Origin of the sequence: Peribacillus aracenensis (assembly GCF_025175645.1) — a bacterium.
In the GTDB taxonomy this organism is placed as follows: Bacteria; Bacillota; Bacilli; order Bacillales; family DSM-1321; genus Peribacillus; species Peribacillus aracenensis.
The window spans coordinates 1-57,671 of the sequence record NZ_JANZMJ010000032.1; the positions used below are offsets into that span (position 1 = coordinate 1).

Annotated in this window: 47 protein-coding genes and 1 riboswitch (1 of these 48 running past the window's edge); of the genes, 42 read left to right on the top strand and 5 right to left on the bottom strand. The window is 39.7% G+C overall.

The genetic code is table 11. The features are described 5' to 3' along the window. Nucleotides 1-237 precede the first annotated feature (237 nt). From N0M92_RS23185 to gnd, 15 genes are all read left to right on the top strand, one after another. A complete protein-coding gene (locus N0M92_RS23185) occupies nucleotides 238-588 on the top strand; it encodes a PadR family transcriptional regulator (protein WP_260288064.1) in 351 nt (116 codons plus the stop codon). Beyond that, nucleotides 575-1,384, top strand: a complete 810-nt coding sequence (locus N0M92_RS23190; protein ID WP_063574951.1) for a permease prefix domain 1-containing protein — start codon at nucleotides 575-577, stop codon at nucleotides 1,382-1,384. The genes N0M92_RS23185 and N0M92_RS23190 overlap by 14 nt, the downstream gene beginning before the upstream one ends. Continuing rightward, complete coding sequence (locus N0M92_RS23195) at nucleotides 1,371-2,213, top strand: permease prefix domain 1-containing protein (protein WP_260288065.1); 843 nt, start codon at nucleotides 1,371-1,373, stop codon at nucleotides 2,211-2,213. The genes N0M92_RS23190 and N0M92_RS23195 overlap by 14 nt, the downstream gene beginning before the upstream one ends. A gap of 854 nt (nucleotides 2,214-3,067) precedes the next feature. Next, complete coding sequence (locus tag N0M92_RS23200) at nucleotides 3,068-3,544, top strand: GNAT family N-acetyltransferase (protein ID WP_260288066.1); 477 nt, start codon at nucleotides 3,068-3,070, stop codon at nucleotides 3,542-3,544. Nucleotides 3,545-3,798: 254 nt separating this feature from the next. Next, nucleotides 3,799-4,635, top strand: a complete 837-nt coding sequence (locus tag N0M92_RS23205; RefSeq protein ID WP_260288067.1) for an aminoglycoside 6-adenylyltransferase — start codon at nucleotides 3,799-3,801, stop codon at nucleotides 4,633-4,635. A gap of 160 nt (nucleotides 4,636-4,795) precedes the next feature. Then, nucleotides 4,796-5,125, top strand: coding sequence for a hypothetical protein (locus tag N0M92_RS23210; RefSeq protein WP_260288068.1), 330 nt, complete (start codon nucleotides 4,796-4,798; stop codon nucleotides 5,123-5,125). Between the two features lie 154 nt (nucleotides 5,126-5,279). Continuing rightward, the gene (locus N0M92_RS23215) at nucleotides 5,280-5,570 is read left to right on the top strand and encodes a DUF6980 family protein (protein WP_260288069.1); all 291 of its coding nucleotides are present in this window, start codon (nucleotides 5,280-5,282) and stop codon (nucleotides 5,568-5,570) included. A gap of 382 nt (nucleotides 5,571-5,952) precedes the next feature. Further along, nucleotides 5,953-6,648 (top strand): vancomycin resistance response regulator transcription factor, VanR-F/VanR-M family, encoded by a 696-nt coding sequence (vanR, locus tag N0M92_RS23220; protein ID WP_260288071.1) that lies wholly within the window; start codon nucleotides 5,953-5,955, stop codon nucleotides 6,646-6,648. Then, nucleotides 6,641-7,753 carry a HAMP domain-containing sensor histidine kinase gene (locus N0M92_RS23225; protein WP_260288072.1) on the top strand — a complete coding sequence of 371 codons (1,113 nt, stop codon included), beginning with the start codon at nucleotides 6,641-6,643 and terminating at the stop codon, nucleotides 7,751-7,753. The genes vanR and N0M92_RS23225 overlap by 8 nt, the downstream gene beginning before the upstream one ends. Before the next feature lie 102 nt (nucleotides 7,754-7,855). Next, nucleotides 7,856-8,767 (top strand): VanY-A/VanY-F/VanY-M family D-Ala-D-Ala carboxypeptidase, encoded by a 912-nt coding sequence (vanY, locus tag N0M92_RS23230; RefSeq protein WP_260288073.1) that lies wholly within the window; start codon nucleotides 7,856-7,858, stop codon nucleotides 8,765-8,767. Further along, nucleotides 8,764-9,336: a VanZ family protein gene (locus N0M92_RS23235; protein ID WP_260288074.1), complete on the top strand. Its 573-nt coding sequence runs from the start codon at nucleotides 8,764-8,766 to the stop codon at nucleotides 9,334-9,336. The genes vanY and N0M92_RS23235 overlap by 4 nt, the downstream gene beginning before the upstream one ends. A 371-nt stretch (nucleotides 9,337-9,707) precedes the next feature. Continuing rightward, entirely contained in the window at nucleotides 9,708-10,439 is a 732-nt protein-coding gene (locus tag N0M92_RS23240; protein WP_260288075.1) for a GntR family transcriptional regulator, read from the top strand. After that, complete coding sequence (gene gntK / locus N0M92_RS23245; RefSeq protein ID WP_260288076.1) at nucleotides 10,432-11,976, top strand: gluconokinase; 1,545 nt, start codon at nucleotides 10,432-10,434, stop codon at nucleotides 11,974-11,976. The genes N0M92_RS23240 and gntK overlap by 8 nt, the downstream gene beginning before the upstream one ends. An 18-nt stretch (nucleotides 11,977-11,994) precedes the next feature. Further along, the gene (locus N0M92_RS23250; RefSeq protein WP_260288077.1) at nucleotides 11,995-13,341 is read left to right on the top strand and encodes a GntP family permease; all 1,347 of its coding nucleotides are present in this window, start codon (nucleotides 11,995-11,997) and stop codon (nucleotides 13,339-13,341) included. A 77-nt stretch (nucleotides 13,342-13,418) separates the two neighbouring features. Further along, entirely contained in the window at nucleotides 13,419-14,822 is a 1,404-nt protein-coding gene (gene gnd / locus N0M92_RS23255; protein ID WP_260288078.1) for a decarboxylating NADP(+)-dependent phosphogluconate dehydrogenase, read from the top strand. 237 nt (nucleotides 14,823-15,059) lie between these two features. Here gnd and N0M92_RS23260 read toward each other — a convergent pair whose 3' ends face one another. Next, the gene (locus tag N0M92_RS23260; protein ID WP_260288079.1) at nucleotides 15,060-15,404 is read right to left on the bottom strand and encodes a hypothetical protein; all 345 of its coding nucleotides are present in this window, start codon (nucleotides 15,402-15,404) and stop codon (nucleotides 15,060-15,062) included. A gap of 1,400 nt (nucleotides 15,405-16,804) precedes the next feature. On the opposite strand from N0M92_RS23260, the gene pbp4b reads away from it, so the two are divergent. The 5 genes from pbp4b to N0M92_RS23285 all read left to right on the top strand — a co-directional run bounded on the left by pbp4b (nucleotide 16,805) and on the right by N0M92_RS23285 (nucleotide 22,661). Beyond that, on the top strand, nucleotides 16,805-18,178 hold the full coding sequence (gene pbp4b, locus N0M92_RS23265) for a penicillin binding protein PBP4B (protein WP_260288111.1): 1,374 nt from the start codon (nucleotides 16,805-16,807) through the stop codon (nucleotides 18,176-18,178). Nucleotides 18,179-18,418: 240 nt separating this feature from the next. After that, entirely contained in the window at nucleotides 18,419-18,703 is a 285-nt protein-coding gene (locus N0M92_RS23270; protein WP_260288080.1) for an iron chelate uptake ABC transporter family permease subunit, read from the top strand. Between the two features lie 153 nt (nucleotides 18,704-18,856). After that, on the top strand, nucleotides 18,857-19,306 hold the full coding sequence (hutP, locus tag N0M92_RS23275; RefSeq protein WP_260288081.1) for a hut operon transcriptional regulator HutP: 450 nt from the start codon (nucleotides 18,857-18,859) through the stop codon (nucleotides 19,304-19,306). 115 nt (nucleotides 19,307-19,421) lie between these two features. Further along, nucleotides 19,422-20,939 (top strand): histidine ammonia-lyase, encoded by a 1,518-nt coding sequence (gene hutH / locus N0M92_RS23280; RefSeq protein ID WP_260288082.1) that lies wholly within the window; start codon nucleotides 19,422-19,424, stop codon nucleotides 20,937-20,939. 324 nt (nucleotides 20,940-21,263) lie between these two features. Continuing rightward, nucleotides 21,264-22,661, top strand: coding sequence for an amino acid permease (locus N0M92_RS23285; protein ID WP_260288112.1), 1,398 nt, complete (start codon nucleotides 21,264-21,266; stop codon nucleotides 22,659-22,661). Nucleotides 22,662-23,207: 546 nt separating this feature from the next. On the opposite strand, the gene N0M92_RS23290 is transcribed toward N0M92_RS23285, so the two are convergent. Both N0M92_RS23290 and accD read right to left on the bottom strand, forming a co-directional pair. Then, nucleotides 23,208-24,161 (bottom strand): acetyl-CoA carboxylase carboxyltransferase subunit alpha, encoded by a 954-nt coding sequence (locus N0M92_RS23290; protein WP_260288083.1) that lies wholly within the window; start codon nucleotides 24,159-24,161, stop codon nucleotides 23,208-23,210. After that, nucleotides 24,158-25,021, bottom strand: coding sequence for an acetyl-CoA carboxylase, carboxyltransferase subunit beta (gene accD, locus N0M92_RS23295; RefSeq protein ID WP_397443916.1), 864 nt, complete (start codon nucleotides 25,019-25,021; stop codon nucleotides 24,158-24,160). Before accD ends, N0M92_RS23290 begins: the two co-directional genes overlap by 4 nt. A 606-nt stretch (nucleotides 25,022-25,627) precedes the next feature. Here accD and N0M92_RS23300 point away from each other — a divergent pair. From N0M92_RS23300 to N0M92_RS23355, 12 genes are all read left to right on the top strand, one after another. Then, nucleotides 25,628-25,762, top strand: coding sequence for a hypothetical protein (locus tag N0M92_RS23300; protein WP_260288084.1), 135 nt, complete (start codon nucleotides 25,628-25,630; stop codon nucleotides 25,760-25,762). A 1,116-nt stretch (nucleotides 25,763-26,878) separates the two neighbouring features. Continuing rightward, complete coding sequence (locus N0M92_RS23305; RefSeq protein ID WP_192207592.1) at nucleotides 26,879-28,084, top strand: quaternary amine ABC transporter ATP-binding protein; 1,206 nt, start codon at nucleotides 26,879-26,881, stop codon at nucleotides 28,082-28,084. A gap of 4 nt (nucleotides 28,085-28,088) precedes the next feature. Next, the gene (locus N0M92_RS23310) at nucleotides 28,089-29,816 is read left to right on the top strand and encodes a glycine betaine ABC transporter substrate-binding protein (RefSeq protein WP_260288085.1); all 1,728 of its coding nucleotides are present in this window, start codon (nucleotides 28,089-28,091) and stop codon (nucleotides 29,814-29,816) included. Between the two features lie 699 nt (nucleotides 29,817-30,515). Continuing rightward, nucleotides 30,516-30,776, top strand: a complete 261-nt coding sequence (locus N0M92_RS23315; RefSeq protein ID WP_260288086.1) for a hypothetical protein — start codon at nucleotides 30,516-30,518, stop codon at nucleotides 30,774-30,776. 14 nt (nucleotides 30,777-30,790) lie between these two features. Continuing rightward, entirely contained in the window at nucleotides 30,791-31,132 is a 342-nt protein-coding gene (locus N0M92_RS23320; protein WP_144553213.1) for a thioredoxin family protein, read from the top strand. A 121-nt stretch (nucleotides 31,133-31,253) separates the two neighbouring features. Beyond that, nucleotides 31,254-32,453, top strand: coding sequence for an FAD/NAD(P)-binding oxidoreductase (locus N0M92_RS23325; RefSeq protein ID WP_397443917.1), 1,200 nt, complete (start codon nucleotides 31,254-31,256; stop codon nucleotides 32,451-32,453). A gap of 50 nt (nucleotides 32,454-32,503) precedes the next feature. Further along, complete coding sequence (locus tag N0M92_RS23330; RefSeq protein WP_260288088.1) at nucleotides 32,504-33,916, top strand: MBL fold metallo-hydrolase; 1,413 nt, start codon at nucleotides 32,504-32,506, stop codon at nucleotides 33,914-33,916. A gap of 239 nt (nucleotides 33,917-34,155) precedes the next feature. Next, nucleotides 34,156-35,331, top strand: a complete 1,176-nt coding sequence (locus N0M92_RS23335; protein WP_260288089.1) for a MalY/PatB family protein — start codon at nucleotides 34,156-34,158, stop codon at nucleotides 35,329-35,331. Nucleotides 35,332-35,386: 55 nt separating this feature from the next. Then, complete coding sequence (locus N0M92_RS23340) at nucleotides 35,387-36,832, top strand: sigma-54 interaction domain-containing protein (RefSeq protein WP_260288090.1); 1,446 nt, start codon at nucleotides 35,387-35,389, stop codon at nucleotides 36,830-36,832. Between the two features lie 174 nt (nucleotides 36,833-37,006). Next, a complete protein-coding gene (locus N0M92_RS23345) occupies nucleotides 37,007-38,485 on the top strand; it encodes an amino acid permease (RefSeq protein WP_260288091.1) in 1,479 nt (492 codons plus the stop codon). A gap of 91 nt (nucleotides 38,486-38,576) precedes the next feature. After that, nucleotides 38,577-38,954: a RidA family protein gene (locus N0M92_RS23350; protein ID WP_260288092.1), complete on the top strand. Its 378-nt coding sequence runs from the start codon at nucleotides 38,577-38,579 to the stop codon at nucleotides 38,952-38,954. A 328-nt stretch (nucleotides 38,955-39,282) separates the two neighbouring features. Continuing rightward, complete coding sequence (locus tag N0M92_RS23355) at nucleotides 39,283-40,278, top strand: D-cysteate sulfo-lyase (RefSeq protein WP_260288093.1); 996 nt, start codon at nucleotides 39,283-39,285, stop codon at nucleotides 40,276-40,278. Nucleotides 40,279-40,655: 377 nt separating this feature from the next. Here N0M92_RS23355 and N0M92_RS23360 read toward each other — a convergent pair whose 3' ends face one another. Continuing rightward, a complete protein-coding gene (locus N0M92_RS23360) occupies nucleotides 40,656-40,838 on the bottom strand; it encodes a hypothetical protein (protein ID WP_260288095.1) in 183 nt (60 codons plus the stop codon). A gap of 380 nt (nucleotides 40,839-41,218) precedes the next feature. On the opposite strand from N0M92_RS23360, the gene N0M92_RS23365 reads away from it, so the two are divergent. The 7 genes from N0M92_RS23365 to essA all read left to right on the top strand — a co-directional run bounded on the left by N0M92_RS23365 (nucleotide 41,219) and on the right by essA (nucleotide 52,650). Beyond that, nucleotides 41,219-42,133: a nucleoside hydrolase gene (locus tag N0M92_RS23365; protein ID WP_260288097.1), complete on the top strand. Its 915-nt coding sequence runs from the start codon at nucleotides 41,219-41,221 to the stop codon at nucleotides 42,131-42,133. 586 nt (nucleotides 42,134-42,719) lie between these two features. After that, nucleotides 42,720-43,010, top strand: coding sequence for a WXG100 family type VII secretion target (locus N0M92_RS23370; RefSeq protein WP_034306171.1), 291 nt, complete (start codon nucleotides 42,720-42,722; stop codon nucleotides 43,008-43,010). A gap of 96 nt (nucleotides 43,011-43,106) precedes the next feature. Next, a complete protein-coding gene (locus tag N0M92_RS23375) occupies nucleotides 43,107-43,346 on the top strand; it encodes an EsaB/YukD family protein (protein ID WP_076372547.1) in 240 nt (79 codons plus the stop codon). Nucleotides 43,347-43,417: 71 nt separating this feature from the next. Next, entirely contained in the window at nucleotides 43,418-44,749 is a 1,332-nt protein-coding gene (gene essB, locus N0M92_RS23380) for a type VII secretion protein EssB (RefSeq protein WP_260288098.1), read from the top strand. A gap of 30 nt (nucleotides 44,750-44,779) precedes the next feature. Continuing rightward, the gene (essC, locus tag N0M92_RS23385) at nucleotides 44,780-49,261 is read left to right on the top strand and encodes a type VII secretion protein EssC (protein ID WP_260288099.1); all 4,482 of its coding nucleotides are present in this window, start codon (nucleotides 44,780-44,782) and stop codon (nucleotides 49,259-49,261) included. Beyond that, the gene (gene esaA / locus N0M92_RS23390) at nucleotides 49,254-52,181 is read left to right on the top strand and encodes a type VII secretion protein EsaA (RefSeq protein ID WP_260288100.1); all 2,928 of its coding nucleotides are present in this window, start codon (nucleotides 49,254-49,256) and stop codon (nucleotides 52,179-52,181) included. Before essC ends, esaA begins: the two co-directional genes overlap by 8 nt. Continuing rightward, nucleotides 52,168-52,650, top strand: coding sequence for a type VII secretion protein EssA (essA, locus tag N0M92_RS23395; RefSeq protein ID WP_260288101.1), 483 nt, complete (start codon nucleotides 52,168-52,170; stop codon nucleotides 52,648-52,650). Before esaA ends, essA begins: the two co-directional genes overlap by 14 nt. A gap of 141 nt (nucleotides 52,651-52,791) precedes the next feature. On the opposite strand, the gene N0M92_RS23400 is transcribed toward essA, so the two are convergent. Further along, nucleotides 52,792-52,926, bottom strand: coding sequence for a hypothetical protein (locus N0M92_RS23400; RefSeq protein WP_260288102.1), 135 nt, complete (start codon nucleotides 52,924-52,926; stop codon nucleotides 52,792-52,794). 157 nt (nucleotides 52,927-53,083) lie between these two features. Further along, nucleotides 53,084-53,303, bottom strand: a riboswitch (cobalamin riboswitch). Between the two features lie 189 nt (nucleotides 53,304-53,492). Between N0M92_RS23400 and N0M92_RS23405 the strand changes: the two genes are divergently transcribed. The 3 genes in view from N0M92_RS23405 to N0M92_RS23415 are tightly spaced (at most 32 nt apart) and all read left to right on the top strand, a layout consistent with a single transcriptional unit that may run on beyond the window. Further along, on the top strand, nucleotides 53,493-54,449 hold the full coding sequence (locus N0M92_RS23405) for an AAA family ATPase (protein WP_260288103.1): 957 nt from the start codon (nucleotides 53,493-53,495) through the stop codon (nucleotides 54,447-54,449). A 32-nt stretch (nucleotides 54,450-54,481) separates the two neighbouring features. Then, complete coding sequence (locus N0M92_RS23410; protein WP_260288104.1) at nucleotides 54,482-55,642, top strand: DUF58 domain-containing protein; 1,161 nt, start codon at nucleotides 54,482-54,484, stop codon at nucleotides 55,640-55,642. Further along, nucleotides 55,639-57,671, top strand: partial view of a DUF4129 domain-containing transglutaminase family protein gene (locus N0M92_RS23415; RefSeq protein ID WP_260288105.1) — the 5' portion only. It continues 160 nt past the right edge of the window; 2,033 of the gene's 2,193 nt are visible here — the first part of the coding sequence; its start codon is at nucleotides 55,639-55,641; the stop codon falls past the right edge of the window. The genes N0M92_RS23410 and N0M92_RS23415 overlap by 4 nt, the downstream gene beginning before the upstream one ends.

Below are 57,671 nucleotides of genomic sequence, written 5' to 3' on the forward strand. Positions count from 1 at the left end.
CATGGGTTAGTAAATCTATATGAACGATATACAAAACTACGTCAGACTTAAACTGAACCGCCGTATACCGAACGGTACGTACGGTGGTGTGAGAGGTCGGAGGCTAGGCGCCTCCTCCTACTCGATTTATGGCACTAACGGGGCAGGATAGTTCATTAAGAACTACCCGTTTTTTTTTAATGAATACCTTGCATTATATAGTAATATAAAATATATTTATACCAAGAGGTGGATAATTTGGAAATTAATAAAGAAGTCTTAAAAGGGCATATAGACACTCTCATCCTTTCTCTTTTACATAAGAGGGATATGTACGGCTATGAATTAGCCAAAATTGTTCGAGAAAAGAGTGATGACCAATTTGAATTAAAAGAGGGTACGCTTTATCTGTCTTTAAAGAGATTAGAAAAGAATAAATGGATTTCTTCTTACTGGGGGGATGAGAAAGGACCAGGAGGAAGAAGAAAATATTACAAACTTACATCAATGGGTGAAGAAGGATTTAAAGAAAAGCGTTTGGAATGGGAATTTGTAAGAGATGTGATTGATTCGTTTTTGGATTGGGGGAGAAAAAATGAAAGAAATTGAAGCATTTGTTGATTCGGTTTATCAAAATGTTGGCGGAAATAAAAAAGAAATACAAGAATTAAAAGATGAAATGAAAGGTCATTTATTAGAGGCTGTTCACGAGTTGAAATTAGAAGGAAAGTCTGAACAAGAAGCAATTGAAATTTCCATTGAACGTTTCGGCGGAGAAAAAGAAATGCGTTCTATTGTTGGTCAGTTGTTTAAAGCACAAAGAACATTTGCAAAATGGGTACTTTATACAGCATTAACATTCCTTTTAATTAGTTTTATCGGATATGGTATTCTTATTCCACTTGAAAGGAATCAACAAAATGAGAGTTATCAATTTAGTTCACAAATCCTTGATAGTTTAGGTAATACAATAACCGAGCAAGCTAAAACGGATATTCAAAAAATTGTACAAGAAAATGAAAACATTACAGGAGTAACCATTAGTGCTGTTGAGGTTACCAATTATGGTAATGAGACATTTTATACTACTGTAAGCGAAGAACCAGAATATAGTTTTAGAGAAAAACCAATATTTAACCACTTTATTACTTATCGTGCTGATGGTACAGGTAACGAAAATTGGGATGTCATGGTTGAATCAAAAGGTTATGTAGAAACAGCATATACTGCATTGTTTCTAAGTGTATGTATTTATTGGGTACTGTTTGCAATTTGGGCAATCATTAACGCTTATCATCATAGACGATTGAATGCTGGTTGGGTTATTGCTTTTGCTTTATTAAATGTTGTAGGGTATCTGTTTTTCCGTTTTATTGGAAAGGGGATAAAAAATGAAACAAATTGAAGAATACGTTCATTCGGTTTACCGAAATGTTGATGGAGATAAAGAAGAAATTCAGGAATTAAAAGAGGAAATGCAATCGCATTTATTAGAGGCTGCCCATGAGTTAAAAGAAAAGGGAGTATCAGAAGAAGAAGCGAGCAGAATGGCTATTGAAAACTTTGGAGATAAAAAACACATGATTAAAGGATTATCAGAATTTTTTAGTGTACAAAAGAGATTTGCTCGTTATATCTTATTATTTTCATTGGTTTCACTTGTGCTAGGAGCTATCATTTTTGTAAATACCTCCTTAGAAATATATAATTTCAAGGAAGAAAGAAGCATCATCATGAACGATGTGTTAACCATTGTAGGTGATGATGATGTGATTTCTGACTCCAAAAAAGAGGATATTCAAACTCTTTTCGACGAACATAAGGATCATTTGAATTATCTTGCATTATTTAACACAGAAGAGAACGCTCAATTAAAAGATTGGTTGAAAGATTTTAATATAACACAAAAACCTTCTACCACTTACCCCATTGAATATCAGTATGCAACATTTATGATTGAAGATCCGTATGAAATTTTTAATAAAGAAGGAATTGTTAGCGATGATTATGATTTAGGAACAGTGGCGAGTACAAAGGATAATTGGATTGTTCAATATGAATATAAGGATACCTACCAGAATGTTATTGAAGCAAATAATTCATGGGCATTAGGAGATTACATGGATATTTTTCAGCTGCCGATTTTGTTCTTTGTAGTGTTTGGGGTTCTAATTATTGTTTGGGGATTCTTAAAAAAATATCATAAAACATATTTAAAAGGACTTATAAACTGAATTTCTTAATGAACTAACGGGTGCATTAGCTGAAGATCAGAGCTGTCTTTAAGGCAGCTTTTCTTATGGAACTATCGGGGCAGGTTAGTTCATTAAGTATGATGAAATCGAACTGTTACGTAATAAATTAATAAGTAATTTTTATGAAAATAGAGTTTAGAAGCAATGTATTATGAGATTCACTAATCTTTCATTTATTGGTAAAGTAAGAAAGAGGTGATTTACTTTTGAAAAAGCTTCCCAGGTATACACAAAGTTTTATTTTCACTCTATTTTTTCTTATTTTGGCTTTAGTCTCTTTTAGCATTTTTCAAAATTCTAAAGCTTTCCCAATTCTTTTTGGTGCTTATTCCCTTTTCAACTTAGCTTGTGGTTTATATTATTTAAGGCAAAGACAGACTCAAAGGTAAGACAAATTAGCCCATGCTGAGATTTTTCCATATTCACCGTGCATTTTTGGTCCACCATTTAGAAAAATCTTCTTTGAAAATATGAATCAAGATATCCTAATAATGGGCTTCTGTATATCCGGCCGCGTACGGACCTTATATGATTTAGAGGCCATCCTGGCATCTTAGGTAAAGGCGAGGGTAAAACCGTCTTTTTTTTTGTCACAAAACTCAACAAGTAGGTGATTACATGAAAACTTGGATGAAAATACTTATTGGTTTAGTATCAATTCTTATAATCGCAATGATAATTGGAATTTTAAGCTTTTATTCAATTTAAGTTAGCTGAAATCGGAGCTGACTTTAGGCAGCTTTTTCTTAATGAACTAAAGGGGCAGGTTAGTTCCATAAAGGGTTTTACGGTAAAATATACCTATTCTAATATAGAGAGAGGTACATTAGAAAATGATTATTATGAAATTTAAGGAAACTGATATTGAAGAAATTGTTTCTTTATTTTACGAAACAGTTCATTCAGTTAATTTGAAGGATTATTCGCAAGAACAATTAGATGTTTGGGCAACAAAAGAGGAAAAAGAATCGAAAATCAATTCGTGGAAAATTTCATTAGGTCAAAATATATCATTTGTTGCAAAAATTAATCATAAAGTAGTGGGCTTTAGTGACTTGACCTATGACGGGTACTTAGATAGACTGTTTGTTCATAAAGATTTTCAAGGTCAAGGTATAGCTTCAGCATTAGTTGATATGCTTGAAAGTGAAGCGAAAAAGCTAAACCTTTTAGAAATTTATACAGATTCAAGCATTACAGCTAAACCATTTTTTAAACATAAAGGTTACAATATTGTTCGTTCACAAACTGTTGAACGTAAAGGTGTCAAATTGACTAATTTTAAAATGAGAAAAAAATTAAAATCCTAATCTTTTTAAAGCTAACGGGTGCAATAGCAATAGATCAAGACTGTCATTCGACGGTCTTTCTTATGCAAAAAATGGAGCAAGTTAGTGATATAAATAAAATCAACTTTTATACATTATTAAGTTTTAATCTTAAAATAATTGGAGGAGTTAGGATGTCAATAATAGATCATTTTATATAACGTTGTTTATTACTAATCAGAGGACCTCCTAATAGAAATACGTATTAAGAAATTAAATATTTAGGAGGAGAAAATATGCGTTCAGAAAAAGAAATGATGGAATTGATATTACGAGTTGCCGAGAAAGATGAGAGAGTACGAGCTGTTGCATTGAATGGTTCTCGAACGAATTTTAATGTACCTAAAGATTCTTTCAGAGATTATGATATTGTTTATCTTGTATCTGACTTTCAATCGTTTCTAATTAATCCTGATTGGGTAAATGTTTTTGGGAAAAGAATAATAATGCAAACACCAGAAGATATGGCAATGTTTCCACCTGAATTGGGTGGGAGATTCACCTATCTAATGTTATTTGAGGATGGTAATAGAATTGATTTAATGCTGATTCCGATTGAGGAAAAAGATACTTATTGTTCTGAAGATGGATTAACACTAATTTTATTAGATAAAGATGGAAATATGCCTAAGCTTTCTGAACCAACAGATAAAGATTACTGGGTAAAAAAGCCTTCTGCTGAATTTTTTGCTGAATGTTGTAATGAATTTTGGTGGGTTTCAACTTATGTAGCAAAAGGGTTATGGAGACAAGAAATACTTTACGCTTATGACCATTTAAGTAGTGTAAGAGAAATGTTACTAACAATGCTTGAGTGGAAAGTTGGTATAGAAACCAATTTTTCATTGAGTGTAGGAAAAAACAGCAAGTACCTAAAGTGCTACCTTGATAACGACATTTGGGAAAGATTGATGAAAACATATCCTAATGGAGATTACGAACAAGTTTGGAATTCGTTGTTTGAAACAATTGACTTGTTTGAGCAAGTAGCTATTGAAGTAGCTAGTATTCTCGAATATCAATACCCTTCTGAAGACGCGAATAAGGTTAAACAATACCTTACTAATCATTAAACTCAATATTTGTGAAGGTATACACTTAAACTAACGGGTGCGTTAGCTGAAGATCAGAGCTGTCTTTAAGGCAGCTCTTTCCTTATACAACTATAGGGGCAGGTTAGAAGGATTTTACTTTAATAAGACGAACTTTTCTATATTTTAAGGAGTTTTGCTTATGAAATTTACATTATTTATTGAGGCAAGTAATTCAGAAGAAACTAACAAACACTTAGATGATTTTAAGAAATTTACTGCTAATTATAAAGTTTTCATGTCTGTTTCCGAAATAGAAAAGTATTGGAAAATTGATGATATGTACAAGGTTTTTCTTGATATAGATGAATCATCTGAATCTAATGTAAAACCAATGCTAAATAATATTGCATCTAAATGGCTGGAACTTCCCAACGAATTTTTAGCTTCAAACACTATGGATGGCTGTGAAATTTATATTCCAAACCTTCATATGATAACTCTTGTGCTAATTAAAAACCATGCTTGTTAAACAAACGGTGCTTTATTTCAATAAGGAAGGTTGCTGAGGTAGCCTTTTTCTTATGGCACTAACGGGGCAGGTTAGCTCAATAAGCGACTATGATAAAATTACAATAAACAATATACATAGAAACCAATAAAGGGTTTAATTCAAGGAGATTTTTATGAATAATCACTGCTGCGAAACTATGAAAGACCAAGTTAATATTAAGTGCAAGATTGATTGTCCAGACATTTTGATTACCTATGATAAAAAGTTTGATGAATATGGGTTAATAATCCACGATGGAGGCAGCTCAAGTATAGAGATAACCTATTGTCCCTGGTGTGGCTCGAAATTACCTGATTCTAAAAGAGATTTATGGTTTGAAATCCTTGAACAGTTAGGATTTGATGACCCTGTTGAGCAATCGATTCCAGAGGAATTTAAAACAGATAAATGGTATAAAAAATAGTAAATGAGCAGAAGATTAACTAGCTTGTTGAGAGATGCTTTGGGAGCTTTTTTCTAATTTAAAACAAAATTTGTGAAGGATTGTACTTAAACTAACGGGTGCGTTAGCTGAAGATCGGAGCTGTCTTTAAGGCAGCTTTTTCTTATGGAACGGGGCAGGATAGTTCAAGAGTACATATTGATTTGTCAACAATTGGGCCAGATTCTTGGGAGAAAAAAAAGATATAATAGAAAATAAAATATAAGCTCTAAATTATGCCATGTTAGTTAAGATTCTGCTGATAAGGCATCCTCACCAAAATATCGAGTTTTTTAAAGGGTGCAGCTGTGTAAGGTTTGATGAAGATAATAATTCACTGAATGTTGATATAGGAGTGGAATAGATGAAACGTATATCGATTTTAATTGCTGATGATGAGGAGGAAATTGCTGACCTTATTGCAATCCATCTAGAAAAAGAAGGATACAATGTCATTAAAGTACATAATGGGCAAGAAGCCATACATGTTATCCAGACTCAATCAATTGATTTGCTAATTTTGGATATTATGATGCCGAAAATGGATGGATATGAAGTAACCCGTCAGACTCGGGAACAATATAATATGCCTATCATTTTTTTGAGTGCGAAAACTTCTGATTTCGATAAGGTACATGGATTAGTGATTGGAGCAGATGATTATATGACTAAACCATTTACCCCCATTGAATTGGTTGCTCGTGTGAATGCTCAATTGCGGCGCTTTATGAAGTTGAATCAACCCAAAGTAGATAATAAAGCTATCTTGGAATTTGGTGGAATGGTGATTTCTCCTGATCAACGTACAGTATTGCTCTATGGTGAAAACATCGAGCTAACGCCGAAAGAGTTTGATATTTTGTATTTATTAGCCAGTCATCCAAAGAAAGTTTATAGTGTAGAAAATATTTTTCAGCAGGTTTGGGGTGATGCATACTTTGAAGGTGGTAATACGGTAATGGTGCATATTCGTACCTTACGGAAAAAACTTGGAGAAGATAAAAGGAAAAACAAGTTAATCAAAACTGTTTGGGGAGTGGGGTATACATTCAATGGCTAAATTTATACACAGTTTTCGCTCCAAAATAATCGTATTATTTGGTTTAAGTATGCTTCTTGGTGGTATTATAACTTACTTAATCTTTAAAGGACTGCAGCTTTATTATCATACGAGGGTTCGTTGGGGTGACCCATTGGCCCAACTTCGTGAATTCATAGACAGTATTGGAGACTTTAACTTCTTTTTTGTACTATTTATCTCACTTTCGATATTGTTTTTCTATTTACTCACTAAGCCCTATTCTACCTATTTCAAGGAGATATCAAGCGGAATTCATTATCTCGCTCGTGGCAACTTTAAACATCGGGTTTATATCCAATCAAATGATGAATTTGGAGATATTGCACAAGCAATTAATCTTGCAAGTGAAAAATTAGAAGAAGCCATACAAAGAGGCGATTTTTCTGAAAACAGTAAAGAACAGTTAGTTGTAAATTTGGCTCATGATTTGCGTACTCCCCTAACTTCTGTTTTAGGTTATTTAGATTTAATCCTTAAGGATGAGAAGTTGACTAAAGAACAAGTCAGACATTTTTTAACGATTGCCTTTACTAAATCTCAGCGTTTAGAAAGACTGATTGATGAATTATTCGAAATAACTAGAATGAACTATGGCATGTTACCAGTTGAAAAAAGGCAAATTAATTTAAGTGACCTACTTCTTCAATTAAAAGAAGAATTGTATCCTGTTTTCGAGAAAAATGATTTGATCGCCCGAATGAATATTCTTCCCCATTTACCTATTTTGGGTGACGGAGAGATGTTAGCTCGTGTGTTTGAAAATCTTTTAACCAATGCAAATCGCTATGGATATGATGGTCAGTTTGTAGATATTAACGGGTTTGTTGATGCAGGAGAAGTGGTTGTTCAGGTTATTAATTATGGAGATAGTATTCCTCCGAATGAACTTCCATATCTTTTTGATATGTTTTATACCGGTGACAAAGCACGAACTCATCAAGAAGATAGCACAGGTCTTGGTTTATTCATTGCAAAGAATATTGTGGAGCAACATAATGGAACGATTACGGCCGAAAGTAGTTTAATACACACTGTATTTGAAGTTCGTTTACCGCAGGAAAGTGTTACAATTGACCAAGTTTAAAAATTTTCATAAAGGATTTAAGAAAAATTTAAATTTTACCCTACTCTTTTTTTAAAAAAATTTTCCTATTCTAGTATCTATAAGAATAAGGAGGAACTTGAAATGAAGAAGTGGGGATTTTTATTGTTGTTAGTATTATGTCTGAGTTTTGCATTTGTCAATAAAGAATCGTCTTTTCAAGAGGTTCAAAGATATGAAAAAAGTAACAATGATCAATTAGGTAATAGAGAGACCTCTGAAAGTTTCCAAACGATAGAAATTACAAAAGAACGGGTCTTTCAAGGAAATTTACTTTTGGTTAATAATGAATATCCGATTCACAAAGAGAGTATAAAATCAGATGTTGTAAATTTATTTACGCATAAAGAATTGACAAAGGGATACGGGTTGCTTGATAACGAAATTAAATTGTCAGAGGATATTGCACATGAATTTTCGGCGATGATGGCTGCTGCAGAAAAAGAGGGGGTTCGCCATTTTACAATTAATAGTGGCTTTCGAGACTTTGATGAGCAAAGTGCACTTTACCAGGAAATGGGGTCTGACTATGCCTTGCCTGCAGGCTATAGCGAACACAATTTGGGTTTATCACTTGATGTAGGATCAACTCAAATGAAGATGGATGTAGCACCTGAAGGAAAGTGGATAGGAAAAAATGCTTGGAAATACGGCTTTATTTTACGGTATCCAAAGGATAAAACAGAAGTTACTGGAATTCAGTATGAACCTTGGCATATTCGCTATGTTGGATTGCCGCACAGTGTAATTATGGAGGAAAAGAATTTTTCTTTAGAAGAATATTTGGATTTCCTAAAAGAACAAAAGTCCATTTCAACTACTATACATGGTGAAAAATATGAGATCTCTTATTACCCTGTAACCAAGGATACGACCATTCATGTGCCTTCCAATCTTCATTGGGAGATATCAGGCAACAATATGGATGGTGTAATTGTGACGGTGTTTCCCAGAACAATACATACTAATCTCAAGGAAGTAAGGACGGTGAAATGAAAAAAACGAAATTAATGAACAGAAGGGTTATTGTACTAGCACTATTTGTCTTTTATATGTACGCATTGCTTAGAATCATTCTATTTAAGTTCCGTTGGAGAGATATGACCTTTCTCTGGCATCAACTTCAGACGAATCTTGGGAACCCTGATATTCTCATGTACCAATTGCAAAGAGGTAATTTTTTCCCGTTTAAAACAATATTCATTAATATTCAGAGTCTATCATGGTGGCATGATTTTAGTAATTTGGTGGGGAATATCGCATTGTTCATCCCATTTGGAATGTTTCTCGTATTTTTGTCTAAAAATAAAGGAATGTCATTCATAGGCGTATTAGCTGGATCTTTGAGTTTAAGCTTATGCTTGGAATGCTTACAGGTAGTTTTTTCTCTCGGAATTTTTGATGTGGATGATCTAATACTAAACACCTCTGGGGGATTGCTTGGCTATTGTGTTATCAAGCTTTATGACAAGGTTTATAGTAAATTTATAGGGAATACATCAAGCATTGTCCAAGATAGAGATATTGTTGAAAAACAGGAGGCGGGTGAACCGTACCATAAATAATGGGTTCTTGTTATTTAGCTAAACGGGAAACGATACTAGAAACTGCCGTGGAGTAGCCGTTATTGTGTTAAACCAGCTAATAGAGGCTCAGAAGTTATTCCAGAATTCGGAGCGATTCTTGAATAAGGTTCGCCTTTCTTATGGAACTAACAGGTGCATTAGCTGAAGATTGGAGCTGTCTTTAAGACAGCTTTTTCTTGTGGAACTAACGGAGCAGGTTAGTCCGTTTCATTATTTTCACCAGAATCTTATATCATTTTGACTTATAGTAACGAGAATCCGGTTACATTCAAAATGCTTGCATTATTCATTATTATTATTATAAAATACTTGTATACAAGTGTACTTGAACTCAATTGGAAGGTGAATTTATGGCTGAATCAAAGGAGTTTCTATATCCTGTAAAATGGCTTTCAAAAGCTTCAGCAGGTGATCGTGTAACATCCGAGCTAAGAATGCGCATTATTTCGGGGTTGATTGAAAGCGGTGCCATCCTATCTGAAAATAAAATAGCTGCCGATTTTGGTGTAAGCCGCTCACCAGTTCGTGAAGCTTTAAAAATATTGGCCTCTGAAAATATCATCCGATTGGAAAGAATGGGTGCGGTTGTCATTGGTTTAACAGAAAAAAAATATGCAGAAATTTATGATGTGCGTATACTCATCGAAACGTTTGTATTTGAACGGTTAGTAAGGATGGAAACGAATGAATTAGTGATGGAACTTAGTAAAATACTGGAAATGATGAAAATTTCCATAAAATATCGAGATGCTGATGAGTTTTCTTATCAGGATGTCCTCTTCCACGAAACGATCATTCGGTCTATCGATCATTCCTACATCCTGATGATTTGGGATAATTTAAAACCTGTGATGGAAAGTTTGATTCTTCTATCCATGCGCAGTCGTTTTAAAGAAAAGTATGAAGACTTTACACGGATCATAAATAACCATCAACTTTATATTGATGCAATCAGGACAAAAGATCGGGACCTCATGATTAAGTCGCTACATGAAAACTTTGATGATGTTCAAGAGAAAGTTGAAGACTTATGGACGGCCCAACAGATGCTTTCAAAAGGAGTCGAACAAGAAAATGACTAGCTATATGTTAGGTGTAGACATCGGTACAACAAGTACAAAAGCGGTATTATTCACGAAAAAAGGCGATGTCATCGAGCAGGAGAATATTGGTTATCCTCTTTACACACCGGATATGACAACAGCGGAACAAGACCCTGAAGAGATTTTTCAGGCCGTTTTGAAAGCCTTTACAAATATAACGAAGCAGCATCCAGATAAACAGATATCATTTATTTCATTTAGCAGTGCGATGCATAGTGTTATAGCCATGGATGAAAATGACCAGCCGCTGACCCGTTGTATCACTTGGGCAGATAATCGCAGTGAAGCTTGGGCCCATAAAATAAAAGATGAATTAGATGGGCATGAAGTTTACAAACGGACCGGAACGCCGATACACCCGATGTCTCCATTATCCAAAATCGCCTGGATCGTGAATGACCGTCCAGAGATCGCAACCCATGTTAAAAAGTATATCGGGATTAAAGAATATATCTTTAAAAAGTTCTTTGATCAATATGTTGTCGATTATTCTCTTGCTTCATCGATGGGCATGATGAATCTCAAAAACTTGGATTGGGATGAGGAAGCCTTAAGAATTGCCGGAATAACGCGCGGGCAATTATCTGAACTCGTGCCAACAACAAAGGTCTTTAACAACTGTGACCCGGATTTAGCCAAACAGATCGGGATTGATCCACAAACCCCCTTTGTCATTGGGGCAAGTGATGGTGTCCTTTCAAATCTAGGTGTAAACGCTATCCGAAAAGGTGAAATCGCTGTCACGATTGGGACAAGCGGTGCGATTCGGACGATTATAGACGAGCCGAAAACCGACGAAAAAGGAAGAATCTTTTGCTATGCATTAACGGAAAAGCATTGGGTGATTGGCGGGCCGGTAAACAATGGCGGGATGGTCCTTCGCTGGATACGCGATGAATTTGCTTCTTCCGAGGTAGAAACGGCTAAAAGGCTTGGCATCGACGCTTATGAAGTCTTGACCAAGATTGCCGAACGTGTAAGACCAGGCGCCGATGGATTGTTATTCCATCCATATCTCGCAGGTGAACGTGCACCATTATGGAATCCGGATGTACGGGGATCATTTTTCGGATTAACACTCTCGCATAAGAAAGAACATATGATTCGAGCGGCTCTAGAAGGAGTCATTTACAATTTATATACAGTATTTTTAGCCTTAACCGAGTGTATGGACGGTCCCGTGACCCGAATTCAAGCTACTGGTGGCTTCGCAAGGTCGGCTGTTTGGCGGCAAATGATGTCCGATATTTTCGAATCGGAAGTCGTGGTTCCAGAAAGCTACGAAAGTTCGTGCCTGGGTGCTTGTATATTGGGGTTATATGCCACAGGGGAAATTGATTCCTTCGAAGTAGTTTCTGAAATGATAGGCAATACCCACAAGCACACACCGAAAGATGATTCTGTAAAAGAATATAGGCAACTACTGCCGATTTTCATTAACCTATCAAGGGTATTGGAAAACGAATATACACAGATCGCGAATTATCAAAGAAACTTAATCAATGCTACAAAGTAAAGACATGGGGGAATTACAATGCCGTTAGTTATTGTCGCTTTAGGAATTGTCGCATTATTAATTTTAATAATGGGTTTAAAATTAAACACCTTTATTTCCTTGATCATTGTATCGTTTGGAGTGGCTTTAGCGCTTGGGATGCCACTTGATGGAATTGTCAAAACCATTGAAGCTGGGTTAGGCGGAACACTCGGTCACTTAGCATTAATCTTTGGACTTGGAGCGATGTTGGGTAAGTTGATCGCAGATTCAGGCGGCGCGCAGCGCATTGCCATGACCCTTGTTAAAAAGTTCGGTGAAAAGAATATTCAATGGGCAGTCGTTGCAGCATCATTTATTATCGGTGTCGCATTGTTTTTTGAAGTGGGATTAGTATTATTAATTCCAATTGTATTTGCAATTTCAAGGGAATTGAAAGTTTCGATATTGTATCTTGGTATTCCAATGGTAGCGGCATTATCCGTAACACACGGTTTCTTACCGCCGCATCCAGGGCCAACCGTCATCGCGGGTGAATATGGTGCAGACATTGGTCAGGTTTTACTTTACGGCTTCATTATTGCGGTTCCAACCGTTATTTTAGCTGGACCGGTATTTACGAAGATAGCTAAAAGATTAGTACCTGAATCATTTACGAAAACAGGCAGCATTGCCTCTTTAGGAGAACAAAAATCATTTAAACTTGAAGAAACACCTGGATTTGGGATCAGTGTATTTACTGCTTTACTTCCGGTTATATTAATGTCAATTGCTACGATTATCACTTTGATGCAAAAAACAATGGGATTTGAAGATAATGGTCTACTAGCAGCTATCCGTTTTATTGGTGAGGCCGGTACTTCCATGTTGCTTTCCTTATTATTTGCGGTCTATTCAATGGGTTTGGCAAGAAAGATTCCAATGAAAGATATTATGGAATCCTGTACATCAGCAATCCTGCATATCGGGATGATGCTTTTAATCATAGGGGGCGGAGGAGCCTTCAAGCAAGTATTGATTGACGGCGGTGTAGGTGACTATGTAGCTGAATTGTTCAAAGGAACATCATTATCACCAATCTTGCTTGCCTGGATCATCGCGGCAATCCTGCGTATTTCCTTAGGATCTGCTACCGTTGCTGCCTTAACGACAGCTGGTTTAGTAATTCCGATGTTAGGTCAGACGGACGTTAACCTTGCTCTAGTTGTGCTTGCTACAGGAGCGGGAAGCTTAGTCGCTTCACACGTTAACGATGCTGGTTTCTGGATGTTTAAAGAGTATTTTGGTTTAAGCATGAAAGAAACATTTGCAACGTGGACCTTGCTTGAGACGATCATTTCAGTAGCTGGATTAGGATTCATTCTATTACTAAGCTTATTTGTATAAGCCTTTCCCGGCAGTAAATCCCCCACTATGGCAGGGATTTACTGCCTATTATTCTTACATAGAAGGAGCAGAAATAAATGTACAATACAATTGGTGTCATTGGTTTAGGGGTAATGGGCAGTAATATCGCATTAAATATGGCTAGTAAAGGGGAACGAGTAGCTGTCTATAACTACACAAGAGATTTAACGGATCAGCTTGCAGCTGAATTGGATATTCAGTCGCTCCATCCGTATTACGAAATCCGAGACTTTGTTCAGTCACTGGAAACTCCAAGAAAGGTTTTTCTAATGGTGACTGCGGGTAAGCCGATCGACTCGGTGGTCAATTCATTGCTTCCTCATCTTGAATCAGGCGATATTATCATGGACGGCGGTAACTCCCATTACGAAGATACTGAACGCAGATATGATGAATTGAAATCTAAAGGAATCAGTTATTTGGGAATTGGTATTTCTGGTGGAGAAGTCGGGGCATTAAAGGGACCTTCAATCATGCCGGGTGGAGATAAAGGCGCCTATGAAAAAGTAGCTCCGATTCTGACAAAAATCGCAGCACAGGTAAATGCTGACCCTTGCTGTACCTATATCGGTCCAAAAGGAGCAGGTCATTTTGTAAAAATGGTACATAACGGGATTGAGTATGCAGATATGCAATTAATCGCCGAAGCCTATACATTTTTAAGAGAAAAGTTGCATTTGGAAGTCCATGAAATTGCTGACATCTTTGAAACATGGAATCAAGGCGAACTGAAAAGTTATTTAATCGAAATCACTGCTGAAATTTTAAGGAAAAAAGATGATGTAACGGGCTTACCCTTGATCGATGTGATTCTTGATAAAGCAGGACAAAAAGGTACAGGCAAATGGACCAGCATGCAAGCTATTGATAACGGAATACCAGTTTCGATTATTACAGAGTCTTTGTTTGCTCGTTACATTTCCGCTTTAAAAGAAGAACGGGTTAATGCAGAAAATATTTTAACAGGCCCCGAAAACAATCAGCAAAAATTGGATAAAAATGAGTGGATTGACTATATTAGACAAGCATTATATATGGGGAAAGTTTGTGCATACGCGCAAGGTTTTACTCAATATAAAATGACTTCTGAACTTTACGGCTGGGATTTGCCTTTAAAGGATATTGCGCTGATTTTCCGCGGTGGTTGCATCATTCGTGCCGAGTTTTTAAACGTCATTAGCGAAGCCTATCAAGAGCAGCCGAATCTGGCTAATTTACTAATATCACCGTATTTTACCGAAAAGGTTACGGACTACCAGGTAGGATTGCGAAAGGTTGTCTGTGAGGGAATAAATTCCGGTATCTCGTTTCCATGTTTAAGTGCTTCACTCACTTATTACGATAGTTATCGAAAAGGCATCTCTAATGCTAACCTTTTGCAAGCACAACGTGATTACTTTGGTGCACATACCTATGAACGACGTGATCTGGCAGGAATCTTTCACACAAACTGGCAGTGATGGAAAGTAACAAAGACACAGTCATTTTTCAATAATCGTTCGTACTTTACTTCAATAAGAGAGCTGCTTTGGCAGCTCTTTTTCTTATGTAAAAAAAAGGGGGTGTAAGGAGGTGAGCGAGACTCCGGGCGGGATAAGCTTGTCCAGAGGAGACCTCAAATGCTGTAGACAAACTCGGTTTTCATCGAGTTTGTCTACAGTCTGGAAGCCTCTAATTAAAGAGGTTGGAAATATGAGTTATGTCATTTTAATTGGTGCATTTAATTGATGATAATCCCTATATGATCGATATGATACAATTTTTTTATCCTGATAATGTCCATCCAACTGCAAAATTTTAAATCTATTGGTTTCTAAATAATAATTATACCCGTTTGTTTCTAAGTTATGGAAGGTATAAGGAATTCCAAGCATTTGTTTCTTGGTGACTTTTACATCAGGGTGATGTTGTATATAATAGGCTAATTGTTGTACAGATGTTGATGGATTGTCTGTGATATTAAATAATGTTTCCTTAATATTAGTTTTTAAATTCAAAGTAGTTTTTGCTTTATGTTTGGTTTTGTTGGAACGCCTTGCCATAAATATCACTCCCTACTCTGATTTATAGTTAAAAGATGTATTATGTTATTACCAATCAGCAAACGGAGTAAACACAAATTTGAAACCTGGTGGGAACTTCTGCTAAAGGAGAAAGTCTTGGTAGAAAAGATAATGTTTTTTGGTAGGTTTAATGCCCATTTTAAGTGGTATATAAAGGATATAGTTTTATAGCAGTTTATTCCCCTTGCTCCCTTAATTATGTTAGGGATTTTTTACGAAAGAATATCGTTTCAAGAATAATGTCGACAAGTAGCACATATTCTTCTTTTGATTATTACTAATTATTTCTGCATACTAAAGGAGTGATATATCATGAGGCAAATGTGTATTTACTGTTTTAAATGGGCTGACATAGATACGATGACACCAATTTTTGAACAAGGTAGGGAGTTCGTCAATTTTTATTGCGAAGATTGTGTTACTGCTGTTATGGATAGTTTATTTAAGCTCCCATACAAACATGGTCGTTCCTATTCCGATGTATGCGAACAATCAAGAATACACTAGCATCAAGCAAAGCTTTTAAAAGTTAAGGATTGCTCATAGGCCATCTCAAAAGAGAAGGGCTTTTTTTGTTCAGTTTGTTCTTTTCTTATAATATTGCATTTGCTTACTTTATTTAATATAAATGGGGTGCATGATACAAACATCGCTCAAATCACTTAATATAGGGGGACGGGGATTCAGAAATGAGTGCTCACCCAACATATGAATATCATTAGAGTTGAAGGCCTCCCACAGTTTATGTGAGAGGCCTTTTCATGCTCACCGTTATTGTATTTTCATGGTCGCGTTTAATCGCTAGTTCTCACTTACAACATGTAATGCTTGAAGCCCATATCCTGAGGGTCATATTCACTGAAGTACATTTTGCAACGGAAAACTAGACTTTGATTTGATCTTACTTTCTATTTTAATAAGCGGCATAGGAGGCAAAATTCTTGCTGTTCGATAGGCACTTTCCACAATGCCAACCAGACGAAACGCTGGAATTTCGCCTACTGTCTTTGTTTCCAGTGTGTTGCTTGCTTTTCCTTTACTGATGAGCGCAAGATTTTAATAATCGATTTTTCCTCTTTGAAATGTAATTTTAAAAATATAAATATCAAATTGAAATGATGCTCGAAATCATATATACTGAAAATTGAGAATTATTGGTAAATACTAGCTAGGTTTGGGAAATATCCGCATTTATCAACTTCAGAATAAGATACCCAATCGCTACCCGGAACGGAAAAGGATACACGAAGATCGCATTATGGGATTGTGATGCCTGGTGAAAAAAGAACGGAATGAATGAGAAAATATCTTTCGATAGGAGTCAAAAGACAAAGTTGTTCCTTAGTGACTAAAGTGCGATTTTAAAGGGGTGGAAAATGATGAATATATGGACAAGCTGCACACTTAGTTCAATTCTGGCTCTTTCCTTACTAGCGCCATCCGTGTCTTTCGCTAATGAAAATCCAAATCAGGAAGCCGCTGTGAGTAAGGAAACCGCCAGCCAGTATCCCATGTTAAAGAAAGCCAAAAAACCTGAAGAAGCGGGCTTTTCGTCTGAAAAGCTGGAAAAGGTGGATCAGCTTATTGAAATGGAAGTGGCTGCGGGTTTTCCTGGTGCTGCCCTGATTGTCATAAAGGACGGAAAAATCGTTAAAAATGAAAGTTATGGATACAAACAGAAATATAATGAACATACACCTCTTAAGAAGTTTAAGAAAATGGAAAATGAAACGTTATTTGACCTGGCTTCAAATACGAAGATGTATGCAACCAATTTTGCCATTCAGAAATTGGTCAGCGAAGGAAAGCTCAATATCCAGGCAAGAGTCCAGCAATACATTCCTGAATTCAAAGACACAAAGGAGGATGTGATCAAAGGAAAGGACAATCTGAGGATTATTGATGTTCTCCATCATACAGCAGGCTTTAGACCTGATCCCCAATATCATAATCCAAAGGTTTCGAAAGAACTGTACTCCCAGGAACGGGATAAAACCATCCAGTTCATTTCCAAAACACCGCTCACATATGTACCCGGAACACAGAATGTATACAGTGATGTCGATTATATGCTGCTTGGAGCCATTGTTGAAGGAATAACAGGTAAGCGGCTTGACACCTATGTTGAAAATGAATTGTATAAGCCGCTTGGTTTGAAAAATACAAAGTTCAATCCTCTTCAAAAGGGCTTTAAGCCAATGGATTTTGCTGCAACTGAATTGCTTGGTAACACCCGGGACGGCGTGATAGATTTCCCTAACATCCGCACATATACACTTCAAGGGGAAGTACATGATGAAAAAGCCTTTTATTCGATGGGGGGCGTTTCAGGGCATGCTGGTCTTTTCTCCAATACGCAAGATATGGCCGTCCTCCTGCAGGTGATGCTGAATGGCGGGGGATACGGTAAACATAAGTTGTTTGATCAAGAAACCATCGATGAATTCGTCGCACCTTCCGCAATGAATCCTACATATGGACTTGGGTGGAGGCGAAATGGCGATGCTAGCATGGAGTGGATGTTCAGCCCTTATGCGAGCGACAGTGCCTACGGTCATACTGGATGGACTGGGACGGTCACGATCATTGATCCGGAGAAGGATTTAGGGATTGTGCTACTAACCAATAAAAAGCACTCTCCGCTCATTGACCCTATAGCCAATTCCAATCAGTTTTTTGGCGATCTCTTCAAAACAGGAAGCTATGGAAGTGTTGTGACTGCGATTTATGAAGCACTGGAAATGAATGAATGAATATCTCCATAAAGTAAAGGCCTCCGATTAAAGTCGGGAGGCCTTTATTCTTGTTATATGAATGTGTGGATTTCTTTTAGACAAACTTTAATTTTTTACACAGTTTGGGCAAGGGTTAGATTTTTGTATGCTCCGTCTTGATGGAGCAAATTATCATGGACACCTTTTTCGAAGATATCCTCAATTTGTACAACGATTATGCGGTCGGCGTGTTTAATTTCAGGAGCGATCATGCAGGGGATGACTAGAAATCCATTGGCATCACCTTCGATAATGGGTGTAACGGTGCGGTCTTCCTTTTTAATTGCGGTTCTCGTAGCTATACCAGGTGTAAATTACCTAGGTTTAATGATGTTCTCTTTTTTAGGGGCAGGTTTAGGTGCTGCATTGGTTTTCGGGATTACATCGTTTTCGAGGGGTGGCATTATATCTGTAAAGCTCGCGTTGGCGGACTCGGTCACTTCGTCCTTGCTTAGCTCACTTTCTACCGCTTTTTTGCATTCACTGGTTTTCAAGGAATATTGATGAGAGCTCTATAGGTAGAAAGCTGCATTGGGAGTGATGAATCATCCCCTGAAAGATTTATTTTCAAAAAATATATTGACTGAATGGCTTGTATCCGCTTACAATAATATTTAGTTATTAGTGTATTTAGAAAATTGTAAAAGAGGTACTTGCATGACAAAGGAATTCGACAGAAGAATCGGGCGCCATGCAATCATGTACGCGTTTGCGGACGAAGAGGAAGAAGCCATATTGACGAATGATCTAAAGCGGATGGATTGGCTTTATGGAAAAGGTAAAGTCGGTTCAATGGAGCTGCAGAAAATAGTTGCGGCCATTGAGACATCAGCGAAAAGACTTGGATTAGTCAATCCCGATATGTATCGTGAAATGCATGCGCTGTATCATGCGATCATCGAAGCACTCCAAGGAGTGACACGCGGCCAAGTCGAGCTTGGCGGTCTTTTGAGGACTGCAGGCCTTCGGTTTGCAATCGTTCGGGGCAGGCCGTTTGAAAACGGGGACGAAGGTGAATGGATTGCTGTCGCCGTGTATGGAACGATTGGAGCACCGGTTCGGGGATTTGAACATGAAGCCGTTGGCTTGGGAATTAACCACATTTAAATAATTAAAAGCCTATAGTTATTTTAGTGAAATAGGGGGCTGTATTGAAAGACTGGATAAGTCTGTCAATATGGCCTCCTTTTGTGTGTTTAAAAAAAGAATAGGGGTGCAGGAAATGATAATGTTAACGGGTCAAACTTTAACGATTGAAGAAGCGAAAAAAGTATTGTATGGAGAGGCATTTGTCTCGGCTTCTGCCGAAAGTGTTAAAAAAGTGGAAAAAAGCCGGGAAGCGGTTGAAAATATCGTGAAACAAAAGAAAGTCGTCTATGGCATCACAACAGGTTTTGGAAAGTTCAGCGATGTTTTGATTGAGTCTGAGGACGCAGAGCAGCTACAGTGGAATTTGATTCATTCCCATGCGTGCGGAGTCGGGGAACCGTTTCCAGAGGTGGTTTCGAGAGCTATGGTCCTTCTCCGTGCCAATGCGCTATTAAAAGGGTTTTCAGGTGTCCGTCCTGTCGTCATAGAACGTTTGATCGATCTTTTGAACGCTCATATCCACCCGGTCATCCCTCAGCAAGGTTCTCTTGGAGCAAGTGGGGACTTGGCGCCGCTTTCCCATTTAGCGCTAGTATTGATGGGAGAAGGGGAAGTGTTTTATAAAGGAGAGCGAATGGAGGCCATCGAAGCTTTATCGAAGGAAGGCATTCTTCCAGTGACACTTAAAGCAAAAGAAGGTCTTGCATTAATTAACGGAACACAGGCCATGACGGGGATGGGCCTAGTAAATTACATTGAAGCTGAACAGCTGGCCCATCAAACTGAAGCGATTGCTTCACTGACTTTAGAGGGATTACGCGGCATTGAAGATGCCTTTGATCCGGATGTTCATCTAGCACGCGGTTACCGCCAGCAAACAGAGGTCGCGGAACGGATCCTTCGCATGATCAGCGGCAGCCAGCTCATCACCAAGCAAGGAGAACTGCGGGTACAGGATGCTTATTCGCTCCGCTGCATCCCGCAAGTGCATGGTGCATCATGGCAAACTCTTGATTATGTAAAAGAGAAATTGGAGATCGAAATGAATGCGGCGACGGATAATCCGCTTATTTTTGACGATGGAGAAAAGGTTATTTCAGGGGGGAACTTTCATGGCCAGCCGATTGCATTTGCGATGGACTTCATGAAAATCGCTGTTGCCGAGCTTGCGAACATTTCAGAGCGCCGCATTGAGCGACTCGTCAATCCTCAGCTGAATGATTTACCGCCATTCTTAAGTCCGTCGCCTGGCTTGCAGTCGGGAGCGATGATCATGCAATATTGTGCAGCTTCACTCGTCTCTGAGAATAAAACACTCGCACATCCTGCAAGCGTGGATTCCATTCCATCTTCAGCGAACCAGGAAGATCATGTAAGCATGGGAACGATTGGGTCCCGACACGCACATCAAATCATTCAAAACGTTCGCCGCGTTTTGGCGATTGAACTCATTTGTGCCCTGCAAGCGGTTGAATACCGTGGAATAGAAAAGATGGCTCCGTTTACAAAAGAGTTTTATACGGAAGCAAGAAAGCTCATTCCAAGCATTACACAAGATCGTATCTTTTCAAAAGATATCGAAGCAACGGCAAGCTGGTTACATCAAATCGATTGGAATTCATTTATTAATAGGAGTTTGCCTACAACTTAATATGAAGTGCGGAATATCCAAATAAACGTTAGGCTTATAGCCCTTTGACTTGGGTTTTAGGCCTAACATCGTTATGTAAATGCAACATAGATCCCAGAAATCCAAAAAGGTCCCGGCATTAGAGAAAATGACTTTGAAATAGTAATAAATGCAGGAAATGACCATTGATGGAATGATCGGCTTTACCTATTCGTGCTCGATTAAATATGCATTTTTGGAGGGGAATCTAATTTGGAAAATCGGCAATTGCAACCACCTGTCATAAATGAACAAAACCAGCCGTCAAATACTTTACAAAGGAAGCTGAAAGCGCGCCACCTTACGATGATTTCGCTGGGCGGTGCAATTGGAACAGGACTGTTTCTCGGAAGCGGGCCGGCCATTCACTCTGCCGGGCCTGGTGGTGCTCTGGTCGCCTACGCCGTAATAGGTATAATGGTGTATTTTATTATGACAAGCCTCGGGGAACTGGCATCATTTATGCCAGTCAGCGGAGCCTTCAGTACCTATGCTATACGTTTCATTGATCCGGCATTAGGGTTTGCGCTTGGTTGGAACTATTGGTTCACTTGGGCGATGACTCTTGCCGCAGAACTATCTGCGGCAACGATGGTAATGAAGTTTTGGTTTCCTGACAGCTCGTCTTTTTTATGGAGTTCTTTGTTTCTAGTTTTGATATTCTTATTGAATTACGTATCTGTTAAAGGATATGGCGAAGGGGAATATTGGTTTTCCCTCATTAAAGTCGCAACCATCATCATCTTTATCGTTGTCGGAATATTGATGATATTCGGAATTATGAATGGAGAAGCGATTGGTTTTAAAAACTTCACAGTTGGTGACGCTCCGTTTGCCGGTGGTTTTTTGGCAACATTGGGTATCTTCATTGCTGCTGGATTTTCTTTTCAAGGTACAGAAATAGTCGGTGTTGCAGCCGGTGAAAGTGAAGACCCGGCAAAAAATGTACCTCGTGCAGTTCGCAGCATTTTTTGGAGAATCTTCCTCTTTTACATCCTGGCCATAGTTGTTATTGGATTGATCGTTCCCTATACGAATGGCAATCTGCAAGGACATACAATCATGGTTAGCCCGTTTACGATGGTGTTTGAAAAAGTGGGACTGGCATTTGCTGCTTCCGTGATGAATGCCATCATTTTGACAGCCGTATTATCCGCTGGTAATTCAAGTCTTTACGTGACAAGCCGAATGTTGTACTCAATGGCAAAAGAAGGCCTGGCACCGCGGATTTTCGGGAAGCTTAACAAGCGTGGCGTTCCCATTTGGGGACTGATTGTCACTTCACTTGTAGGGATGTTGGCCTTTTTTGCTTCCATTTTCGGTGATGGAGTTATTTATATTTGGCTTATGAATGCGGTTGGAGTCACTGGATTTATATTTTGGCTGGGTATAGCGGCAAGCCATTATCGGTTTAGAAAGGCTTACATTGCCCAAGGGTATTCGCTGGACGATCTTCCCTATAAATCAAAATGGTTTCCTTTCGGACCGATATTTGCCTTTACTCTTTGCTTTTTCGTTTTATTGGCGCAAAACTATCAAGCCTTTCTTGGCGATGGCATAAACTGGGCAAGTGTGATTGCTGCCTATCTTGGCATCCCATTCTTTTTGATAATGTGGCTTGGTTATAAGTTCATTAAGAAAACAAAAGTAATTCCGCTGGAGGAATGCCAAATCGATTTTGATGAACATAGGAATGCAAAATAGACATAAGACTTCTTAATAATTTATTTGGATTAATTATTGAAAAATACAGCTTTCTTTGTTAAGAAAGTTAGCAGCCTTGAAATGACAAGGTTCCTTACGGCCAAAGAAACAAAATAAACAATAATTTGAAATTGATGCCAGCTGATTGAGCCGAATCAATACGCATAATATCAATTTCATTTAAGGGATATGCCTTTTTTATCTCCTCCTAGATAATCTACCTAGGAGGGGATTTTTTATTGGTGAAAAGGGACAAACATTTAAAACGTGAAGTAGTTCGATTAAAGTCGGAGGAGGTTCATTGAATTTATGCTTTGTTAAAAAGGCAAGCCGTAGTTAACGGTTTTGGAAACAGAGATATACCCTGTTAAAAGGGTTTGGAGGGTTATTTGGCATGGCCATGAATAATGTAACAAAAGGATATAAAATAATTCAGGTGTAATTGGGAAGGAAAGAATGGACACTATAATTTGCATTACAAAATATTGAGTTTAACGTCTATATCAAATGGTCTATGAACATGTTCGGAAATAATTGTTCATCTACTTATTTAAATGTCCTTTCTTCTATATACTCACCGATTTTTCGGAACTTATCAAAACGTTGTTGGCGTAGAATGCCTTTATCTAATTGACCAAGTTCTTGTAATGCTTTTCGTAAGGTTTCTTTGATAAAGTGTGATTGAAGTGGGATGTCAATATGTGCTCCTCCTACAGGTTCTTTGATGATCTCATCAATCACCCCTAGTTCCATCAAATCCTTAGCCGTAATTTTCAATGCTTCAGCTGCTCGTTTTGCTTGTGTGGCATCCTTCCATAATAGCGCTGCTGCTCCTTCAGGTGAAATAACCGAATAAAATGTGTTTTCTAGCATGTAGATTCGATTGCCGATACCAAGAGCCAATGCACCACCACTCCCACCTTCACCAACTACAAAACAGATGATAGGCACTCCAAAACTTGCCATTTCACGAAGATTGAGGGCGATAGCTTGGGATTGTCCGCGTTCTTCGGCTTCACGACCCGGGAAGGCTCCTGCCGTGTTGATAAATGTGACGATGGGGCGGTTGAACTTATTGGCTTGTTGCATAATTCTTAGGGATTTTCTGTAGCCTTCAGGTTGCGACATGCCAAAACGACGATAGATATTGTCTTTAGTATTTTTACCTTTTTGATTTCCTAAGACAGTTATGGGCATTCCTTCGAAGGTAGCTATTCCTGAAACCAATGCAGGATCTTCCCCATAAAGTCTGTCACCATGAAGTTCAATAAAGTCTTCAAAAATATGGTGGATATAATCTAAAGTAGTAGGGCGTTGTTGAATTCTGGTTAGTTGAATTTTATCCCAAACTTCCATATTCTCGTTAAAATGAATTTTGATTTCATTGACTTTTTGCTCAAGATTATTTATTACTTCGTTAAAGTCAAGTTTATGCTTTGTAGACACCTCTTTCAATTCAGCAATTTGATTTTCCAGTTGTTTTAATACTTGCAAGTTCATCGTTTAAAACACTCCCTGAAGTCGAGATGATGGATTTTTAAAATGGTTGTTAATGATTGTTTTAATTCACTCCTATTTACAACCATATCCAGTTGCCCATGCTCCAATAAAAATTCAGAGGTTTGGAAATTTTCCGGAAGTTCTTCTCTTATCGTCTGTTCAATTATGCGTCTTCCTGCAAAGCCAATTAAAGCTTGTGGTTCGGCAATATTGATATCACCTAAAGAAGCGAAGCTAGCAGAAACTCCACCCGTTGTAGGATTCGTTAAAACGGATACGAAAAGGATTTTTTCGTAGTTTAGTTGTTCTAAAGCAACACTCGTTTTAGCCATCTGCATGAGGCTAAGAATTCCTTCTTGCATACGAGCTCCGCCGCTTGCCGAAAACAATATAAATGGTTTTCGTGTTTTTATTGATTCCTCAATGGCTCTTGTGATTTTTTCACCGACTGCTGAGCCCATACTTCCCATACGGAAACGAGAATCCATGACACCAATCACAATCGGATAGCCACCTATGGAAGCTTCCCCGGTAATAACCGCATCATTTAACGCAGTCTTATTCATATCAGAAATTAATTTATCTTTATATTCAGGGAAGTTCAGCGGGTCAACGGAAATTAAACTTTTATTGAATTCCGAAAAAGAACCACTATCTGTAAGCATTGAAATGCGGTCATAAGCTGAAACCGGGTGGTGATAATGGCATTTCGGACATACATTCAATTCTATTTTCATAAGAGATTCATCAAAAGTTTCCCCACATGATTTACAAGTAAAAGGGATTGGAGTCATGCTTTTGTCTATTTTAACAAAAGAATTCGATTCTATTTTTTCTCTCTTTAATGGATAAATCTCCATCAATCCTCCTTTGGTAAGACCGCTTTTTACAAGTTACGCTCACCGTTGCGTTTTTTTAGCTTTTCATTAAAAAGTTTTATACAATCAGCAATCATCCAAGAGAATGAAGATTTTATTTGGTGGGTCTCAATATGAAATTATCTATTCTTGTATGAATGCATTTTTACTTGAAAAATCAGAAACGATTTTATCAGGGAAATACATAGGCTTGTATACAAATCGAGTATACAAATATAAAAAAACACTTATTATCTTCTATATGGAGAACAAAGGTTATCGATTGCTTCACCATTGATCCAGTTTCGCTTTATCAAATAGCAAGGCGTCATTTAATAAAGCGAATACTCCCATCAGTTCGTGTAAGCTCATAATATGCAATTACTAATATAATTGAATGGGTCATTCTTCCATGGATAATATTTTATTGACACATAATATTCAAGAGCACAATCTTAAAATGTAAATGAAACTTTAAGAGCTATATATTTGTATAAATTGATAGAGATTTAATTGAAAGTGGAATTATCAGACTAATGGAAATCAAAAGAGAAATGAACCAAATGTTTAAGAAGTTTATGGCTAAGTTAGGGAAAGGTGCAGCAACTGTTGATTTACGCTACGAAAAACGTGCTTATTATGCTGTTCATCCATGCTCCTGAGAATCGTTTCGTAGTGATCCAGGATGTCAGCCAGGGGCTGCAGGTATTTCATGTGCATGGTTTTTCCCTGCTGTTAGATTAGTGATGATATACAAAAAAAGAGCGACTGATTGTGTCAAATTGCAGCTGGTTTCACCAAGCGAGCCAACGATTCTGTCGTACCGTGCGCTTCACACTCTTTTTCGTACTTCGCAAACGTTGTTGTTGTTCTTTTTTTGTTAATTTGTTTTTTTATTGAATATTCTTTGCAAACTGGAAAGCTTGTACAGCCAAAGAAGCTATGAATGGGTTAATTGAAAGAAGGCAATCCACTAACTAAAGTAGCCATATTTTTTCGTACTTCTGGTTTTGTTCGTAAAGAGTATTCAATTGTGAGATAATTTCACAGTTATAAAAAAATGATAAATCGTGTGTCTGGAAATATATTTTCAATGTCGCTTTTTTTGCTTTAACCGTTGATAAATCAATGTTTATAGAAGGATGGTGCCACTTTTATATCAGGCACCATCTTAACATATGTACTCAACAATTCCGCCGCACATCATTTGAATTTATATTCATTGTTTGTTAAGGTAATGAAGTGCTTTAGAGAGAACGGTTTATTCCGTGTGATGGGGATGACCAAAACTCTAAAAAATAAAAACCATTATATTTCAGTTGATATATGCTGTGCCTGTTAGTTTCCTCGGTTGTATTGCACCCTCTTTCCCTACTTGAAATGCTCAAATTAGACACATTGGGAACCCATAATCATATTTCTATGCGTTTTGGTGTTATACTGCACTGCAAGTATCATTCTACCTGGTTAAGGAAATGAAGTACTTTAGAGGGTAGTCGTATGTCCATCATCCGGACAAAACTCTAAGTGGAAATCGTTTATATTACAGTTGGTATAGGTTGTGCCTGCTAGTTTCCTCAGTTGTGATTGCACCTCTTTTTCCCTACTTGAAATGCTCAATTAATCACACATATATAATCCAAGTAAAGAACTGCTTCTTGGGAATAATAAATATAGATTATTTTTTCTATGCACGTTATGCCCTGTGCCACTGAGTAAGTGTCACTTCCGCTTTTAAAAAGATAGGGGTGGAATTTCGTTATTTCAAGGTACTTGTGCATTAATAATCCAATCGCATAAAACGGGGGAATTCAGCAAAACTGAATATCATATGGGCAACTATTAGAATGAGGTGAATTGATGAAGCCGTATGTAGAAGTCAGAAATGTCTCGAAAATTTTTGGCAAATCTCCAAAAGCAGCAACAGACTTATTGAAGCAAGGCAAAACAAAAAAAGAAATCTTGAAAGAAACAGGACAAACGGTCGGAGTGAATAATGTTAATTTCGAGATTTATCCCGGCGAGATTTTTGTCATCATGGGCTTGTCAGGAAGCGGGAAATCGACTTTGATCCGCATGTTCAATCGTTTGATCGATCCGACATTGGGTGAAATCTTAATTGATGATGAAGATATCGTGAAGATGAACGCGGCCCGCTTAAGGGAAGTCAGACAAAAGAAAATAAGCATGGTCTTTCAGAACTTTGCTTTATTTCCGCATAAAACGATATTGGAAAACGCCGAATTCGGGCTTGAAATTCAAAAAGTGGATCCAGCGAAACGTCATGAAAATGCGATGAAGGCTCTTGAGGCCGTTGGATTGAAAGGCTACGAAAATCAACTGCCATCACAGCTTAGTGGCGGTATGCAGCAAAGGGTTGGGTTAGCCCGGGCACTCGCAAGTGATACGGACATATTATTGATGGATGAGGCCTTCAGTGCCCTAGATCCATTGATTCGCAAGGATATGCAGGATGAACTGATTCAAATCCAAGATCAGTATAAAAAAACGATCATATTCATTACACATGATCTTGATGAAGCATTAAGAATAGGGGATAGAATTGCCCTCATGAAAGATGGAAGTGTAATTCAATTGGGAACCCCTGAACAAATCATGATGAATCCAGCCAATGAATTCGTCGAGAAATTTGTGGAAGATGTTGATCTATCAAAAGTATTGACAGCGTCTCATGTGATGATACGCCCAGAGAAGATCGCGGTGGACAGAGGTCCGAGGGTTGCCTTGGAAATCATGCGTAAACAAGGGTATTCCAGCATTTTTGTTGTGGATAGAAAGCAGAAGTTATTGGGGGCCGTGACTGCTGAACAGGCTCGTCAGGCAATGAGCAATAATCAATCGATCTCAGAAGTGATGTCAACTGATATCCCAACTGTAAAAGAGGATGAATTACTTGGAAACCTCATGGATGTGATGGCGACTTCAAGCTTGCCAATCTCAGTCATCGATGATCAAAACAGAATTAAAGGAATCCTTCTTCGCGGTGCCGTTATTGGTGCTTTGGCCGGGAATAAAGATTCCTTGAATGAAATGGAGAGTGAATAATTCAATGAATATGCCGAAAATCCCACTAGGAGCTTGGGTCGATTCTTTAGTGGATTGGATAACTATTGTATTTGCTGGATTATTTACATTTATTACGGATGTAATCGAGGGTCTTTTGAATATCTTGGTCGATGTAATGAGTGCAGGACCTTCGATTGTTTTAATTATCGTCCTGACCCTTTTAGTTACTTATACAAGCAAATGGCCATTAGGAGTATTTGCATTCATCAGCTTGCTATTGATTGATAATCTGGGTTATTGGGAATCAAGCATCCAAACTCTGGCAATCGTTATATTGTCAGGAGCTTTAACGATAGTGATCGGGATACCGATCGGAATATGGTGTGCCCAAAATAAAACCGTGCGCAATATCGTAACCCCGATCTTGGATTTCATGCAAACGATGCCTGCATTCGTTTATTTGATCCCTTCGATATTATTCTTTGGAATAGGGGTAGTGCCTGGGATCATTGCGTCATTCATTTTCGCTATCGCACCGACGATCCGAATGACCAATCTTGGGATTCAGGAAGTGCCTAATGATTTGATCGAGGCATCGGATGCTTTTGGTTCCACCAGCAGCCAAAAGTTATTCAAGGTACAAATACCATTGGCTACTCCAACGATCATGGCAGGAGTTAACCAAAGCATCATGCTCGCACTATCAATGGTTGTTACAGCCTCATTGGTTGGAGCACCCGGACTTGGTGCTGATGTCTACAGGGCTGTCAGCCAAATTAATGTTGGGCAAGGATTTGAAGCAGGATTATCTATCGTAATCATTGCAATCATTTTAGATCGTATCACGCAAAACCTTCGTAAACCAGCTTACGAACATATCGTTAGCAGGAAAATCATTTTTACAATATTGGCTTTACTTGTTGTGGGTACGGCACTATTCGGTGTTTTTACAAAAGAAAAAGCTGTGAACGGGGATGAAAACAGTCTTGCTGCCAAGGCAAATTATGAAATCATCGGAATTGAACCTGGAGCAGGGATAATGAAGTTGACTAAAACGGCAATGGATGATTATAAGCTGGATGATTGGAAAGTGGTTGAAGGGTCATCGGCAGCGATGGTTGCAGAATTGAAAAAAGCAATTGATAAAAAAGAACCAATCGTCGTTACAGGATGGTCACCGCATTGGATGTTCTCGAAATATGACTTGAAATATCTCAAAGATCCGAAGGGAGACTTCGGTAAGGCTGAAAATATTAATTCGATTGCCAGAAAAGGCCTCGAACAAGATGCCCCTGGCGCTTATAAAATCCTTAATCAATTCTTCTGGGATACTAAAGATATGGAAGATGTAATGGTCAAGGTTACTGAAGGTATGACTCCTTCAGAAGCAGCAGAAAAATGGATAAAGGAAAATCAGGACAAAGTATCCGAATGGACTAAGGGTGCTGAATCAGGAAATGGTGAAAAAATCAAACTGGTTTATGTTGCATGGGACACTGAAATCGCCAGTACGAATGTGATTGGCAAGGTACTGGAGCAGAATGGCTATGATGTAACATTGAGTCAGGTCGAAGTAGGGCCAATGTTTGCTGGCGTTGCAAACGGAAGTGCGGACGCAATGGTAGCTGCATGGCTCCCGGGAACACATCTTGAATACTATAATAAGTATAAAGATGAAATAGTTGATCTTGGACCTAACTTAAAAGGAACAAAGCTTGGTCTGGTCGTACCGGATTACGTCGATATTGATTCGATTGAAGACTTGAAATAAGAAAACGCGGGAAATTTGTATGATCCCCTACAGGTAGACTGTTCTTAACAGTTTACCTGTAGGGGATTTTTCTATGGCAAAAAAGAGGCAAAGAATTTATGCGAGAAGTAAGTTGGATGAAGGGTTCGTCATATAGTCAGCTTCGTGAGCGATAAAGAGTGATACCAAAAGGAAGATGTCCATTAAAGCTTTTTGAAGATAAAGGTGATGTATGGGAGCACGTCAGAAGTTAGCCGCAAATTCTGTTCAATAAGACCTATGCAGCTCAATTTTGTCTTGGCTTTGAACTGAAGGACGACAGTATACATCCAGCTTTAAAATCTACAATACCAGTAACGTTAAATCGCCTGAATAAATTGAGGGCGATTTTTTCTTTCATCAGAAGTAACACAATAACATTGTTTATGTATCCTATTTCAGTTAAACGATAACCGATATGTCAATGAACCATTTTATACAAGTTGATTTTATTACAGGTGCAAAAGTAGTTCCCATTCTTAAGAAGGCATCAAGCTTGAGGAGAAAGTCTTTTTAAGGGGAATGGTGGCAAAATTGAGAATTAATAAAGTGCGGGGTGTGTAAAACAAGCGGTTTTACAGGAGAAATTAGTTGGCATGGTTTTTGCTTATATAAATAAGAGTAAATCAAAAAAGGAGGGAGAGCTGAATAGCCAACTATTTGGTAAGAGTCTCGGAGAGAATGACGACTATTAAAGTACTCCTCTCCATTGTTTCAGGAACTATTGTCGGATTCGTACTAGGTTTGCTCGGCGGATATGGATCAATTTACGGACGATATGGAATATATCATCGTGAATCCTGGTACAAGATCATAAATTCGACCATGCAATTACTGATGCAGGAAGTGGTTGTATGGCTACTCTGGATTGCGAAAGATATCTTGATGCAAGAGCGATCAAGTAATGGAGACAATCAGTATAACGTTGAGAACAAAATATAGGGAGGATTGTAATTATGAAAGAGATCAAAACTGAGCAAGAGTTTGATGAGGCGATTTTATCAACAAAACCAGTTGTTGCCAAATTTTATGTTGAATGGTGCCCGGACTGTCAGAATACCAATTTATTCATGCCAATTGTAGAAGAAGCGTATAAAGAAAAAATAGATATGATCGCAGTAAATCGAGACCATTTTCCGGAACTATTAGAGAAGCTAGATGTGTATGGAATCCCAAGCTTCATTGCTTTTCAAGAAGGGAAGGAACTTAATCGCTTTGTAAGTAAAATCGGAAAAAGCCAGGAAGAGGTTGAACAGTTTCTCAATCAAATCGTAGAAAGTGGGAAATTAAAAAGATAATCATTTACTAGTATTTAATTGGAGGGGGAGCTGTCGGCGAAACAAGCTAATCATTAATGCTGAAGCGTTAGGCTGGTGAGCTACTTTATAAAAATGAGATGAGGTGCTTAGAATGGCAAAGATGAAGGATGAAAACCATTACAAAATTTTGATTGTAGGGGGTGGCAGTGCCGGGATTACGGTCGCAGCTCGTCTCTTGCGTGAATCACGTACTCTGAGCGGAAACATTGCTATCATTGATCCTGCGACGAAACATTATTATCAGCCATTATGGACACTTGTGGGAGCTGGCGTAGCTGACAAAACCGTAACACAAAGGGAGGAAGCATCCGTTATTCCGAGCGGAGCAGTGTGGGTACAGGATGCGATAACCACTTTTGAGCCCGATGAAAATGCTGTTGTAACAGCATCCGGAAAGAAGCTGCACTACGAATACCTAGTTGTCGCAGCCGGGATTCAAATTGACTGGCATAAAATTAAAGGTTTAAAAGAGAGTATTGGAAAGAATGGTGTATGTAGCAATTACTCTTATGATTATGTTGATGGCACTTGGGAGGCGATCAGAAACTTCAAGGGGGGAACTTCCATTTTCACCAACCCGAACACGCCGGTAAAATGCGGTGGTGCCCCTCAAAAAATTATGTATATGGCAGAAGATCATTTCAGAAAATCAGGAGTTCGCGAGCAATCTTCAGTTATTTTCGTTTCAGGGAACCCATCCATATTCAATGTAAAAAAATATGAACAGGCACTAAATAAAATAATTGAGCGAAAAGAAATAGAGACATATTTTATGCATCATCTTATTGAAATTGATGGTGAGAAGAAGCGAGCGACATTTGAAAACCTGAACACGGAAGAGCGCGTGAATATGCATTATGACATGATACATGTGGTACCACCGATGAGCGCTCCTGATTTTATCAAGAATAGTTCGCTCGCGGCAAGTAATGGGTGGCTGGATGTGGACAAATATACTCTTCAGCATCAACACTATGACAATGTATTTGGCATAGGGGATTGCACAAACCTGCCTACATCGAAAACGGGGGCTGCGATTCGCAAACAAGCGCCCGTGCTTGTGAAAAATTTGCTTCATCGGATGCGTGCCAAACTTATGGTTCATAAATATGACGGATATACATCATGTCCGCTTGTTACCGGATATGGGCGGCTTATACTGGCTGAGTTCAATTATGATTTACAGCCGCAAGAAACCTTTCCAATCGATCAATCCCGTGAGAGGTTCAGTATGTATTTATTGAAGAAAAACTTGCTTCCCGTTATGTATTGGAACGGAATGCTTAAAGGAAAGATGTAAAAGCCATAACAAAACATAAGTATCCGAGGTACTTGAAAGGAGAAGGATTTATGCTATTAAAGTATTTTTATGATGAGAAACTGGCTCAAGCTTCATACCTTGTGGGATGTCAGGCTACCGGAGAAGCGATCATTGTCGATCCGTCACGTAATATAGAACCTTACATAAAAACGGCAAAAGCACATGGTGTGAGAATCGTGGGCGTAACGGAAACACACATCCATGCCGATTTTTTGTCTGGTTCGCTGGAGCTGGCTTCCAGGCTTGAAACGACATTGTATTTGTCTGATGAAGGAAGGCCGGACTGGAAATATGAGTACGCAATTGGGTATGACCACCGCTTTCTGAGAAACGGAGATGTATTTGCCATTGGAAATATCCATTTTGAGGTGGTACATACGCCAGGACACACACCTGAGCATATATCGCTGCTCGTAACAGATGGGGGTGCATCTACCAAGGATCCGCTCGGCATATTTACCGGGGATTTTGTATTTGTGGGTGATGTGGGGCGTCCCGACTTATTAGAAAAAGCCGTAGGAGTACATGGTTCCTCAGAAAAAATGGCACGCATGATGTATCGGTCATTGCAACAATTTAAAAACTTTCCAGATTATTTGCAAGTATGGCCAGGGCATGGGGCGGGCAGTGCCTGTGGTAAAGCGCTAGGTGCGATCCCGTCGTCAACCATCGGATATGAAAAACGGACAAATTGGGCACTGCAATATAATGATGAAAATCTCTTTGTTGAAGCGCTGTTGGCTGGGCAGCCTGAGGCACCCCCTTATTTTTCAATGATGAAGCGTTTGAATAAAGATGGAGCGCAACAAATCCGAGGGATAGCAGCCCCACTTCCTATGGTGGGGTCAATAGATATTGTGCAGGAGTGGTCGGAGCAGGGAATAGTCTTGGATACGCGCCCGGCCAGTGCATTTGCCTCCAAGCATATACGAGGCTCAATTAATATCCCATATAACAAATCATTTGTAACGTGGGCGGGTTGGCTGTTGGATTATGAATTGCCTATATATCTTCTGGCAAGCAATGATGATGTTGCAGATATTGTGAAAGATCTCCAGTCCATTGGCTTGGATCGCGTCATTGCAACATTGGATCCATATATCATTGAGCAGGCTGGCAAATCTGATTCACGTGTTATGAAATATGAAGAAGTGACAATGGACATGATAGATGACGCCGTTCAAACAGAAAGCATCTACGTGCTAGATGTCCGAAGCATGGCCGAATGGCAGGAAGGCCATTTTCCACAAGCTAATCATGTCATGCTTGGCCATTTACAAGAACAGGCACCTAACCTTCCGCATGATAAACCAATTTTGGTTTATTGCAAATCCGGAGGAAGATCAGCCATCGCTGCAAGCCTTCTGCAAGTTCATGGTTTTAAAGAAGTACAAAGCCTTGTAGGTGGGTATGAGGAATGGCGGAAACGGAAGAAGTTGTGAACTACCAGAAATCTTGATGAAATGTTTTGATTTTATAATCTATAAGAAAATATTTCCTAAGATTGCAAAAGTGCTAATGTTTAGGATGAAAGGGTTTAAAAAAAAGACCGCGGTATTAGGGAATTCAAATAAGATATTCTATGAAAATAAGGAGGTTTTATAAGAGAAATGAGTTGGCATGACAATTGCTTATATAAAAGGCAGGATACACAAGCAAACATGAGAAGGAGAGATACTCGATGAAATATAATTTTGACCATGAAATCCGTCGACTGGGTACTGACTGTGAAAAGTGGGATAATCTCGAAAATCAATTTGGCGTAAAGGATGTTATTCCGATGTGGGTGGCTGATATGGATTTCAAGTCTCCGCAACCAGTCATCGATGCATTGGAACAACGTGTGGTCCACGGAGTATATGGCTACATGCTTAGACCGGAATCATATATAGAATCCATTGTTGGTTGGCTGAAAAGAAGACATCGATGGTCCGTTGAGAAAGAATGGATTACCCACAGCCCAGGTGTGATTCCAGCCCTATCGTTGGCGATTCAGTCCTTCACGCAGACAGGGGACAAGATTATTATCCAACCGCCTGTTTACCATCATTTTGCCCGCGTGATCGAAGCGAACGGCCGTGAAATTGTAAACAACCCGCTTAAGCTTGAAAATGGGCGTTATTTAATAGATTTCGAAGACCTAGAGGCAAAGATGGATTCAAAAGTGAAAATGTTGATTCTATGTAGTCCCCATAACCCAATCGGAAGGGTATGGAGCAAAGAAGAATTAACGAGACTGGGGCAGCTTTGTATGAAGCACAATATTCTCGTTGTCGCAGATGAAATTCATTTTGACTTTGTTTATAAAACACATACCCATATTCCTTTTGCCTCTATTTCAGAAGAGTTTGCGAATCATTCTCTTACCTGCATTGCTCCAAGCAAAACTTTTAACCTAATGGGTGTGCAGACGTCAAGCATCATTATTCCAAACCAGCAACTGCGTGAAAGGTATGACCGAGAACTTAATACATTATCCATTGGTTCACCGAACATATTTGGTGTTGTTGCGTTAGAGGCTGCGTACCGCCATGGAGAAGAATGGCTGGATCAGCTCCTCGAATATTTGCAGGGGAATCTGGAGTTCACTCTGAGTTATTTCAGCAAAAACATCCCGCAAATCAAAGTCATTCAGCCTGAAGGCTCATACCTTGTATGGCTTGATTGCCGAGAATTGGGAGTTGAAGAAATGGACCAATTTATGTTGCGCCGAGCAAGGGTTGCCATGAATGAAGGGCAGATCTTCGGTATGGAAGGAGAAGGGTTTATGCGGCTTAATATCGCTTGCCCGCGTTCGATGTTGAAAAATGCGTTGGGTGGCATAGAAAAAGCTGTTTCCTCTTTGTGCAAAGCGTAGAAATTTATTTTATTATAGAATTATTTCATACAGCCCTATAGCAGAGGAGGATAATATGGCAGGCTTTATCGGCATACAAAAATTTATTCAAGATTACGCTGAGAACACGGCAGGTATCCTTGGTCTGGATATAACGGTGCTTGATGAAAAGGGCGTTCGCATTAGCGGAACCGGCTACTATAAAGACCTCATTGGCAAAACGGCTCCGGAAGGCTCCTTTTTCAGAATGATATTGGAAACAGGGGAGCCAGGAGTGGTTTACGATGTGAAAAAAAATGAGTCGCAATGTAGGAGTTGTAAATTCGTGAATCAATGCAAAGAGCTCGCGACCATTGGGTTTCCTATTGTAAAGCAAGATAAACCGGTTGGCGTCATCGGCATGATTGGTTTTTCCCTTGAACAAAAGGAGAAAATGATTATAGAATCAGAGAACCTAATACAGTTTTTAAGCAATGTTAGTACATTGCTGGTCAATAAATTAGCAATGCTGGACCTTGGTAAAGAACAGGGGTGCAAAATTCAAGAAGATATACCGACATCCCCGAAATCCATTACTTTTGAAAACATTCTTGGTAAAGATTCCGGGCTTCAAGATGTTATTAAAAAAGCAAAAAGGATTGTCAACAGCCCATCCACAGTGTTGATTAGGGGAGATAGTGGTACGGGGAAGGAATTATTGGCTAAGGCGATTCATTTTGAAAGCAAGCGTCGAATGCATTCATTTGTAGCAGTTAATTGCGCTGCCATACCTGAAAGCTTGTTAGAAAGTGAATTGTTTGGATATGAGGGCGGATCATTCACTGGCTCAAGGCGGAATGGGAAAATGGGGAAATTCGAATTAGCGCACAACGGAACCATTTTTCTTGATGAAATTGGAGATATGCCGCTTTTCTTGCAGCCAAAGTTATTACGGGTTTTACAGGAAAAAGAGATTGAAAGAATCGGTGGTAATAAAGCGATCGAGATTAATGTACGGGTGATTGCGGCCACTCACCGCAACCTGGAGGAAATGGTGAAAAACGGAACCTTTCGCGAGGATTTATATTATCGTCTCAATGTTCTCCCTCTCCATACCAAACCATTGAAAGAGCGACGTGATGATATTGCTTTGTATCTCGAACATTTCATTCATAAACATTGTATGATCATGCAAAGAAATTTACTGAGACTTGACCCCGTGCTGGAGCGGTGGCTCATTCGTTATGATTGGCCTGGTAATATACGGCAATTAGAAAACGCAGTAGAATATATGGTGAATATGGCCGAATCGGATATTGTGGGCTTTCAAGATTTACCTGACTATCTCTTTCAACGGGATCCTCTCTCTGTTGAGTGTAGTGGATTAAGCTTAGAACAAATGATTTCAGAATATGAAAAAGACGTAATCCAGAGCTATTTCCTGGCTGAAAAATATCGAGATGATAAAGAACAGATTGCCAGGGAACTACAGATTAGCCTCTCTACTCTATATCGCAAGTTGGAAAAGTATAAATTATGTTAACTTCATCTTTACTCAAATAATATTAATGCCGGAGAGTGCTTATAGCATTTTCTCGGCTGAATTATAAGTGGAAGGCAGAGGTACTTTGTTAGTTAACAGAAAATTGTAAAAAAACAACAAGGTGAGCCTGCATACCAATTGTATTTGAACTATGAGTAAACAGGGGGATGCACTATGGGGAAATTAGAAGCGGAGATAAGCAACACCCTAGAAGGGCGAAATCAAAAATCATCATTACAAAGGAAGCTGAAATCCAGACATTTAACGATGATGGCCATTGGCGGCGCTATTGGAACTGGATTGTTTGTATCCAGCGGATCGACGATTAGCACTGCGGGGCCGGGAGGAGCGCTTGCTGCATACATACTGGTCGGTATCATGGTCTATTTTGTCATGAATAGTTTAGGGGAGCTATCGGCCTTCTTACCGGTCCCGGGGGCCTTTGATATCTATGCATCAAAGTATATTGATCCTGCGTTAGGCTTTGCGTTAGGTTGGAACTATTGGTATACAACTGCGATAACGGTTCCTGCAGACTTGGTGGCCTCTACCCTTATTATGAAGTATTGGTTTCCAGACTCACCTTCCATATTGTGGAGCGCACTATTTCTCGGTTTGTTGCTAATCTTAAATGTTTTATCAGTCAAGGCCTATGGTGAAAGTGAATATTGGTTTGCTGGTATTAAGGTCATCTCGATCATCGTGTTTCTCGTTATTGGGGTTGCCATGATTTTTGGAATTATGGGAGGGCATGCGTCCGGGTTCAGTAACTTTACCCAAGGGGATGCTCCTTTCCATGGCGGGCTTATATCTATCTTTAGTGTAGTGCTCATCGCCGGCTTTTCGTTCCAGGGAACAGAGGTGATTGCGACGGCCGCAGGTGAAACCGAAAATCCATCGAAAAACGTGCCGAAAGCGATCCGGTCAATCTTCTGGCGCATCCTTATTTTCTACGTGCTGACGATTTTTGTTATCGGTTTGATTATCCCTTATACGGATCCAAACCTGCTTAAATCCGGCGTTGAAAATGTATCTATCAGCCCTTTCACGCTCGTTCTTCAGAGAGCTGGGTTGGCATTTGCCGCTTCCGTAATGAATGCAGTGCTTCTTACCTCTGTATTATCAGCTGCAAATTCAGCAATGTATGCTTCTTCACGTATGCTTTGGGCTTTGGCAAAAGAAGGGAAGGCACCACGAATCTTTGCTAGTCTTAATCGGAAGGGAATTCCCATGTTGGCGCTCTGTGCAACGGCAATTATAGGATTAGTCTCTTTTTTGGCTTCCCTTTTTGGAAATGGTTCTGTTTTCATATGGCTGATAAATGCTTCGGCCCTTACCGGATTTATCAAATGGTTCGGGATTGCCGCTAGTCATTACCGCTTCCGTAAAGCATATGTAGCACAAGGTCGAGATCTAAATGAATTGCCGTTTAAAGCCAAATGGTACCCTCTGGGCCCGGTTATAACACTAGTATTTTTTGTGGTTTTCATTCTTGGACAGACTCTTTTTTTCGGAAATCAGATTGGCTGGGCGGAAATACTGGCTACCTACATTGGTCTACCTATTTTCTTGCTTCTCTGGCTTGGTTATAAAATCATTAAGAAAACAAAAATGGTGCCGCTTATGGAGTGTGATTTTGAGCGAAAAGAATAAGTGGGAAGGCTGTGTCATGTAAGCGTTGCATTCAGAGGGATATTACATTCAAGTCCGTTTTAACGGGATTACAAAAAAAGAGGTGGTTTATATGATAAAAGAAACAATCATAACCAATGAAGCTCCCAAGGCGATCGGTCCTTATTCACAAGGTATTAAGGCAGGAAATGTAGTGTATACTTCAGGGCAGCTTCCAATTCAGACTGAAACTGGAGAAATGCCTGATAATATTGAGGAGCAAACAAGGGTGTCATTGGGGAATCTTGAAAAGGTTTTAGAAGCGGCGGGATCAAGCTTACAACAGGTAATAAAAACAACGGTTTTTTTAAGCGATATGAATCACTTTGCCGTGATGAATCAAGTATACGGAGAGTTTTTCCCTGATAATTATCCGGCAAGAAGTGCGGTTGAAGTTGCTCGTTTACCTAAAGATGCTCTTGTTGAAATAGAAGCGGTGGCTATTATTTAATGATATATAATTGAAAAGGGAAGGCAGATTGATATTCAATTTTCTTTAATGTAAATATGGCCAGCCTTAAACAAAGGCTCTTTTCGTAAAGAGTGTTGTTTTTTAAAACTAAACGATTTAAGGTTGATGGAGCGCAAGTGCGAGACTCCTGCGGGAGCAGCGGGACAGGTGAGCCTCCACAGGCGTTTACGCCGAGGATGCTCACCGCCCGCCCCGCGGAAAGCGAGCATCTGGAGGGGAAATCAAACCACACCGCTTTACTTGGTAAATAGCAACAAAGTATGCGAAAACAGCCTAAACAAAAAACATCTGGAGGAGTTTTAAAAAAATGAATTTAGCACAATTTCCTAGAAAGCGATATACACCAAAATATACCCCGATTGAAAGATTAGATCATTTTTCTGAAGTTCTTGGGGGCCCATCCATTTATGTTAAACGAGATGATATGCTTGGTTTGACGGCTGGGGGAAATAAAACAAGAAAACTGGAATTCCTTGTTGCCGATGCATTGGATAAAGGCGCGGATACGTTGATTACATGTGGAGGCATTCAATCCAATCATTGCCGCTTGACACTAGCTGCTGCCGTTAAAGAGAAAATGAAGTGCATTCTTGTGTTGGAAGAGGGACTTTCAAAAAATTCAGAGCCGGATTTTAACGGCAACTATTTTCTCTATCATTTATTGGGGGCTGACCAAATTATAGTTGTCCCTAATGGTGCGGATTTAATGAAAGAAATGCAGAAAGTGGCTAAAGAGGTATCAGAGAAAGGTCAGCGACCTTACATCATTCCGGTTGGGGGATCGAATGTCATTGGTGCAACGGGATATTTGGCTTGCGCACAGGAGATCTTGGCACAGTCCTTTGACCAAGGGATTGATTTGAAAGCAGTTGTTTGTGTAAGCGGCAGCGGAGGAATGCATGCTGGTTTGGCGGCTGGATTTCATGGAAACCAAAGTGGAATATCAGTGATTGGAATAAACGTAAGCAGAGGAAAAGCTGAACAAGAAGAGAAAGTTCATCAGCTAGTTAACGAAACGTTAGCACACATCGGGATTCCACATTCAATTCCTCGTGAGGAGATTACGTGCTTTGATGAGTATGTCGGTCCGGGTTATGCTTTGCCTACACCTGAAATGGTGGAAGCTGTCAAGCTAATGGCAAGAACGGAAGGGATTTTGCTGGATCCGGTATATACGGGTAAAGCGGCAGCGGGACTCATCGATTTAATACAAAAAGGCACCTTTAAGCCTGAGGATAACATTCTATTTGTGCACTCTGGTGGAGCTTCATCGTTATACGCCAATACTTCTTTCTTTTATTGAATTATATGGCGATAGTGTGAAGCAAAAAACAATAGAGTGGAAGGTAAAGGAGCTTCTGGTAAGAAAAGGTATATAGAATCAGCCCAATGAAGCCGTACCAAATAGTATAGGAATGAACTTATCTGATTTGCTATAGACTTTAACAATGCTTTCTTCTGGTGTGGGATAGAATATGATGAAAGTTATCTCGTAAATAGACCATTAAATAAGGTTTGTTATGTGGTTCGTTAAAAATGAGCTGGCTGAAAATTTCCGGCTCATTAGAATCATAGTTTTTAGGAAAACATTCACCATAATGTACATGTCCTTTCCTTCCACATATTCAGTTTTTTAGTCGCTGGTTCGATCCCATCGGCTTCCAAATGGAACTTTTTAAATCAATGGATGGAAACGAATTTACTCCTCAATTCCTCTTCCGTTACTTCGATCTTTCCTTTCAAATCTTCAGCCAGTAATACATAACTTTTCACGCCAATGAATTCTGAATGTGATATTAAAAAGAATTTCGTTCCTTTTTTATATGCAGAAGGGACATCTACAATCAACTTAAACATTTTCATCCTTTTTCCACCTTGGATATCATAAATTCGAAACGCGAGTATTCATAACTGCTTTTGTAGTAGACGTAATAGCATTGAACAAGTTGATGAGGAATTGGTCACTACTAAGATATAATTTCTTCTTTTCACTTTTTATATCATTGATATTTATGAGCGGTCAACTATTATTACCGATCGATACAAGAAGCGGCCGGCATTGTCAATTGTTTGCGAATTAAGAGTATTCCTAACTTTCTGTGGAACTGCCTATCGTTGAATGTTAAAATTCAATTGGAAAACAGTGTTTCATGATACATAAGAAAGAGAAAAGAGAGGGCAACCAATTTGTTATTTCTCTATGGAAAAGCTCTCAAAAAGTGATTTTGGAAGGTGTGGAAATATTGAAACCAATCATATTTGATGTTGATACTGGGATTGATGATGCCATGGCAATGGCATATGCTTTAAATTCTCCGGAATTGGAAGTGCTCGGATTCACCACTTGCTTTGGTAACGTGCCCGTTGTTGAATCGACCCGCAATACACTTGCCGTTTTGGAAAAATTAAATAGGCGCATTCCGGTTTTTGAAGGTGCTGACCAAACTTTGGTGCGCGGAAGGAAGAAGAAATATCCGAAGCATGTTCATGGGGAAGACGGGTTAGGAAATACTCTTAAGTTTGAACCAACCATCAAAGCATCACAAGGAAATGCAGTAGATTTCATTATCGATCAAGTGAAAAGCCGACCGCATGAAATTACGATTATTGCAGTTGGACCACTGACTAACATCGCATTGGCGATTAAAAAAGCCCCAATGATCATGTCATTAGTAAAAGAGGTCGTTATTATGGGCGGTGCCGTAAACGTACCAGGAAATGTAACGCCCTATGCTGAAGCGAACATAATATCAGATCCTGAAGCAGCTGATCAGGTATTTGCTTCAGGACTGCCAATCACCCTAGTGGGGCTTGATGTGACACTCCAAACATATCTGTCGAAATCGAAGCTTGATGATTGGCGGGCCACTGGTAAGGAAAGCGCCAAATTTTTAGCGGAAATGACCGATTATTATATGAAAGCATATGAAAATTCCCATCCAGGCTTGGGCGGTTGCGCCCTTCACGATCCGCTTGCTGTCGGAGCTGCGGTTGATTCAAGTTTTGTGAATACAGAACGGATGAACGTCAAGGTGGTGACCGAGGGTGAAGAAACAGGCAGGACAATTGGCCAAAAGGATGGCGAATCTAGAATCCGCGTCTGTACAAATGTTGAAAGTGGTCGGTTTTTGAAACATTTTTTGGAACGGGTTATATGACTAAGCAACGTAATTGAATCATGTATTAAGTATAAAGGCCATCACTTTTCCAAAAACCTATGGGAAGAGATGGCCTGTTTCTGTTGGATAGACCGATTCCCGCTATATGACGTATTCCTACGCCGAAATAATAGACCGAAAAAAGAGGAATCAGTTCAAAATATCTTTGTAAAAAAGGTCCTCCGTTCAATCGGATGTCCATTTTTGAATGATTTGGGATCGATCATTTCTAAAGGCGAACAGTATGGAAACGTTTGATTTTCAGGCTTTAATCAAACGTTTGATTAATTGGCTAAAAAAAGTCTAAAGTCCCTATTAATATGGTGTAAACCATATTATTGGATAATGGTTCGGGAATATTAGGTATAAGGAACCTTTTTTACCATAAAAAAGTAAAAAGTTAAAAAAAACTAAAAAACGGGTTTGAAGATTTGGAAAAACAGGTACATAGACTTTCATAATGCCATATTTAGGTTTTTTTGCATAATCATAATTTACCATTTTTCGACTTTGCGCTTATTTATATGGCAGAAAATGTATGGTTCTATTAAAATGTACTATATAAGATAAAAGGAGGGTTTTTTCTATGTCACAAATTCGTGTAACACCTTCGGAACTGAAAGATGTAGCTAGACAATACGATAATGAAAGCCAACAAGTAACGGATATGATTGGTCGTTTAGATAGAATGAGAGATCATTTAACTGGTATTTGGGAAGGTTCTTCCAGTGAGGCTTTCGTAGGCCAGTACGAAGAATTAAAGCCTTCATTCATGGATATGGCACGTTTGTTGAATGAAGTTTCTCAACAATTGAATAAATCAGCTCAAATCCTTGAAGACACAGATAATCAGATTGCTAGTCAAATTCGCGGATAATCATTAGGTCAATGAGATAAAGAATTTTCTAGGAAAAAGCGCCGCGACTCTTTATGAAGATCGTGGTGTTTTTTTGCTTTAAAAGAGGTGGTTTCCATATATATTCAACTGACGATCGATTTAAACAGGTATACAGGGGAAGTGTTTGATTTGCAAGTGTCGAATTACCGCTCCATCAAGAAGGTTGTGGAAATAATATGGCAGGTAAAGGGTATTGCCAGTGCACCTAAAGAAGGCTATTGGGTGCGGGTCCAGAATAAAGAGTTCGTATGTTCAGGTTATGAAACCCTGCTTGATAGCGGAATTACGACGGGGGACCGCCTTGAGATCCTCTAATGGATTAAGTGTGGACTCTTTATAGGAAAAAAGTCTAAAGCCCTTTAGCAGGGGTAAAGGAGTTACATATAATGGATGAGAAAAAATCCTCATATCTGGAGAAAAAAACAGAAGCTGCAATAATGAGGGATGATAAGGGGCATTCGTTCCTTTTCCAACGGGCAAAACTATCGATGCAAGACCCACTGGAATTACAGCTTATTCATGAAGCGGATGATGCTCTCCAGAAACATATAGAAGTGACAGAGGACGAGGTGCAGATCAGAGTAAATCCACCAGCCTCTTTTTTTGTATTTTCAAAAGCTAAAGATAAAAATCCATTGAGTAGATGGTTAGCGTCTTATCAAATCTTGAAGAAAACCAGGAATCATGAATTAAGTCGCCTGCAACTAGTCGTCTGTCCAGAAAATATCATCTTTGATTCAAGCTTGGCCCCATATTTCTTGCATTATGGCGTAAAAGACAGTTTGCCTCCTTATGAAAATGATCAAGATGAGCTATTTAAAGAAACGAAGGCAACGATTTCAGCGCTTGTGGATGGGCAGTATACATTCGAAGAGTACCTGCTTTACCATAAAACACTGAAACTATCGAATGAATCACAAAGTATATTGGCAGCGGGGACTTGGGATGAGCTTTCCACGGTCATTCAAAATCGGATAGATGCTTTAGAGAAGGAAGAAAAAGCATTTGTGCATATCCCTGAAAAGAAATGGAAAACGGGACGTTATACACTTTGGGGTACGGTGATCGTTCTAGTGCCACTGCTGTTGTTCACGATTTACACACTATTTTTCTCCCATCCTAAGCAGGAAGCATATGTAGCAAGCGGTGAAAGCTTCTTAAAACAAAAATACAGTGAAGTCATTGACCGTTTGGAAAACTATGATCCGAAAAAAATGCCGTATGTCGTTCAGTATGAACTGGCGAAGTCCTACGTTACTTATGAGCCGTTAGATGATGTCAGGAAGAAGAATGTAGAAAATGCAATCACATTGCAAACCGATAGTCAGTATCTCCTATATTGGATTTATATAGGCAGGGGCATGAACGAGGACGCAATCGATTTGGCGAGAATCATGGAGGATCGTGAATTGATTATGTATGGGCTGGTAAACCAGAAAGAACAAATTAAGTTGGACGATAACCTTTCAGGGGAAGAAAAGGAAACGCAAATTAAAGAAGTTGATACTGAGTTGTCCCAATATGAAAAGGAAATAAAGGAATTGCAAAAGCAAATGGAGGAAAAGGAAGATCAGAACCAGCCTTCAACAGAATCGAATATAGAGGATAAAGGCGCAGCGGAGGCAAAACCTGCTGTAAAAGAAGAAGCGGAAAAGGAATCTGCTTCCAAGGATTCCTCCAATAAATCATCTGAAGAAAAAGAGAAAAGCAAAGAGTGAGCAATGGGCCTTTTGCGGAGGTGAGATTTAATGAGTTTATTATGGATTTATTCTAAGGAGACCTACCAATCCTTTACGATCAAGGACGATCATAACGGTCCAATTACGATTGGGCCATCAAAACAGGATACGATCACGGTTTATTCCATTCCCTTTGAACATGGTTCCATCAAGCTAAAAAAACAGGAAGAACTTGATGGATATGAGGTGTTTAGAGAGGACAAGAAACTTGGCGATGTAAAGCCATTCCAAAGCTTCACCTTTCATGAAGGAGAAGAAACGGTCGGGATTTTTTATACAGCAGGGGAATTGGAAGAAAGCCTCTATTATATAGGCAATTTGAAAGAAGTCACTTTATCGGCCAAGGTGGGAGCGACCATTTGTAAAGAAGGACCAGTTTCAGGCAATGGATTTTCCTTTTTGCTTCATAAAGGGCAGTGGCTTCTCATGCCAAAGGAAAATAGCACGATATTCCTGAATGGTGAAAGGGTGACGAAGACTGTTCCCATTCAAAATGGTGATCTGATTTGCTGGCCGAATATGGCGCTTAGGTTGGTTGAAGGCGACTTATTGATGATTCACTGTGCCGAGAGCTATGAAACATCTTTATCTAAAATGAAGAAGCCAATTTCTGAAATGAAAAAAAACTATCCACAATATCGCAGGACACCAAGGATGATCTACGAATTGCCGGATGAGAAAGTGACAATATCTTTTCCGAGCCAGGAATCGGAAGATAATAATAGAGGGTTATGGCTAATCCTTATGCCGCCTTTAATGATGTTAATCGTCATGGGGGTCATCACGGTCATTCAGCCTCGGGGCATTTTCATCATCATATCGATTGTGATGTTCACAACGACTTTAGTTACCTCGACGGTACAATACTTTAAAGACAAAAAGAAGCAAAAATCTAGAGAAGAAAAACGCCAACGTGTATATACCAGGTATCTAGAGCAGAAGAGGGAAGAATTGCAAGAGCTGTCTGAGACACAAAAGAATGTGCTTTTCTATCATTACCCTTCTTTTGAAAGGATGAAGCTTCTCACTGAAAGTATCAGCGACCGTATATGGGAGCGAACTTTGGAAAGTGAAGATGCCCTGCACTTTAAGATCGGAACGGCGACCATACCCTCAAGTTATGAGGTATCGGTAAATAGTAGCGATATGTCCAATCGGGATATAGATGATTTACTTGAGCAGTCGCAAGAACTTGTGGATGTATACAAAAACCTGGATGATCTTCCGTTATCCATCGATTTATCAAGCGGATCGATGGGCCTGGTCGGAAAGGAATCGATTGTTAAACGGGAGCTGCAACAATTGATTGGGCAGCTGGCCTTTTTTCATAGTTATCATGATGTTCGATTTGTGGCCATTTTTCCGGAAAAGGATTACCAAGAATGGGAATGGATGAAATGGCTCCCTCACTTTCAATTGCCGCATGCCTATGCAAAAGGCTTTATATATAATGAGCAATCACGTGACCAGCTACTGACCTCGATTTATCAGCTATTGAGGGAAAGGGATTTGGATGAGAACAAAGGGAAAATGAGATTTACTCCCCATTTTGTCTTTATTGTCACGGATCGTAATTTAATTGCGGAGCATGTCATATTGGAATATTTAGAAGGTAAAACAGACGATTTAGGTATCTCGACGATTTTTGCGGCGGATGCAAAAGAAAGTTTGACTGAAAATGTCCATACGCTTGTGAAGTATATAAATGATCTTGAAGGTGAAATTCTCATCCAGCAAACGAAGGCCGTTCATACTCCTTTTAAACTTGATGCCCATTCAAAAGAAGGGAATGAGCGATATGCACGTACGCTGCGTTCACTAGATCATCAAAAAGGCATGAACAATTCCATACCGGAAACAGTATCATTTCTGGAATTATTGAAAGTTCGTGAAGTGCAAGATCTGCCTATTAGCCAAAACTGGCGGACCAATCAGTCTTCCAAATCCTTGGCAGTTCCCATTGGATTGAAGGGGAAAACGGATAGGGTTGAATTGAACTTGCATGAAAAGGCCCATGGCCCCCATGGATTGGTTGCTGGGACGACAGGGTCGGGGAAAAGTGAATTACTGCAAACCTACATCCTATCATTAGCCGTTCATTATCATCCGCATGAAGTTGCTTTTTTGCTCATTGATTATAAAGGTGGGGGAATGGCACAGCCATTCAGGCAGATTCCGCATCTGCTCGGAGTCATTACGAATATTGAGGGAAGCAAGAACTTCAGTGCCAGGGCACTAGCCTCCATCAATAGTGAATTGAAGAAACGCCAGCGCTTGTTCGATCGATATGAAGTCAATCATATCAACGATTACACGGACTTATACAAAGAAGGCAAAGCGGATGAACCGTTACCGCATTTATTTTTGATATCAGATGAGTTTGCGGAACTTAAAAACGAAGAACCGGATTTCATCCGTGAATTAGTGAGTACGGCGCGTATTGGACGGAGCTTGGGAGTTCATTTAATTCTTGCTACACAAAAGCCGGGCGGTGTAATTGATAACCAGATTTGGAGCAATGCCCGTTTTAAAATTTCCTTGAAAGTGCAGGATGCCAATGATAGTAAGGAAATTCTTAAAAATAGTGATGCGGCAAATATTACTGTCACCGGACGGGGATATTTGCAGGTAGGAAATAACGAGGTTTATGAATTGTTCCAGTCTGCGTGGAGCGGTGCACCATATTTAGAGGATACGGTTGGATCTGAGGATGAAGTGGCACTTGTCACGGACCTCGGTCTTGTTCAAATCTCAAATGTATCGGAACAGATCACTAATATGAAGAGAGAAAAGATTAGTGAAATTGAAGCCGTGGCAGATCGAATTGTGGCGACACAGGAAGTAATGGATATTAAGAAGCTGGCAAGCCCATGGCTGCCGCCTCTTTCAAATCGTTTATCGAGAAATGCTGAAAGAAGCTTGACGAGCAATCAATTCCACTTGGGAATGAAGGATGAGCCCGAATTGCAGAGCCAGACAAATTATGTATATAACTGGATTGAAGATGGAAATGTTGGGGTTTTTGGTTCTTCCGGATACGGCAAATCAACCACCGTTTTGACACTTCTTTTTAGTTTTGCAGATCAATTCAGTCCAAAAGAGCTGCATTATTATATTTTCGATTTCGGGAATAGCGCTCTATTGCCAATGCGACAGCTGCCTCATACAGGGGAATACTTCAGGTTCGATGAGTTAAGGAAAATTGAAAAGTTCATGTTATTCATGAAGGGGGAAATGGAAAGGCGTAAGCAGCTTTTTTCAGAAAAGGAGCTTAGTAACATAAAGCTTTATAATGCATTAGTGGAAGATAAATTGCCGATTATTTATATCGTGGTCGACAATTTCGACTTAGTGAAGGATGAGATGCAAGACCAGGAAGCGCAATTCGTTCAGTTTGCACGTGATGGACAATCACTTGGAATATTCATGATCTTAACGGCAACGAGAATCAATGCGATTCGCCAGCCGTTAATGAATAGTCTTAAGACGAAGGTCGTCCATTACTTAATGGACAGTTCGGAACAATATTCAGTTTTGGGGAGAACCCCTTATGAAAATGAACCTGTTCCGGGTAGGGCGTTGGTGAAAAAGGACCAAACCTATCTAACGCAGGTTTATCTACCAGCCGATGGTACGGATGATATAGCCGTCTTGGAAGAAATGAAACAAGCCGTGGCAGAACATAAGGTTACATATAAGGAAACAGCCAAACCGCCGGCGATTCCGATGTTACCGGCATATCTTGATTCCAGCAGCTTCAAGAGTTACTGCTCACAAGCCATTAAGAAGGATTCCATTCCAATTGGGCTTTCAGAGGAAAGTGTTGCACCTGTTTTCGTGGAGTTGAATTCCAATCCATTCCTGCTTGTCGTAGGACAGTCACGTAAAGGGAAAACGAATGTCCTTAAAGTGCTCTTGGAATCGATGCTTACACAGGAAATTGGGGAAATTGGTTTATTTGACGGAGTTGACCGTGGTCTATCCTCTTATGCTATAGAGGAGAAGGTGAGCTATGTGGAAACAAAAGATCAGATAACCGAATGGCTCGATCATATCTCTGAAATATTTGGAGAACGTGAACGAAGTTATCTAGCGGCATTGGAAAATAAACCGATGAAGCAACTGGAATTCTCACGGATCATGTTTGTCATAGATAGCATTTCAAGGATCCAGCAAACGATAGACGGCAGGATTCAGGATAGGATCAGCAGTTTGATGAAACAGTACAGCCACCTCGGGTTTAGTCTGGTTGTCGCTGGAAATGCCAACGACTTCACGAAGGGGTATGATTCTTTGACAACCGAATTGAAACAAGTCAGACAGGCTGTTTTGCTTATTAAAAAATCGGACCAAAGCTTGTATACCCTCTCCTATTCCAGAAAAGAAGAAGAAATACAGCCGGGTTACGGATACTTTGTGCTGAATGGCCAGGAGAGTAAAATCCAAATACCACTAAGTGAAGAAAGAAGGAGAGTGCAAGAGAGTGTCTGAAAAAATAAAACCGATGCTATTAATCGGTAAAATACTGGTGATCTTAGCGCTGCCGGTCTTGTTTTTTTCTTATATTGGCCAAAATCCAATGAAAAAGACAGAAACGGCTTCTCGTGAAATCGCCATTGTAAATGAAGATAATGGCACTGAATTTAATAATAATCCTATTTTCGTGGGCTCAGAGCTTGTTACTACATTGGACAAGGATTCTGAATATCAGTGGTTTGTGGTTAATAGAAGTACGGCGGAAAGTGGGCTTGCAAATGAAAAGTATGATGCAGTTATATATTTTCCATCCGATTTTTCAGAGAATATTTATACGTTCGATGATGAACAGCCTGTCAAGGCGGGAATAAAATACAAGGTACAACCTAGTTTGAATGCAGAGAACATGGAAAAGGTACAAAAGGAATTAGAGAAGACAAAGAGTAAAATGAATAAGCATATTTCAACACAGTATTGGAGCTATGTTTCCCAATCGGTAGAGGACATCCGTAAGAAGTTCGATAATGTCCTTGCTAAAGAAATCGCTTTTCAAAACACGATGTATGAGTTTTATACTCCAAGCTCGGAAAGCCTTGCCGGCGAAATCAAGCAGCATAAGGACATGCTTGAAGGAGTCTTTGCCCAAACGAAGGATGCTGGTAAAACGAGTAATGAAACAATGGATGAAATAGGGAACACCAAGACTCAAATGGCCTCCTTTGTAGAAGATGTAGTTTCTTTTGAGGAATATCAAAAAGCTCAAAGTATTCTTTTTGAGAAGGCTTCGGCTCAAAATCAGCAACTTGTCAACGAGAGTGTTCAATCATATGACAAGGTGCTGAATGAAGGGAACCAGTCGATACCGGAGATTCAGCAAGGGATGAATACGAAATACAGCCTTAATGATCAAGGCATTAGTGAGAATGTTGGTATCATGCAGCAGAAGATTGATTCCAGCAGTAATGAATTGGAACAATTTTCAACAAGCATGAAAGACAAACAAGTAGAACAAATTACGAAAATCACCCAAGATCAACAAAGCTCGATTGAACGATTGAAACAATCGGAAGAGGCGGGTCTTGATAACCTTCAGTCTACATTGCTTGTGCAAAGAGGAAATCTTGCAAGCGGCTCTGGTGATGGGGAAGTCATTGGTGAAGGAACGACGCCTATAGAAGATATCGAAACGGAAACGGGCAAAGATGAATCGGTTGCTGCACCTGAAAAGAAGGACCCGATTGATGAACTGTCGCTACAGGTACTGCTGGATCAAATCACTGGAATCAACACGGCACTTGAAAGTTTGGTGCCGGCAGAAGGAAGTGAAGGAGCTGCTGAACAAATCAACAACCTTACCGCAGAACTCCAAACGGAAATCAATAATCTCAGCGGAACGGTAAACGGAAGGACAGGAAATTATAACCAAGTGATAACTGAGTTCAATACACTGGTAGATTCGTATAATGAGCTGCTGGCACAGTTTACGCAATTACAAGCTGATTATAATGAACTCGGCACGAATTATAAGGATTTAGGTGACCAATGGAAAAAGTCACAGGAAGATATTCAAAAATTACAGGACATCCAGAGTATGACAATCGATGAGGCCATAGCAGAAATCAAGACTCTCGAACAGTCACTTCTTGGAAAAGTGGGGGGAGAAAGGCGAGCGGTGCTGGTGAGGGCCTTTGAGAATCCTATCACCAATCGGGATTCAACTACCCTCCTTGCCTATTACGGTTCACTCTCATCTTATGGAGAATTGGCTGAAAGAGTCACGGAAGCAAATGTAGATAAGGTATTTGCAGCCAATATAAAAGAATTGGAAAACTTGAAAAATGGGGTTTCCGGAAACGTAGATGAAGAAGCGAAACTCGTTAAAGCCAGCTTAGCAGGAGTCAATGAGAACTTCGGCATGTTCTCAGAGTCCATTAAGGGTTATATGAAAGAATATGATGCCAACGTTGAAACGGGGCAGAAAGCCACTTTAGCTGAATTAGCGGCAATTACCGGAAAGGCTCAAGAAGTGTCTGCCAATTTGTCAGATCATATGGAAGTTCCTGAAATGGAGGCTGAACCTCCAGTTAATCTTGATGGAGAAATGTTTGTATCACTTCAAGACAATACGGCAACAACTGTCGGCTTCATTTCCGAACTTGTCAATTCTGTAGCGGAACGACAGGACACGGTCACGAAGGATACAGCGGACCTGCAAGCGAAAGTGGGGTCAGTACAGGAAAGGGCCGATCAGCTTAATGACAATTGGTCCCAAAATGTAGACTCAACCGAAAGAATCAAGACGGATGTATATAGTGTCTTGAACAATACTCTAGTCGATGATCAGCAGAATGGGTATGTGTACGAATATTTAGCGAATCCCGTACAAATCAGCGGGGAAGTCCTTCATCAGGAAAAGGTTAATATCCCGCCGATCGTCATGTTGGTGATCATTCTCATCTCTGGGTTATTGATTGGTTTCTTCCTGCATCATTATGAAACCATTCCAATGATGGTCCATGCGGCCTTGTTTACCTTATTGAACCTGATCGTAGGTTTAATCATCAGCATGTATGGTTTGAAGATCTATCCGCTGGGAGATATGCAGGAGATTAAATGGACCGTATTCACCGTCCTGCTTTTATTCTTCTGTGCAGCGTTTACCCGACTAGCGTTCTCGATTGGGCCGTTTGTCGGTGCTATCCTGGTGATTGGTTTGATCAGTTTCTTTACCATTCCATTATTGGATTTAATCATGCCTAATTTCAATGTAGACCACCCGGTTGCGGACGTATACATGTCCATACAATTCGGTAATCAGTCGGCATTCATTCCGGCTAGTATCATCTTGATTGTGCTGACGCTTATTGCAACGATCATTCCATATATAGTGAAGCGTCTTACAGAAAGAAGAGCAATGGCCCATGAAGTGGAATAAATATGTAATGCCTGTCTTGCTCATCCTGTTTTTTAGCCATGCACCTCATGGCGGGGCGGTAGAGGAACCCATGGTGGAGCCCAATGAATATCAAGAAAAGGATATTGATATTCAAACGGAGTATTTCCATGAAGAAGGATTGTTGGAACAGAAGCGGAAACTGCCTGAAGAACAAAAGGACCTCACTTTTGAAAGAGGGAAATATGATGCCGTTGACTCGGTGAAGGACTCACTGTTTCTATCTCCTGTAAAAGAGAATCAGAATAATACCATCGCTTCAAAATCAGAACAGCTTGGATTATTCTCGGAAGTCGCCATTCGAACGAGAAGCGAAGAAGAAACAGAGCCTTCCCTTAATTTTGACCTAACAATATTGCTCGGCATCATTTTGGCACTTTTGGTCGTTTGTTTGTTTTTTATCCTTATCCCGAAAATGGGGAAGCTGAATGGTGATGTTAATCGAAAATGAAAACAGCCCGATTCCTGGCAAAAGTCAGGAATCGGGCTGTTTTGTTACATATCCATAACGGTTTTAATATGCCCTAAAAGAAGGGCGGCTGCGAAGATTAAAATGAAAAATTTTTTATACATGATCAGTACCTCTTATATCTTATGAGTGGATTGCATTCATTTTAGCATAAACAAGACAGAAAGGAGGTCTCCTTAAAATGTACTGATCGGTGCGGCGTGGCTTCATTGCCCTGATGATCGGATAGCATAAAAAACGAAAGTCTTTCTTTGCCATAAATCTTCCTCCTTTTACGTATTGGGTGGATGACCTCCGTATTGCTTTTCCCAGCAAGACAAATAGCCGACCAAGAGTTTTGGTCGGCTTCAGGCTTCTATGTATCTGTAGTAGAAAAAGATGGGAGAGCCGTGCAATCTCCTATCTTCCGAAGAGCATAATACGATGAAAAAAGGCAGGTCTCCTGGCTTGTGCGTCATTTTACTCTAAGAACCTTCCCATTTGGGTTAAATGGCCGGTAATCGGCGAGCGATTACAACCTCAAATAGTTGTAAACATCTTATTTCATTAGCACTTACAGTTGCGGAAACAGCTTCGGTTTTAAACCGAATTCCCTATTAAGCTGACCATGCAGCACCTTTTTCTGCAAGATTCATATTCACTTAGCAACAGTTTACCATACCTTTTTTCAATAGACCGCATTAATAATTTAGGACAAATTCGTTTATGGTTTACCGAATATCTAGTAAACTTACAATGTAAGGTTTAATTGGAGCTTAATGTAAAATTTTGATATAGAAAAGGTATGAAATAATGGTGATACTGTGAATCCCGGGAGGTAGAGAATGATTTATAAGCAGGTCAATCAAAAACTGGAAATGGTTCTGGGGAATATCGAAAAGGTGATTATCGGAAAACGGGATATAGCAGAACTAAGTATCGTGGCACTCCTTTCCGGTGGACATGTTTTATTGGAGGATGTTCCGGGCGTGGGGAAGACAGTCATGGTAAGGGCACTGGCAAAATCTATAGGTGCAAGCTTTAAGAGAATTCAATTCACACCTGATTTACTTCCTTCTGATGTTACTGGTGTTTCGATCTTCAATCCTAAGGAACAAGAATTCATTTTTAGGCCAGGTCCGATAATGGGACATATTATTTTAGCCGATGAAATTAACCGGACCTCGCCGAAAACTCAATCTGCATTACTTGAAGCCATGGAAGAGGCAAGTGTGACGATTGATGGTGTCACAAGGAGATTGGAGAAGCCGTTCTTCGTAATGGCGACACAAAATCCGATCGAATACGAGGGGACGTATCCGCTTCCGGAGGCTCAATTGGATAGATTCCTATTAAAAATGAAAATGGGCTATCCGGGTGTGGAAGAAGAGATAGAGGTTCTTAATAGAGCTCAATACACGGTACCGCTTGATGAGCTGGAAGCCGTCATCACCTTGGATGAATTGATAGAATTACAGGCTGAGGTAAAAGCTGTGATAGTGGATGACACAATAAAACGATATATTGTTGAATTGGCGAATCGAACACGTACGCATGAAGGGGTCTATTTAGGTGTAAGCCCGCGTGGATCGATAGCCTTGATGAAGGCAGCCCAGGCTTACGCGCTGATCCAGGGCAGGGACTATGTTCTGCCGGACGATGTTCAATATTTGGTTCCATTCGTATTTTCCCACCGGCTTATTTTGAAACCCGAAGCGAAGTATGATGGCTTCGATGCTGGAATGGTGATACATGAAGTTGTGGCGACAACACAGGTGCCCGTAAAGCGGGCTATGACCTAATGCGCAAATTCATCAACATTTTAAGGGGAAATATGAGTGTGGTCGGACTTGTATTACTCATGACCGTTTCCTTTTGCTATGCAATGTTTCAAGGTGGTTTTGTCAGTTGGTTCATTTTTTATTCATTTTTGCCGTTTTCTGTGTACGCTTTGATTCTGCTGTTTTATCCGCTGCATGATTTGATCGTTGAGAGAAAGGTCAATAAAAGGGAATGCCAGGCCGGCGAATCTGTTGAAATAGCATTGACGTTTACCCGTAAAAACCGGCTGCCCCTATTATTTATGGTGGTAGAGGAGGAATTGCCTCAGCGTCTGGAGGATAGGGGATTCCAAAGGAAAATCATTATCTTTCCAGGATTCAGGCGTACCTTCAGCATGTCATATACCTTGGAAGACATGGAGCGTGGAGAGCATTCGTTTCAATCGATCCGCTTTTGGGTTGGGGACTTTTTCGGGTTAGTCGAAAAGGAAGCGATATATAGTTCACCTCTGAAAATAACTGTTTTTCCTCGTTATCATGAGCTTGCCTACAGTGATTTTGATCGAGTGTTCAATCAGGGGACAGTGGTTTCAACAAAGAAAACACAACGGGAACATTCAGTGGTATCCGGAGTAAGGGAATATCAGCCAGGCGATCAGTTGTCATGGATTAATTGGAAGGCGACGGCCAGAACGAGTGAAATCATGACGAAGGAATTCGAAGTGCAGAAAAGCCGGGATGTATTCATCATGCTTGATGAAAAGCCGTCGGATTTATTCGAAGAATCCATTGTAATGGCTGCTTCCGTTGCTCACGCCATGTTAAAGAAAGGCATGGAAATTGGGTATGTGAGTATGGGGTCGAGGATGATCATACCGGCAGCAGCAGGCAATAACCAGAAACGAAAGATTTTTTACAGACTTGTTAAAGAAGAGCCGAGTGCTGTAAACGCTTTGAATGAAAATGTCAGGAAGGGAATTCTTCCGGCAAACGCTGCTGTGATATTCATCGTTTCAGACTTAACTTTAGAAAAAGTGGACATATTGAGTGCTTTCCAGCCTAATCAGGGATTAATGTTATGTGTTAAGAAACAGGCAAATCTTACTGATGAGGAAAGGTTGTCAAGTTCTACAGCTGTTTCGAGGGGGTTGAAGGTTAGCTTTTTTGAACAGGGCCAACTAAAGTTTGATAGATCAGAGGTGATGGCAAAGTGAATGTCACTACCGATAAGTTGGAAAGGTTCATGCATGTCTTGATGTATGTATTTGGTCTGTTGTTGATTACTGAATGGTTAAGGCCTGTCGATAAACTCACCGATACAGGTAATATCATCATTTTTATTTTATTTTTGCTCTATTCCCTGCTGCTGCATTATTTCCGCCTACATTGGTCAATCCGAGTAATTCTCAATAGTGCTTATATAATGATTTCATTACAGTTCCTCCATTCAAAAGACGCTTTATTTCAATTGTCATGGCTGAAAGGATTTCTAGCGGATTTTAAGGGCAATCTTGGTTTTATATATGATGGGAATTGGGAGTTGATCACAAATCCATTTCGATCGTTGTTATTTTTTGTCCTTCTTTGGCTTGTAACATACTTGATCCATTACTGGGTGATGGTGAGGCAAAGCATCTTTTTCTTTTTTATGTTAACGGTGATTTTTATATCTGTGCTTGACACATTCACTCCTTATGCGGGGGATATGGCAATGATTAGAATAATCATCATCGGCTTCTTGATGCTAGGCCTGCTGTCCCTGCTGCGACTGACGATACAGGAGAGGATCAAGTTTCCGATGGCTTCCATCAATAAGTGGATCTTGATGCTGACCGGCATGATATTGGTAAGTGTCCTTGTTGGTTTCGCTGCCCCGAAGCTCTCTCCGCAGTGGCCGGACCCGGTGCCTTATATTACTTCTTATTCTGATAAAGCGGGGAAAGAAGAAGGCGGTTCGAAGCGGAAAAGTGTGGGATATGATGAAGACGATTCGGAGCTTGGCGGTTCGATAGAGCCGGATAGTTCCATCGTTTTTTATAATAATGCTCCTGCAGGACATTACTGGAAAGTCGAGAACAAGGATATTTATACCGGTAAAGGGTGGGATTCCATACTGGAAACGGACTTTCACACTTTTTCCAACGGACAGGATATGGCATCTTTAGGTCTTCATGACGTTACTGAAGTGGTGAGGACAGAAGGAATGACGGCAAATGTGTCCATGATGGAACCATATTCCCATATCCTTCATCCGCAATCCGGGTATTTAAAAAAGATTGAGGCCAAAAACGGGAAGGATTTCAAATATTATCAGGGGATGGACAAAGTTATTTCCGAACAGGATAATGGCGAACGACTTTCCCTGAAAGAGTATGAGCTTAGCTATGATATGCAGAGTTTTGATATAGCTGAGTTAAGGAAGGTAACGGATCCCGACGGGTCGATGGATTTAATAATGGAAAAAAACACTCAGCTTCCAGAGGGATTGCCAAACCGGATATATGAATTGGCATCCCGGCTAATAAGGAATGAAACAAATTGGTACGATAAAGCAAAAGTCATTGAGGATTATTTTGACGGACCTGAATTCATTTATTCTAAGGACGATATTCCCTATCCGGAGAGCAATCAAGATTATGTCGATCAATTCTTATTCGAGACACAGATAGGGTATTGTGATAATTTTTCAAGTGCAATGGTCGTTTTACTAAGAGCCGCCAATATGCCTGCAAGGTGGGTAAAGGGTTATACGGAAGGGGAAAAATCAATCCTTGATGGCGAGTCCGTTTATAAGGTGACCAATAATAATGCACATTCCTGGGTCGAGGTTTATTTTGCAGGGATAGGCTGGGTTCCCTTCGAGCCGACAAAGGGTTTTGATGGGGAAGTTGAATTTTACGATTCGGAATGGAAACAGGAAGTGAAGAACACTGAAGAAACCCCAATTAATAAAGAGCAAACAAGGAAAGAGGCCAAGGAACGTCATGATACACCTGATAGGGAAACTCGATCACCCTTGAAAACAGGGAACATGGAATGGTTCTTAAAATGGACTGCCATCACACTGTCAGGTGTATTGATACTTGCTTCTATTGGTTATTTCTTCAGAAGGAAGTGGATTCCCCATCTGCAGATTCTTCGTTATAGAAAGAAAACCGGTGCTCATTTCTCGACTGCCTATTTAATATTATTGAAACAGTTAAAACGAGCTGGTTTGGTTCGTCCGGAGGGGCAAACTTTAAG

Bases quoted from the DNA above. Each gene is read 5' to 3' on its own strand.
- N0M92_RS23190 (WP_063574951.1), top strand. From the start codon at position 575: ATGAAAGAAATTGAAGCATTTGTTGATTCGGTTTATCAAAATGTTGGC.
- N0M92_RS23195 (WP_260288065.1), top strand. From the start codon at position 1,371: ATGAAACAAATTGAAGAATACGTTCATTCGGTTTACCGAAATGTTGAT.
- N0M92_RS23200 (WP_260288066.1), top strand. From the start codon at position 3,068: ATGATTATTATGAAATTTAAGGAAACTGATATTGAAGAAATTGTTTCT.
- N0M92_RS23205 (WP_260288067.1), top strand. From the start codon at position 3,799: ATGCGTTCAGAAAAAGAAATGATGGAATTGATATTACGAGTTGCCGAG.
- N0M92_RS23210 (WP_260288068.1), top strand. From the start codon at position 4,796: ATGAAATTTACATTATTTATTGAGGCAAGTAATTCAGAAGAAACTAAC.
- N0M92_RS23215 (WP_260288069.1), top strand. From the start codon at position 5,280: ATGAATAATCACTGCTGCGAAACTATGAAAGACCAAGTTAATATTAAG.
- vanR (WP_260288071.1), top strand. From the start codon at position 5,953: ATGAAACGTATATCGATTTTAATTGCTGATGATGAGGAGGAAATTGCT.
- N0M92_RS23225 (WP_260288072.1), top strand. From the start codon at position 6,641: ATGGCTAAATTTATACACAGTTTTCGCTCCAAAATAATCGTATTATTT.
- vanY (WP_260288073.1), top strand. From the start codon at position 7,856: ATGAAGAAGTGGGGATTTTTATTGTTGTTAGTATTATGTCTGAGTTTT.
- N0M92_RS23235 (WP_260288074.1), top strand. From the start codon at position 8,764: ATGAAAAAAACGAAATTAATGAACAGAAGGGTTATTGTACTAGCACTA.
- N0M92_RS23240 (WP_260288075.1), top strand. From the start codon at position 9,708: ATGGCTGAATCAAAGGAGTTTCTATATCCTGTAAAATGGCTTTCAAAA.
- gntK (WP_260288076.1), top strand. From the start codon at position 10,432: ATGACTAGCTATATGTTAGGTGTAGACATCGGTACAACAAGTACAAAA.
- N0M92_RS23250 (WP_260288077.1), top strand. From the start codon at position 11,995: ATGCCGTTAGTTATTGTCGCTTTAGGAATTGTCGCATTATTAATTTTA.
- gnd (WP_260288078.1), top strand. From the start codon at position 13,419: ATGTACAATACAATTGGTGTCATTGGTTTAGGGGTAATGGGCAGTAAT.
- N0M92_RS23260 (WP_260288079.1), bottom strand. From the start codon at position 15,404: ATGGCAAGGCGTTCCAACAAAACCAAACATAAAGCAAAAACTACTTTG.
- pbp4b (WP_260288111.1), top strand. From the start codon at position 16,805: ATGAATATATGGACAAGCTGCACACTTAGTTCAATTCTGGCTCTTTCC.
- N0M92_RS23270 (WP_260288080.1), top strand. From the start codon at position 18,419: ATGACTAGAAATCCATTGGCATCACCTTCGATAATGGGTGTAACGGTG.
- hutP (WP_260288081.1), top strand. From the start codon at position 18,857: ATGACAAAGGAATTCGACAGAAGAATCGGGCGCCATGCAATCATGTAC.
- hutH (WP_260288082.1), top strand. From the start codon at position 19,422: ATGATAATGTTAACGGGTCAAACTTTAACGATTGAAGAAGCGAAAAAA.
- N0M92_RS23285 (WP_260288112.1), top strand. From the start codon at position 21,264: ATGATTTCGCTGGGCGGTGCAATTGGAACAGGACTGTTTCTCGGAAGC.
- N0M92_RS23290 (WP_260288083.1), bottom strand. From the start codon at position 24,161: ATGAACTTGCAAGTATTAAAACAACTGGAAAATCAAATTGCTGAATTG.
- accD (WP_397443916.1), bottom strand. From the start codon at position 25,021: ATGGAGATTTATCCATTAAAGAGAGAAAAAATAGAATCGAATTCTTTT.
- N0M92_RS23305 (WP_192207592.1), top strand. From the start codon at position 26,879: ATGAAGCCGTATGTAGAAGTCAGAAATGTCTCGAAAATTTTTGGCAAA.
- N0M92_RS23310 (WP_260288085.1), top strand. From the start codon at position 28,089: ATGAATATGCCGAAAATCCCACTAGGAGCTTGGGTCGATTCTTTAGTG.
- N0M92_RS23315 (WP_260288086.1), top strand. From the start codon at position 30,516: ATGACGACTATTAAAGTACTCCTCTCCATTGTTTCAGGAACTATTGTC.
- N0M92_RS23320 (WP_144553213.1), top strand. From the start codon at position 30,791: ATGAAAGAGATCAAAACTGAGCAAGAGTTTGATGAGGCGATTTTATCA.
- N0M92_RS23325 (WP_397443917.1), top strand. From the start codon at position 31,254: ATGAAGGATGAAAACCATTACAAAATTTTGATTGTAGGGGGTGGCAGT.
- N0M92_RS23330 (WP_260288088.1), top strand. From the start codon at position 32,504: ATGCTATTAAAGTATTTTTATGATGAGAAACTGGCTCAAGCTTCATAC.
- N0M92_RS23335 (WP_260288089.1), top strand. From the start codon at position 34,156: ATGAAATATAATTTTGACCATGAAATCCGTCGACTGGGTACTGACTGT.
- N0M92_RS23340 (WP_260288090.1), top strand. From the start codon at position 35,387: ATGGCAGGCTTTATCGGCATACAAAAATTTATTCAAGATTACGCTGAG.
- N0M92_RS23345 (WP_260288091.1), top strand. From the start codon at position 37,007: ATGGGGAAATTAGAAGCGGAGATAAGCAACACCCTAGAAGGGCGAAAT.
- N0M92_RS23350 (WP_260288092.1), top strand. From the start codon at position 38,577: ATGATAAAAGAAACAATCATAACCAATGAAGCTCCCAAGGCGATCGGT.
- N0M92_RS23355 (WP_260288093.1), top strand. From the start codon at position 39,283: ATGAATTTAGCACAATTTCCTAGAAAGCGATATACACCAAAATATACC.
- N0M92_RS23360 (WP_260288095.1), bottom strand. From the start codon at position 40,838: ATGAAAATGTTTAAGTTGATTGTAGATGTCCCTTCTGCATATAAAAAA.
- N0M92_RS23370 (WP_034306171.1), top strand. From the start codon at position 42,720: ATGTCACAAATTCGTGTAACACCTTCGGAACTGAAAGATGTAGCTAGA.
- essB (WP_260288098.1), top strand. From the start codon at position 43,418: ATGGATGAGAAAAAATCCTCATATCTGGAGAAAAAAACAGAAGCTGCA.
- essC (WP_260288099.1), top strand. From the start codon at position 44,780: ATGAGTTTATTATGGATTTATTCTAAGGAGACCTACCAATCCTTTACG.
- essA (WP_260288101.1), top strand. From the start codon at position 52,168: ATGAAGTGGAATAAATATGTAATGCCTGTCTTGCTCATCCTGTTTTTT.
- N0M92_RS23400 (WP_260288102.1), bottom strand. From the start codon at position 52,926: ATGGCAAAGAAAGACTTTCGTTTTTTATGCTATCCGATCATCAGGGCA.
- N0M92_RS23405 (WP_260288103.1), top strand. From the start codon at position 53,493: ATGATTTATAAGCAGGTCAATCAAAAACTGGAAATGGTTCTGGGGAAT.
- N0M92_RS23410 (WP_260288104.1), top strand. From the start codon at position 54,482: ATGAGTGTGGTCGGACTTGTATTACTCATGACCGTTTCCTTTTGCTAT.